This window comes from Natronincola peptidivorans, assembly GCF_900111615.1.
Classification (GTDB): Bacteria; Bacillota; Clostridia; order Peptostreptococcales; family Natronincolaceae; genus Natronincola_A; species Natronincola_A peptidivorans.
Genome location: NZ_FOHU01000006.1, coordinates 1 through 57,671, shown reverse-complemented (window position 1 = coordinate 57,671; position 57,671 = coordinate 1). Strand labels below are relative to the sequence as shown.

General features: G+C 36.0%; 37 protein-coding genes (1 of these 37 running past the window's edge). 35 read left to right on the top strand and 2 right to left on the bottom strand.

Annotation, left to right across the window (positions count from 1 at the left end; genetic code table 11):
* Positions 1-116: the end of a stage II sporulation protein E gene (spoIIE, locus tag BMX10_RS08440; protein ID WP_090442346.1), read on the top strand. Its footprint begins 2,254 nt before the window's first position; the window shows 116 of its 2,370 coding nt (coding positions 2,255-2,370); its start codon lies off the left edge, out of view; the stop codon is at positions 114-116.
* Between the two features lie 66 nt (positions 117-182).
* Here the strand turns inward: spoIIE and BMX10_RS08435 are convergent, their stop codons facing one another.
* Positions 183-1,766 (bottom strand): glycoside hydrolase family 26 protein, encoded by a 1,584-nt coding sequence (locus BMX10_RS08435; RefSeq protein WP_244272677.1) that lies wholly within the window; start codon positions 1,764-1,766, stop codon positions 183-185.
* Between the two features lie 143 nt (positions 1,767-1,909).
* Entirely contained in the window at positions 1,910-4,336 is a 2,427-nt protein-coding gene (locus tag BMX10_RS08430; protein WP_090442343.1) for a hypothetical protein, read from the bottom strand.
* A gap of 296 nt (positions 4,337-4,632) precedes the next feature.
* Here BMX10_RS08430 and BMX10_RS08425 point away from each other — a divergent pair, with 296 nt between their 5' ends.
* The 34 genes from BMX10_RS08425 to BMX10_RS08260 all read left to right on the top strand — a co-directional run bounded on the left by BMX10_RS08425 (position 4,633) and on the right by BMX10_RS08260 (position 57,091).
* A complete protein-coding gene (locus BMX10_RS08425) occupies positions 4,633-10,611 on the top strand; it encodes an IPT/TIG domain-containing protein (protein WP_090442340.1) in 5,979 nt (1,992 codons plus the stop codon).
* Between the two features lie 317 nt (positions 10,612-10,928).
* Positions 10,929-13,730, top strand: a complete 2,802-nt coding sequence (locus BMX10_RS08420) for an S-layer homology domain-containing protein (protein ID WP_090442338.1) — start codon at positions 10,929-10,931, stop codon at positions 13,728-13,730.
* 413 nt (positions 13,731-14,143) lie between these two features.
* Complete coding sequence (locus BMX10_RS08415; protein ID WP_090442335.1) at positions 14,144-15,697, top strand: S-layer homology domain-containing protein; 1,554 nt, start codon at positions 14,144-14,146, stop codon at positions 15,695-15,697.
* Positions 15,698-15,902: 205 nt separating this feature from the next.
* Positions 15,903-17,510, top strand: coding sequence for a CTP synthase (locus tag BMX10_RS08410; RefSeq protein ID WP_090442332.1), 1,608 nt, complete (start codon positions 15,903-15,905; stop codon positions 17,508-17,510).
* 623 nt (positions 17,511-18,133) lie between these two features.
* Positions 18,134-20,437: a copper amine oxidase N-terminal domain-containing protein gene (locus BMX10_RS08405; RefSeq protein ID WP_090442329.1), complete on the top strand. Its 2,304-nt coding sequence runs from the start codon at positions 18,134-18,136 to the stop codon at positions 20,435-20,437.
* Between the two features lie 131 nt (positions 20,438-20,568).
* Positions 20,569-21,303 carry a copper amine oxidase N-terminal domain-containing protein gene (locus BMX10_RS08400; protein WP_090442325.1) on the top strand — a complete coding sequence of 245 codons (735 nt, stop codon included), beginning with the start codon at positions 20,569-20,571 and terminating at the stop codon, positions 21,301-21,303.
* 12 nt (positions 21,304-21,315) lie between these two features.
* The gene (locus tag BMX10_RS08395) at positions 21,316-22,452 is read left to right on the top strand and encodes a TolC family protein (RefSeq protein WP_170834747.1); all 1,137 of its coding nucleotides are present in this window, start codon (positions 21,316-21,318) and stop codon (positions 22,450-22,452) included.
* Positions 22,453-22,617: 165 nt separating this feature from the next.
* Positions 22,618-25,125, top strand: a complete 2,508-nt coding sequence (locus BMX10_RS08390; RefSeq protein WP_090442319.1) for a CotH kinase family protein — start codon at positions 22,618-22,620, stop codon at positions 25,123-25,125.
* 254 nt (positions 25,126-25,379) lie between these two features.
* Positions 25,380-27,209, top strand: coding sequence for an O-antigen ligase family protein (locus BMX10_RS08385; protein ID WP_090442316.1), 1,830 nt, complete (start codon positions 25,380-25,382; stop codon positions 27,207-27,209).
* Between the two features lie 149 nt (positions 27,210-27,358).
* On the top strand, positions 27,359-27,553 hold the full coding sequence (locus tag BMX10_RS08380; protein ID WP_244272676.1) for a transcriptional regulator: 195 nt from the start codon (positions 27,359-27,361) through the stop codon (positions 27,551-27,553).
* Between the two features lie 277 nt (positions 27,554-27,830).
* Entirely contained in the window at positions 27,831-29,702 is a 1,872-nt protein-coding gene (locus tag BMX10_RS08375; protein WP_090442310.1) for an S-layer homology domain-containing protein, read from the top strand.
* A 231-nt stretch (positions 29,703-29,933) separates the two neighbouring features.
* Complete coding sequence (locus tag BMX10_RS08370; protein ID WP_090442307.1) at positions 29,934-32,093, top strand: O-antigen ligase family protein; 2,160 nt, start codon at positions 29,934-29,936, stop codon at positions 32,091-32,093.
* Positions 32,094-32,233: 140 nt separating this feature from the next.
* Positions 32,234-33,142 carry a glucose-1-phosphate thymidylyltransferase RfbA gene (rfbA, locus tag BMX10_RS08365; RefSeq protein WP_090442304.1) on the top strand — a complete coding sequence of 303 codons (909 nt, stop codon included), beginning with the start codon at positions 32,234-32,236 and terminating at the stop codon, positions 33,140-33,142.
* Positions 33,143-33,150: 8 nt separating this feature from the next.
* A complete protein-coding gene (gene rfbC, locus BMX10_RS08360; RefSeq protein WP_090442301.1) occupies positions 33,151-33,702 on the top strand; it encodes a dTDP-4-dehydrorhamnose 3,5-epimerase in 552 nt (183 codons plus the stop codon).
* A gap of 15 nt (positions 33,703-33,717) precedes the next feature.
* Complete coding sequence (gene rfbB / locus BMX10_RS08355) at positions 33,718-34,779, top strand: dTDP-glucose 4,6-dehydratase (RefSeq protein ID WP_090442298.1); 1,062 nt, start codon at positions 33,718-33,720, stop codon at positions 34,777-34,779.
* 12 nt (positions 34,780-34,791) lie between these two features.
* Positions 34,792-35,604 carry an ABC transporter permease gene (locus BMX10_RS08350; protein ID WP_090442295.1) on the top strand — a complete coding sequence of 271 codons (813 nt, stop codon included), beginning with the start codon at positions 34,792-34,794 and terminating at the stop codon, positions 35,602-35,604.
* A gap of 11 nt (positions 35,605-35,615) precedes the next feature.
* Positions 35,616-36,890: an ABC transporter ATP-binding protein gene (locus BMX10_RS08345; protein WP_090442293.1), complete on the top strand. Its 1,275-nt coding sequence runs from the start codon at positions 35,616-35,618 to the stop codon at positions 36,888-36,890.
* Positions 36,883-37,383, top strand: a complete 501-nt coding sequence (locus BMX10_RS08340) for a hypothetical protein (RefSeq protein ID WP_090442290.1) — start codon at positions 36,883-36,885, stop codon at positions 37,381-37,383. Before BMX10_RS08345 ends, BMX10_RS08340 begins: the two co-directional genes overlap by 8 nt.
* 298 nt (positions 37,384-37,681) lie before the next feature.
* Entirely contained in the window at positions 37,682-38,623 is a 942-nt protein-coding gene (locus BMX10_RS08335; protein WP_090442287.1) for a class I SAM-dependent methyltransferase, read from the top strand.
* Positions 38,604-40,196: a hypothetical protein gene (locus tag BMX10_RS08330; protein WP_090442284.1), complete on the top strand. Its 1,593-nt coding sequence runs from the start codon at positions 38,604-38,606 to the stop codon at positions 40,194-40,196. Before BMX10_RS08335 ends, BMX10_RS08330 begins: the two co-directional genes overlap by 20 nt.
* A 28-nt stretch (positions 40,197-40,224) precedes the next feature.
* A complete protein-coding gene (locus BMX10_RS08325; RefSeq protein WP_090442281.1) occupies positions 40,225-42,528 on the top strand; it encodes a glycosyltransferase in 2,304 nt (767 codons plus the stop codon).
* A gap of 170 nt (positions 42,529-42,698) precedes the next feature.
* A complete protein-coding gene (locus BMX10_RS08320; protein WP_090442278.1) occupies positions 42,699-44,150 on the top strand; it encodes a sulfatase-like hydrolase/transferase in 1,452 nt (483 codons plus the stop codon).
* 25 nt (positions 44,151-44,175) lie between these two features.
* Positions 44,176-45,090 (top strand): hypothetical protein, encoded by a 915-nt coding sequence (locus tag BMX10_RS08315; RefSeq protein ID WP_090442275.1) that lies wholly within the window; start codon positions 44,176-44,178, stop codon positions 45,088-45,090.
* Positions 45,091-45,366: 276 nt separating this feature from the next.
* Positions 45,367-46,377 carry a glycosyltransferase family 2 protein gene (locus BMX10_RS08310; protein ID WP_170834746.1) on the top strand — a complete coding sequence of 337 codons (1,011 nt, stop codon included), beginning with the start codon at positions 45,367-45,369 and terminating at the stop codon, positions 46,375-46,377.
* Between the two features lie 309 nt (positions 46,378-46,686).
* Positions 46,687-47,817, top strand: coding sequence for a phosphonopyruvate decarboxylase (gene aepY, locus BMX10_RS08305; protein WP_090442267.1), 1,131 nt, complete (start codon positions 46,687-46,689; stop codon positions 47,815-47,817).
* Positions 47,817-48,524, top strand: a complete 708-nt coding sequence (locus BMX10_RS08300; RefSeq protein ID WP_090442264.1) for a phosphocholine cytidylyltransferase family protein — start codon at positions 47,817-47,819, stop codon at positions 48,522-48,524. Before aepY ends, BMX10_RS08300 begins: the two co-directional genes overlap by 1 nt.
* A gap of 174 nt (positions 48,525-48,698) precedes the next feature.
* Positions 48,699-50,009 carry a phosphoenolpyruvate mutase gene (gene aepX / locus BMX10_RS08295; RefSeq protein WP_090442261.1) on the top strand — a complete coding sequence of 437 codons (1,311 nt, stop codon included), beginning with the start codon at positions 48,699-48,701 and terminating at the stop codon, positions 50,007-50,009.
* Between the two features lie 60 nt (positions 50,010-50,069).
* Entirely contained in the window at positions 50,070-51,212 is a 1,143-nt protein-coding gene (locus tag BMX10_RS08290; protein WP_090442258.1) for a phosphonoacetaldehyde reductase, read from the top strand.
* A gap of 40 nt (positions 51,213-51,252) precedes the next feature.
* Positions 51,253-51,462, top strand: coding sequence for a hypothetical protein (locus tag BMX10_RS08285; RefSeq protein WP_090442255.1), 210 nt, complete (start codon positions 51,253-51,255; stop codon positions 51,460-51,462).
* Between the two features lie 143 nt (positions 51,463-51,605).
* Positions 51,606-52,772, top strand: coding sequence for a CDP-glycerol glycerophosphotransferase family protein (locus BMX10_RS08280; protein ID WP_090442251.1), 1,167 nt, complete (start codon positions 51,606-51,608; stop codon positions 52,770-52,772).
* A 148-nt stretch (positions 52,773-52,920) separates the two neighbouring features.
* On the top strand, positions 52,921-53,823 hold the full coding sequence (locus tag BMX10_RS08275; RefSeq protein WP_090442248.1) for a glycosyltransferase family 2 protein: 903 nt from the start codon (positions 52,921-52,923) through the stop codon (positions 53,821-53,823).
* Complete coding sequence (locus BMX10_RS08270) at positions 53,792-55,195, top strand: undecaprenyl-phosphate glucose phosphotransferase (RefSeq protein WP_090442245.1); 1,404 nt, start codon at positions 53,792-53,794, stop codon at positions 55,193-55,195. Before BMX10_RS08275 ends, BMX10_RS08270 begins: the two co-directional genes overlap by 32 nt.
* A gap of 24 nt (positions 55,196-55,219) precedes the next feature.
* Positions 55,220-56,059: a dTDP-4-dehydrorhamnose reductase gene (gene rfbD, locus BMX10_RS08265; RefSeq protein WP_090442242.1), complete on the top strand. Its 840-nt coding sequence runs from the start codon at positions 55,220-55,222 to the stop codon at positions 56,057-56,059.
* Between the two features lie 87 nt (positions 56,060-56,146).
* Positions 56,147-57,091 (top strand): LCP family protein, encoded by a 945-nt coding sequence (locus BMX10_RS08260; protein ID WP_090442238.1) that lies wholly within the window; start codon positions 56,147-56,149, stop codon positions 57,089-57,091.
* The last annotated feature ends 580 nt before the right edge of the window (positions 57,092-57,671 follow it).

Sequence of the window (57,671 nt, the reverse complement as noted above, 5' to 3'; positions counted from 1 at the left end):
TCACCACTAGAAACCCACAAGCCCTAGCAGATAAAATCCTAGAAAAAGCCCTAAGCTACACCAATAACCGAGCAGTAGACGACATGACAGTACTGGTAACCAAAATCATCACCTAACAAAAAACAGGGACAGGGGACGGAGATGCGTCCCCTGTCCCTGTGGCGTAGCGGGGCATAGGCTCATTACTTATAATCCTGAAAACCTTCCCTAAAGGCATCCAGCATAGCATCACTTTCGTCCAGTCGATAGATACGGGCAGGGTTTCTATCACTATCCCAATCAGTACCGCTCCACCAAATGGCTATCTTGATTCTCTCATAGTTCCTCATGTACTGGAACATTTCCTCTATCCATGCGATTTTATCTCCTCCGATAGAGCTGGCACCAAACTCTGTGATCATCAATGGCTGTTGGAATAGGGCAGCATACTCCTGGTAAAGATCATCATAGATCTCTCTAAAGCCTCTCCAAACCTCCCCAGGATAATAGGTTCCTGTATTGTATCCTGTCAAACCAATGATATCTACATATCTATCACCGGGATAATAGGTGAGGTAGTGATTTACCATAAACCCAGGATAAGAAAGGTCGTGGGGGTTCCAAACCCATAGGACATTGTCCACTTTATTTTCTTCAAAAATACCATAAACATATTTCCAAACCTCATTATAGAGGGTGGAATCCTTGGAGGAAAAATAACCAGAATAAGGACACCAATCTCCATTCATTTCATTGTTCAGTCGGAAGAGGATAGGATGCCCATAGGCCTTTATGTCCTGAGCTAAGCGTTGGAAATAGTCCTCATAATCTCCCCTTAATATTTTATAGGTAATACCGGTATTATCTCCTCTAGTATACATGGTTTGCAGAGTAAACAACACAAGCCTGTTGTTTTCATAAGCATTGCTCATGGCCTCCATCGGAAAATCTCCATCAGAGAAATGATGGTAACGAACGATAACATCAAAGTCATAATCCATTCTTTTTTCTAGTGCATGTAAACCAGAAAAGGAAGAAGGAGCTACAGGCTCAAAAATTCCCCATGTTAAAGAAGCATCCGGCGCAAAATAATGCTGATATATTCTTTGGGTTTCTTCATTGATGTTTCTTGGGGTACTATTAAAAACCACATTGTTATGTAAAGATCCCTTTTGTTCAATCAACTGAAAGCTTCTAAAGATCTCCATATACTCCTGTTGATTTTCAAAGGGGGTTGCTGACTTTATGATGATGGTATAAACCTCATGGTTGTTTTTGATAATTTCCGCTGAAGCATAATAAGGCTTGTCATCCTTCACCTTTTCCAAAGGAGGTCTACTCCACTGCAGGATATGCGCATCCATTCCTCTTGCCTTGATATAGGATTGATGCTGCTTAGTATGGTCAAGGGTATTTAATAGAAACCTGTTGCTGTAGTTGATATAAGCCCTAGCAGAATGAACGGTACCAGCAAAATTGTCATAATAAATCTCTATTTCCTTATCATCACTAAAAAACCTAGTTCTTACCTCTGCCAACTTTATATCAAGGTTCATATTGTTCCAAACCTTTAAGGCATAGCCGCCAGAATGGTTATAATACCAATTATGTATTGCATCATGGGCTCTAATTTCCTGAATATTATCCTCTGATGTGAAGGATGCATCCTCCACGATCCTTCCATTTCGAATAAAGGTATTGTAGGTACCAGCACTGACGACACTCATGGTGGATACAAATAATAATAAAAGCATAAGACTGAATATCCATATTCTCTTGAACTGCATTATGATTCCCCCTCCGCTACTGTTGTGATAGTTGATCAATTTATTATAGCATATCTTACCAAAAAATAGACAAAAACAGACAAAATAAGCCATGGAGGAAATATTTACCTCCATGGCTTTATATGAGGAAGAAACGAAATTATCTAATAATCAACGGTTTTCACCAAAATAGAAGAATAAGCTTTATCCACCGCTTCCCCAACAACATCCACCTGCCAGAAGTCAGCAACAACCTTTAAAGCATCCTCAACAAAGACTTCAAACTCTGGTGGATAGCCATCAGCATCACTGATATTTCTCCACTCACTTTCCTGTTGGAAGAAATCTCCCTCCAGCTTTACATCAAAGGTATTGGCATCCTTCTCCCAAATCCTATAGGTGAAACTAAAGGTATTGCCCCCAGCGGTGAATTCTTTATGGTGTCTATTGAGATGTTTTTCCATATCAACCAGTAGATCATAGGAGCGGATACTGCCTTTTTCTATACTGAAACGGAAAACCTGATCATTAAGGTAGGTATCAACCACCCTGCCATTGACGGTGATGCCATCATATAAATCATATATTTCTTCCTTGATCTCCTTGATAAACTCTAGCTTATCATATAGGTCCCATCTATAAAAGCTATCATTGGTACAAGTGATATTTAGATCCACATCCCTACGATTGACTACCACCTCATAGCGGAAGTTTACACCTCTATATCTTCTCAAATAGCGCTCCAGCTCCCTCTCCAGCCTTCTAGCATCTACCCGTTGCGTGGTGGTGGTTTGATTGCCATGCTCTTCAAAATCAAAGGTTAAACGGTCTCTCTCCATCTCAAAGGTGATTAAAGTAAAATCATGATTGCCAAGAGGCTCTGGTCGAATACTGCCGCTAATCCGTGCATTAGGATCATATAATTCTCGAATAGCATCCAGCATACCATCAACCCATCGTTCAATTGTAGAGCTTCTAATACCGTCAAATACAGCATAATCCTCGATTGGATAGGTAATCCTTAAACGATAATTATCACCACTGGAGCGAGTAAGGCGAATATAGGTTTCAATCCCTTCAAAAATCTCGAAATAATCTCGCAAATAAGATTCCATTCTAGAAACAGAAAGGATGCTTCTATAGGGTAGAGAAGAATCAAGCTCTCTTTCCAGCTGTTTTTGCATAATCTCTATTTGTGTCAGCAGCTGCTCTCTCTCCTGCTCCCTTCCCTGCAGCAGTCTATTGCCTACGAGCCTAGAATTTCTGCTGTGGAAATTGTTGTCCATGATCTTCAATACATTTTCCTTAGGAAGATACTCATACACCCAATAAAGTGCATCTCCTAGATCCGTCATAGGCATATAAATCTCATCCTCCAGCATAAAAGGCTCCTTTAGCATCCTAAAGGGTATGCCATCGATCTCCAGCTGTATATTGTTAAACCATGCATTTAGATTTCTACGAACCACAGGGTTTTGCTCCACCAGCTTTATTTCTCTGGTGCTGCTGGCTGTGGAGGTTTCTCTAACCTCATAATCATAAAAATCTACCCTTCTATTCATAAAGTGAAAGCGAAGAACCTCTTCATCCTTGTCGCTGTCAATAATCTTGCCATAGGCATCCAAACGGCCATCAAAGCCCCAGACTTCTCTTTCCAAACGATTCAAGAAATTTCGCCGGGTAGAGCTGCTCCAATCATAAAAATCCTTATCATCAAAATAAACAAGTAAATCAATATCATAACGATTGGTATTTACTTTATATTCAAAGTCTACACCATTATAGGAGGATAGATTTTTTTCCAAACGCTCCACCAGCTTACTGGCATTGATACTGATACGTCGTCGGTCATCATCAGCATAATAATAACTGGAGCTAAAGCGCAGGCGGTCTCCATCCGTTTCAAAGGAGATATAGGTTCGATAGGAGGAAGAACTATCCCTCATATGACCATCGATCCTAGCTCTATCGTCAAAAAGCTCCCTCACCACAAAGAGAATATCCTCCATCCATTCCTCAATGATTCTTCTGGAGAGGCCCTCAAAATCTTCTCTGTCTCTGCTGGGGAAGGTGATATATAAACGATAACGACTATCTCGATAGTTGCGAAAACTAATGTTCATAGAGATGCCATGAAGCTCTCCAAAATAATCCTTTAAGTAAGCCTCCATCTCCTCATCAGAATTGATCACGCGATAAGGTAAGCCTATTCTATCCTCAACAGCTTTATCTTTTTGCTGAAGCTGCCTAGACAAAACATTGATTTCATAATCCCGCTGAAGAAGATTTGCTGCAAAGGATCTAGTGGAAGCATCCTCTAAAATACCTCCAGTGTTGATTTTTACGGTATTCTTAGCTTCATCATATTGGGTATCCAAGTAAAGCAATTGAGACAGGTTTTTGATAGGCACATAAACCTCATCATCATAGACCAAAGGTTCCCGAAACAATCCTAAAGGAGTATTATTGACAGAAACCTGTATATCACTAAACTCTCCTGTGATATTTCTCCTATAGCCCTGACCAAAAGCAGTAGTCGTCATAGACAAGAACAATAGAAAACATAACAAAAGACATATCCTTTTCCTCATTTCGACAGCACTCCCTTTTCTTTTGTCTTAATACTATTATATCGGAGAATTTATGGAAAAACTATAGACTTTTACCACAACATGGCATCTACATATTTTTCATTTATGTTGCAATTATATGGCGTAGCGCTGTATACGGCAAATTTTTCATTTATATTACATTTTTATGGAAAGGCAGGAAACTATAGCTAATACATAGAATAATGGTAAAATATACTATGAAGTATTATGTAAATATAATGGAGAATTTTGCCGATATAAGAATATAAAGGTAGAGAGACGGGGGGGACGACAAAATGCGAAGAAGAATAGCAATTGTTTTAGTGTTTCTTATGATGTTTAATGTGTTAGCGGCAGGACTAGGAGAGTTATACGCTTATGGCCAAGAGCCTATACCTGTGATCCCGCAAGTCATCAGGGTAGACTTTAAAGAAATTGTAGAGGTAAATGCCCAAGGAAATAAAGTAACACAGTCTGTTGTTGTGTTTAATGGCATGGACCTTTCTCGAGTACAGGAGATTGTTGTATATGAAAAAATTGGAGATCAGCTGCATGCTCGTAAGGCATTGGCACCTTTTAATGTTATTAGAAGCAATGAGATCCATTATAGGCCAGAAAGTGTTGGACAAACGCCTAAGGATATCTTTGGACTTCAAGGAACAAGTGATACTTTAGAAGTGCAATTTAGAATCAGAACACAGGAGGGACTTTATCCCGAAGGAGATACCATATTCCATATTCCTTTAGAAAGCCAAATAATGCGTGTAGATACCATCAATGGACTTAGTCACCACAACTGGCCTATTACTGTCATTCAAGAGGAAGAGGGAACCTTCACTCTAGAAGGGTCTAACTTTAGACCTAACGATTATGAACTGTCTGTTTCTCAAGGAGATTTTGCTAACGTCACCCCATATTCTTTGATAGATTCAAATAACAGAAATAGAGTAAGTGTAGAGATAGGAAATGCGCCCCATGGGGCAAATCAGAATCTTATCTTTAAAAGAGATACGGGTCCTAATGTGGCTTTATACTATACTGTAAGAGAAGCCATCAACATTGTGAGACCGCTTGACTTAGGAGATAATGTAACCATTACGCCACTACAAGGAACTAGAGGGGCCATTATGCGGATAATGGCAGACAATCACCATTTCTTTAACGATGCAGCGTTAAAGGTATTTATTGGTGGTATGGAGGCTCCAAGAAATGTCAGCCCATTTAATAAAAACGGGATTTTTGAATATGCTGACGGAGAAAAAATTGGAATAGAGGTAATCGTACCAAATTTAGGAACTGTACCTTTAGACAATCTTCCAATCGAGATTACCCTTGAAGGAGGAGATACCTACTCACATGATAAAAGGTTTAAGTATTTTCCTGTATCCGAGACTAGACTGCAGGTAGTGGATGTAAATCCAGAGGAAGGCTTTACTAACACAAACAATATTATTGAGCTGCTTAGATTAAGAAATGCTGTTGAAGTTAAAAACATCCCAGATGAGTATCAACTGCAGTTTAAAAAGTCAGAAGAAGAAGGTAAAGAACATGAATACAAAATAGAGATAGGAAAATACAATGATTTTCAACCATCATTAGAGGCTTTTGGTGAGGATGCAAGAGCCATCTTTATCCGATATGAGTTAGCCAATAATCAATTCATAGAGAGAAAAATAAATATAGATATAGGTTTACCAGTTAATATAACTAGGATAACCAACAGTCAGGATATCAAGGCGGAGTTCTTTAATAGTGGAAATCCATATTTTGAAAACTTTAGGGCAACAACCCAACAGGTTCATGATATAGGACCACAACCCATCTATGTTCGAACAGAAACCGTACTTTTTGATGGAGGACAAAGTGCTAACCCTTTGTACAATATCGTGGAAGAAGCTCCATATCCAGGAGATTCCCCTGTACCATACACTTATAAACCAGATCAAAATGCTCCACAAATTCAAAACATCACCCCTGATAAAGGACCTCATGATCAAGAAATCTCTGCCACCATTACTGGAACAAATTTCCGAGTAGAGAGTATAGGTCAAAACAAATTCTATCCTACCATAATCATTGGAAGTGATGTTTTAGGATATAAAGTAATAAAGAAGGAAGGGGCATACCTTAGTGAGTATGGTGATGGTACAAACCTAGGAGAGTCTGTAGGAGCCTTTGACTTTGTAGTACTAGACAATAATGGAAATATTGTAGATGGTGAGGCTAGAAAGATTGGTACCCAGATCAAGTTTACTATCCCAGCCAAAATGCTTGAGAATTTTGAAGGAATATGGAATGCAACAGTAACCGTATACAATCCTAACCCTACAGGAGGTTTAGGGGGTAGAAATACATGGACAAATCACTTCCAATACATCTTCCCTGATAGCAGTGTATTGATACCACAAATTAATTCTGTTGAACCGGATCGAGTAGCAGTTGGCAGCAATGCAGCTGTTACAGTAAGAGGAAGATATTTTCAAAATGAAACCATGGTTACCATCGACGGAGAAGTAATACCCAACCCGCAAATTGACGTAGCAAGAGGGATCATTACCTTCAATGCTCCCGATGGAAGACCAGGAAAAACAAAACTGCAGGTAATCAATCCTGATGGTGGATTTGCTTCCCATGATTTCGAGTATATTAGAACCTTTAGTCAGCCGTATATCGAAAGCATTATTCCAAATTTTGGAGGGAAGGGAAGTCTAGTAATTATTAAAGGAAACAACTTTTATCCCCCAGACTCTGAGGGACAAAACGATGATTATAAGATAGGAACAAGAGTATACATCGATGGTAGAGACATAAATTATGAGAGCTTGACAGACTATCAAACCCTAACATTAAGAGATTTTAAAAATCCATACGATGAAGCTGCAGACGCACCTTTAATACTGGGACCCGATGGAGAGCCCTTGGAAACCTACGGCAGCCATGTGGCAGTAGTAGACCATGAAACCATCTATCTTATTGTACCAGATCCTGAAGGTCAGAAAAATTATCCAACCAATCGAATGCTGCAGTTGAGAGTGGTGAACCCTGATCTAGGAAGCTATACTGTACAAAATGGTTTTAGAATCATCAATGTAGCAAGGAACCCTGAGATAGAAGAGATTTCTCCTAACCTTGGAGATTATCGAGGGGGTAATATCGTTGAGATCAGTGGGGACTATTTCCTAGAGAATGTAAGAGTTTACTTTGGTACCCAAGAGGCACAGGTTTATCGCAGAAGAAATAATGGTACCGCCTTATGGGTATATGTACCTCCCTATGGAGGCCAGCTGAAGGAGAAAAACAGAGCAACAGTGCCGGTAACAGTACAGAACTCTAACGGTAGCTCTGTTACCAAATATGATGGATACAACTATGTTAACCCTGGCTATGATGCCAAAATCACCAATATAAGTCCTAATACAGGAAATACTGCTGGAGGAGATCGAATTCTTATTTCAGGAGAAAACTTTAGATCTGTAACAGGAGCAGTATACGAAGGCGGGATGCAAAAGCCAGCGGTCTACTTTGGCGGTATCAAGGTAGATCCTCAGGATGTAACCTTTAACCTGCCGCCAAAGGAAACCTATGCACCCATAGAAACAACAGATTTAATCATTGTAGAAAACACACCACCGAATCCCCCTGGTAGAGTAGATGTAACGGTTATTAACTATGATGGTGCCATCGCTACCTTAAGGAACGGGTTTGAATATCGTACAAAAGTACCGGCCATTACCCAAGTTCTTCCTAACCAAGGAACTGTCTATGGCGGAGATGAGATTACTATTATAGGTAGAGATTTTGTAGAGAGAGGACTCTATGTAACCTTTGGTGAAGAAGAGGGCAGGAGAGATGTTCTCTCAGGACAAACCACTGTAACGGTAGGAGATATCATTGTCCACTACAATGCATATGCACAAGAAGATAATATCAAAATGTACTATAAACAGATGACAGCAGATAATGAACTAAAGGGCTATGTAGAAGGAGTAAATGAGAGGGTTTCTGGCTTTAATCTTCTTGAGGAAGAAGGCTTTGAAATCGTACGGATTTCTTGGAAAGATATTGCAAAAGACTTTGATGATGATAGCATTAGTCATTTGGCGGATGAAAATATCAAAATAGAAGTAAAAGACAGTAATCTAATTGTCACCAGGAGACTGGGAGTTATTCAAAGAGTGGAGGAAGACAAAAGGATTACCATAAAGACTCCTCCTGGTCAATCTATAGGCGGTAAGGTATTAACAGTATACAACTCTGATGGAGCAAAGGCTACATCGAATTTCACCTATACAAGTCCCTATAGACCTCCAGTAATCAATAGGATCATTCCTACTGTAGACGTAGAAGCGGTTAATATAGAAGGAATACTAAGGGATATAAGCTTAGCAACAGGACCACCAGCTGGCGGTTCAATCCTAATCATCGAGGGAAGAAATTTTAGAGCAGGAGTAAGGGTTTATATAGGAGATACCCAAGCCATTATAAGAAGCAGAGGATTAAATGATGATGAATTAATCGTAGAAGTACCAGCAGCAGCTACAGGTGCTGTAGGGCCTTACCTACAATTTCTTGTAATTAATGAAGATGGTGGTCAGGGTTATGGCCATGTTGTGCCAGAGGGCAGCAACAGACGACCCTACTATTTCCAATATATAGTCGAGGGCAGCAGCCCTATCATCAGCCTTTTGAACCCAGAAAAAGGACCTACCTCCGGTGGAACAAGAGTTACCATCAAAGGGAATGAGTTTAAAGACGAAGATTCCCTAGGAGCGCCAAGGGATGTAGCTGTGTTCATCGGTGGCATGCCAATACCGCAAATAGATGTCACCTATGTTGACTACAACACCATAGAGGTAATAGTTCCCTCAGGCAGAGTGGGTACCCAGACAGTAGAAGTTGTCAACTACGATTATGGTCGAGCTATAGGAAGAGATGCATTTACTTACATCAGTCAACCGAGGATTATCTCAGTAAATCCAGCCAAGCTCTTTAGTAATGATACCCAAACAGAGGTTACTGTTAGCGGACAAATGTTCCAGTCAGGGGCAAAGGTAATCCTAGGGGGAGAAGTTATTAGAGAGGAAGATATTGCAGCAGGGATGGAAGTGAGAGGTACAGGTATCAGAGGAGTAGACGATGAGGGCAATAACAGAAATGTTGCTGTTGTAGGAGGCATAGAAGCCGCCTCCGTTACTGTAGAAAATGAAGAAACCCTAAAGGTGAGATTTCCAGAGGCCTTTGATCTGAAAAACAGTCATATTATTATCTTAAATCCGGATGGTGGTGTATCTGAGCCCTATAGAGACTTTAACCATCAGATCCCAATACCAACAAAACCATTGGTACTAGAAGCCATCCCAGGATTTGAATCTACTGTGCAGCTGATATGGTCAGACTCAGCGCCAGAGGTGCTGAATGCCGCAGACAAATACGAGATTTATGGAAAGAAATCTACTGACAGAAACTATAGCTTTATAGGAGATACCGAAGGAGCAGAGTTTTTAGTCAGAGGTCTAGAGCCAAACACTAGATATGACTTCATGGTAAGGGCATTGAACCGATATGGAAGTGCATTAGAGTTTGCAGAGGTCACCGTCAGAACTCTGAGCCCAAGTGAAGATGACAAACTGAAGGACAAACAAGAAGAGCTGGACAAAGCAGAAGAAAAGCTAAGAAAAGAAGGCAAAGAAGAAATCATAGATGGCACCCTAATCAAAACCATCGGCACCGAACAAATAACCAGCGGTGGAGCACCGTATATCATAGATTTCTCTCTAAGCCAATACAACAATCATGATAAATTTGTAGTGGCCATCCCAGTAGCTATGCTGGCGGATCTAAATAGAAACATTATGATTACTGATGGTAATGCAAACTTCTCCTTTAATGCCAGAAACCTATATACAAGAGAAGTCATCCAAGGAGGAAGCCAAAACAGAGAGGATGCTCATGTAGAAATCACCTTTGAAAAGGTAACAGGACAAACAGCAGAAGGACTTTACAGTGCTATACCAAGAAATCAAAGGAGAGCCTCTGCCATTTACAGCATAGATTTCAATCTACAGGTTGGTAGAAACAGAACAGCCATCCGACAAATGCTGCAGAGTGGCAACGTCCTCATCAACTACGACAGCAGGGCATACCCAAATACCAACAGCAACAGCCTGTTTATAGGAAAGTATGATCCATCAAGACATGAGTTCACAAAACAAAGAGATGGCAACAACACCAGCTTCCAAGAACCAGCAAAGTTCATCCTACTAACAAATAGATAAAAAAATATTGTGGGGACAACGAAGCCATGGGGACTGTCCAGCTGACACATGTTTCCCAATGTGTCGGAGGGACTGTCCCCATGGCGTAGCGAAACCTGCCGCAAGGGACAACAAGGGACATCGGGGACTGGCATCCTGTCCTGACGTTTTTTGGAGGGACTGTGTGCCTGTCCCCAGTGTCCTGCAAACACAGACGGACAAATGTCATCCTGAGCCTCAGCGAAGGATCTAAAAGCTTTTGATTTTGCTTTTAATTTTTTAATATTTAATTTTCCATTTTACATTCTTCATTTTTAATTTAAAAAAGGAGCGATCCCATGAAACCCTCAAAAAAAACCTACATCCTCATACTAACCCTACTCCTGCTGCTACAGCTCTTTCCCCATCAAGTATTTGCCATAGATACCCTGAGTCCTTACCCAGCCTACGAGGGTTTACAGGATGGGGGAGCCCTATACCAAACCATAAGATTTACAGACATCGATGGTCATTGGGCCAGAGCAGCTATTCAGGAAACAGCTGCACTATCCCTCATGAGCGGTACGGGCAACCAAAGATTTCAGCCCAATCAACCCCTTACCCATCTACAGGCATTGACAATCCTGGTAAAGGCCTTGGGACAGGAGGAGGAAGCCCGACGATTAGGAGAAATGCAAACCCCGCCAACGGTAAGAGATATCGTGGTACTAAGTGCAGCCGACAACTGGGGACAGGGCTATCTACAGGTGGCACTACAAAACAACATCGTCACGCCCCAGGAAATGAACCAAATCCTGAACCTGACACCAGTCCAAATGGACAACCTGCAGCAGCAGGTGTCAGAACGGATGGAAGCCTTTGAAGATGGAGAGCTTACTCCAGCAGAAATAACAAATCTTCAAAACCAGATTAGAAACCAACTGGAAACCAACGCCACATGGAACCGACCCATCAGCCGGCAACAGATGGCAGCATGGATAGCAAGAGCGCTAGACCTAGAAGGAATATATGGCGCCAACATGGTAAATGTCCAACGATTTACCGATATGAACCAAATGGATACAGAAAAAATCCCACTGATCGAGGCTATTATACAGAATGGTATTATGTCCGGCACCTCCAACACAACCTTTGCACCACGACAAACCTTAACCAGAGGACAGATGGCACAGATGATGACCAAAGTGCAGGAGGAGCTGCTGGAGGAGAGAGGACTTACCAAAAAAGAAGGAGAAATTGTAACAACAGAAAACATTCAACACCAGGGTGTGACAAAAAGGGTTCTTACCATAAAGAATGATGATAATAGCAATAATCTGATTGTAGTAGAAGCATCAAATAAAGATTTTCCTGTACGAAAAAATGGAAACCTAAGCTTGTCCAACGCCCTCAGTAGAGGAGACTGGATACGCTACTATATAAATGAAGGTAATGAAGTCATCTACGCTGCCGTAGACGATGTCCCCATCAGAGAGATAGAGGGATTTGTTGAAACCACGGATATAGAAAACCGCCAGCTGGTGATGACAGACTTTCAAAATAGAAGACATATCCTAGAGGTGCCTTCCTCTGCAAAGATTCAAGTGAATGGTAGGAGTGTACCCCTAGATGGACTACTATATGGCATGGAGATCAAAGCATCTGTCCATAACAATAGAGCCTCCAGCCTGCAGGGCTACCTAGAGGAGGACCCCGATAGACATGGTTACATTCCTCCCGGCACCCGAGTAAAGGTGGGAGATGTCCTATTTATCGATAGCGACACAGTAGAAATAAGAAGCGCTGGCAACAGAGAAAGATATAGAATCAACACCGGAACTCGAATATTGAGGAATGAAAGACCCTCTCAGCTGTTTGAAGTAAAGGTCGGCGACAGAGTCATGCTTTTCTTCAATGATATCTATAGCCCAGACATCGCCACCATCCGGGTAGAGGACCACGAACGTCATATCGATGGAGTTTATCGAGGACAGATAGAACAGGTGGACCAAAGAAACCGAGAGATTATTTTGAGAAATGTCTCTACCTATCAGCAGGGAAGATGGGTGAGACATCCACAGGATCAGGTGAAGCTGAGGGCAGAGGGAGATCTTCTCTATGAAGGAGGAGAAAAAATCACCCTTAGAGATTTAACCAGCAGAAGAGATCAAGAGGTCTATATAGCACTGGAAAACAGCTATGGAGTGCCTAGAGTGGCAAAGCTGCTGATGAAGCAGGGCTCTACCGTAGCCTACGACAGCACCATCACAGATATACAGTTTGGTACAAGCAGGATGATTGTAGACAATGTCGGTTTTAACTTCCATCCAGGAACCATCGTTATAAAGGACAACCGATTAGTAGACATGCTAAACCTAGATCTGAGACAAACAGTAAACATAGCAGCAGATTTATTAAGAGGCACGAGAAATGCTTCAGTGATTTCCATAGAAGGCACCAGCATGCTGGATGATCGCATCGATGGCACCAGACTAGCCATCTACAGAGGAACCATCCAGGATATCCATCAATATGGTATCACCCTCGGAAGACTTGCTTATCGACTGGACTACCTAAGACTTGAAGATAACAGATGGGTAGAGATGTCTGGAAGCAGAAGAGTGACCCTAACAGAGGATACCTATATCTATGACAGCCAGCTGGAGCTGGAGATAGAAGCAAGCTACTTTATCGATACTCGATTCATAGATCCAGAGGATATCGAAGACGATGAACTGCGTCGACGTATCACGGATAGATTCTATCTAAACAAAGGCGCTTATTTTGTAGTAAAAGAAACCCACGTGGATGGAGAAGTCTACGAAGAAGTGCTAGCACTGAATCTGACACCAGTATCTATCCATGAGGGAGGAAGACTCCACATAGAACACAGCGCTATTGGCAGTATTTCAGAGGTGGATATGGACAATGAAACCATCACCCTAAACAATGTAAGACACTGGAACAGTTTAAATAATCGTTGGGAGACAGTACCAAGAGGAGAAACCATAAATACAGATAAAGCAGTCATCCTCCTAAACGATACCCCAGTAGGCAAAGAAGAACTTCACCGACTGAGAAGAAACGCACAAGCCTACGTAGTAAAGAGCAAAAACGTCTCCACCGGCGACGACGCCTACGTAATCATTGTAGAGCAATAAAAGAATAAAAAACAAATTCATAGAGGGACGTGAGACTAGCGAAGCCAAGGGGACTGTCCAGCTGTCTTGCCGGTAAAACCGGCAACCGAAGGGGTGACAGAGGGACTGTCCCCATGGCGAAGCTACAACGTGGGAACTGGCATCCTGCGGGAAACCGAGGGATAAGTGAGGGACGAGGGGACGTATACATGTCCTGCCGTTCTTTGAAGGGACAGGTGTACGTCCCCGTGTCCTGAACGAAGAAGAGAAACTAAACAAGAGAGGGAATTGGGGACGGGTAATTGTCCTGACGCCTTTTGGAGGGACTAGTACCTGTCCCCGAGTCCTAAACGATGCAGGATACACAATATATGCTGTGAAACGAACAATAAGAAGTTACCAGTAAAGAACACCCAAAAAAGGGGGAAAACAAAATGAAAAAAACCACCCAAACGAAGTCATGGGGACTGTCCATTTGGCACGTGCTTCCCAATGTGCCTAAGGGACTGTCCCCGTGGCGTAGTGTACTAACACTCCTACTAATCCTAACCTTCAGCCTACAAGCCTACGCCCTAGAGATCCCCGGCTACGAAGGCGGAATACAAAACGAAACCACCTATCGAGAGGTAATCTTCCTAACAGGAGAACCCATTATCGTAGAGGGAACTGTATCTGTAAGCGATAGAGGAGATCGTGTCACCTATAACTATAGAAACCTTGTAAACACAGAGAAAAACGTAAGTATCACAAGAAATGTCACACTAGACAAGGAAACCATATCCAACGGCAGCGACCAAAAACAGCAGGCGTTGGTATTAAACCGCTACCGAGAAACCATCACTGTGAATGGTGTACGATACGAAACCAGCGATGCCCAGTACCCATGGAGTAAAGCCCAGATTTTCCATGAAAAACCCGGGGTCACCTATTTTGCCGGTAACTGGGATGGGAGAAAAACCTATACCATCAATAGAAATCAAGGAACAGTAAGGGTAGATACCCAGGGAACAGTAGTGGGCTACGATCACCACTGGGGCGCTACCAATACGCAAACCGTCACACATTTCATTCGTTATGAAAGAGCCTTTAACAACAATGACAACGAAGAAGAAACCCTTTCCTGGGAAGGAACAGCAGAGGTAAGTGTGGTCCACAATAGAACCAAAGACTACCATTACGAAGCCAACACACCCACCCAAATCAGCTTTAGAGGAGGCTACCTCCTAACAGAAAAGGAAGAAAATATCGTAAAATACAGCTACAACCTACCAAGACTAGGAGAGGATGGAGATCTACTCAGGGGCAGAAACTCTGGCAGCAGAAGCTTTAGCCTAGACACCAACCCCATAAACAAAAGACTTACCATCCCAGCCATGAGAGATATTTCAGGACATTGGGCAGAAAAAGACATCCTATTTCTTGCAAGTCTAGAAGCCCTAGCACCACACAATAGTAACTTTGGACCCTCATTACCAATGAGCAGGGGAGAGTTTGCTAGAGCTTTAGCAGTTATCATGGGACTAGAAAAAGAAGAAGAGCAGCCTGCAAGGAGAAGAACAGTACAACTACAAGAGCCAACAACTCTCTTTGTAGATGTCCCTACAGAAAACCCAAACCAAAAATACATCGAAGCAGTATTTGAAAAGGGGATTATGAAGGGAGTAGGAGAGGACCATTTCATGCCAAACCAAAGCATCACTAAAGCGGAAGCAACAGTAGCCATCATCAAAGCACTAGGCTTTGAAGACCTAGCGCCTATCCAGCAATACGCTATGGGCTACAGAGACGACTACGCCATCCCCCTATGGGCAAGAGATGCTATCTATGTAGCAAGAGAGATGGGTCTAGTAGACAGCAACCCCAATGGCTATTTTCAACCCAGCAGAGACCTAACAAAAGCAGAAACAGTAGACATGCTGACAAGACTGGTCCACTACCTACAGTGGGATATAAGATATGATTATAGAGAGAGAATCCTCAACTACTAAAAAATTTATGTATGAAGAAAAATAGATATTGACATAATAACTAAATGTAGGATAAACTATCATATGTTATTATGTAAAAAGATAAATCCGCACCCACAAAGGGTGCCCTCAAGAGGTCACCCCCCTTTAAGGGTGACCCTTCACTTTTTTTGACAATACTTATAAATAGAAACCAACCAAACTGTACACAGAAAGGATGAGATAAATGTCAACAAAATACATCTTTATCACAGGAGGAGTAGTATCCTCCCTAGGCAAAGGCATCACCGCCGCCTCCCTAGGTCAGCTGCTTAAAAGCAGAGGCCTCAAGGTAACCCTGCAAAAATTTGACCCCTACCTAAACATCGACCCCGGCACCATGAGCCCCTATCAGCATGGGGAGGTTTTCGTCACAGAGGATGGAGCAGAGACAGACCTAGACCTAGGTCATTATGAAAGATTTATCGATATCAACCTCAGCAAATACAGCAGTGTAACCTCTGGTAAGATATACTCCACCGTCATCAACAAAGAAAGAAAAGGAGACTACCTAGGAGGAACAGTACAGGTCATTCCCCACATCACCAATGAAATCAAAGACAGAGTCTATCGTGTAGGCAGAGACGGTAACTTTGACGTAGTGATTACAGAGGTAGGAGGCACAGTAGGTGATATCGAAAGCTTACCCTTTCTAGAAGCTATCCGTCAAATCAAATACGAAGTAGGCAGAGAAAATGTCATGTACATCCATGTGACTCTAGTACCCTTCCTAGGAAAGGCAGGAGAACTAAAAACCAAGCCCACACAGCACAGTGTCAAAGAGCTGAGAAGCATTGGTATCCAACCGGATGTGGTGGTTTGCAGGACAGAAAAGCCATTATCTCAGGAAATGAGAGATAAGATTGGTCTCTTCTGCAACCTGGAGCCTGGCCATGTGGTACAAAACATGGATGCAGAGAGCCTATATGAAGTACCCTTACTATTAAAAGAAGAAAAGCTGGATGAGCTAGTAATAAAAAAACTAACCCTTCAAGCCCAAGAAGCTGATCTTGTTCAATGGAAGGAAGTCGTAGCTGGAGATAAAAATCCAAAGGGGAAAGTAAAAATCGCCCTAGTAGGAAAGTACGTAGAGCTAAAAGATGCATACCTTTCAGTATCAGAGTCTCTAACTCACGCTGGCATTCATAATAATGTAAAGGTAGAGATCGACTGGATTCATTCAGAGGATGCGAAGGAAGACAATGTAAAGGAGCTGCTAAGCTGTGCTGATGGTATCCTAGTACCAGGAGGCTTTGGAGACAGAGGTGTGGAAGGTAAAATCAATGCCATCAAATACGCTAGAGAAAACAATGTCCCATTGCTAGGTATCTGTCTAGGGATGCAGCTGGCGGTAATAGAATATGCTAGAAATGTACTAGGACTGATGGATGCTCACAGCTCAGAATTAAATCCTGACACCACTCATCCTGTCATCGATCTAATGCCAGAGCAAAAAGATGTAGAGGACAAAGGCGGAACCATGCGTCTAGGACTGTATCCATGCAAGGTATATGCTGATACAAAAGCAAGAGAGGCCTATGAAGAAGACCTCATCTACGAAAGACATCGTCATCGCTATGAGTACAACAATGAGTATAGAGAGAAACTGACAGAAGCAGGCCTCATCATCAGCGGAATATCCCCTGATGAAAGACTAGTAGAAATGGTAGAGCTAAAAGACCACCCATGGTTCGTAGCAGTCCAGTTCCATCCAGAGTTCAAATCCAGACCAACAAGACCTCACCCACTATTCAGAGACTTCGTAAAAGCAGCTGTTGATCAACAAGCAAAATAAAGAGAAAAAACTTTCAAAAATTGCAGGAATTTTTACAGATACCTAGAATATTATGATAGTGGACAAGAAATAAAAAGCATTAATGTGTTTAAGATAGAGAGTAGCAAAAAGCTGAGAGCAAAGAAAGCAAGCAGAGAGCAAAGAGAGGGACATCAGGGACGGGTAATTGTCCCGACGCTCTTTGGAGGGACTAGTACCTGTCCCTCGTGTCCTGAACGACGAGAGAACAATAACTTAAAGGATTGAAGGGACTAATACCTGTCCCCCTGTCCTGTGACTCAGCGGATAAAGAACCACCAAATCTGACTCTGTAACACAAAACAAAAAAACTGTAACATTTCTGTAATGGTAATTCACCACTTTTATGTGTATAATGGTTTTAGTGGTAGATGACAGACATATTTTACAATTATGTTACAAAATCCCATCAAAAGTTGACCTATTCAGCTCAGGGTGGTATAATCTTACCTACAGGTGGATAAGTGACTTGCATTCACCTACATATTATGTTTAGTTTTTAAAGGTTTCAACCTTTAAAATAAATGCTTTGGGGGTTGAAGAAAAAACAACCAAAAGCAAGAAATCAAAAAACATTATAAAAAATAAAAGGAGGAAGAAAAAGCATGAAGAGAAAATTAGCTTTATTGCTAGCATTAGTAATGGTATTATCTATGATACCAATGATGTCTTTTGCTACTAGCACAAACACAGTAACACGTGTTTTAACAGTAGAAGATGACACATCAATGAAAGATTTTGGGGCTAGTATCCCTGCTCTTGTACTTGAGCCTAAAGATAACACTTGGGATACTACTACAGAAAGCTTTGTTTTAGAATTATCTGAAGACGCGGAGTGGAGATTAGCTCCAGAAACCGGTGGATTGGCTACTAGTGGAACTCTTGCTGCTGGAGCTACACACAATAGTCTTTACGAAGTTGGAACAAGTGTAGGTGCAGGTTTTACAATTGAAAGCATAACAAAGAGAAGAATTAATGTAACGATTAATGGCGCTCAAAATGGAAACAGAATTTTTATCCCATTGAACGCAGACTTAGATGGAGCATCTGGAAACGTAACTGTAACAGTGATTCCTGATGGAAGTGCTGTAAGTCCTGGAACTTACACATTCGCAACTGTAGCAGGTGGAGACACAGTAACAACAATAGATAGCGTAGCAAGAATTGTTGAAGGTGCAACAATTAACACTATCTTAATGGAAGAAACAGTAAGAACAGGTTTTGCAGGAGCTCAAGAGGTGATTTTCGTACTTCCAAACCACTTTAAATTTGATGGAAGCGACTTTACTGTAACTTATGGTGGAGGATATGCTTCAGGTACTGAAACATTCAATATAACATCAAATGCTGCTAATAGAACAGCAGATCCTGTAAGTGGAGAATTTAATGCAAGATTATCTAACGGAGACAGACAATTAACATTCTGGGTAGAGCCATCTATGGTTGCAGGAGTATCACGTGGATGGATCAGAATAAATGGAATTGATGTAAGAGCAAGCAAAGATGCTCCTACTGGTGATGTTATGTTAAGAGTAAGAGGCGATGCGACTAATGAAGAAGTAAAAGCTCTTGACAAAGTTGGTTATGGCATGGAAGTAAGAATTAAAGACGACAAAGATCCAAAAGAAATTTTCGCAGGTAGATATGCGGGAGAGCCTACTGATACAAATATTAATAACGAAGAAGATCATCAACTTGCAAGATTAAGAATTAGAGAAGATTCAGGCGGAGCTTGGTTATCTAACAGATATACTACTATCGAATTCCCATCTTGGGTTAAAGTTATTGGTGTTGACGTAAGAACAGCAGACAAGTTTGATGGTACTAATGGACATAACACTGAAAGCATAGTACAAGCAATAATAATGAACAGTGACAAAGGTGATAGCTCTGTTGAATTTAGACTTGACCCAGATCATAATGAAAGAGCATTATTAGAAGTAGACTTCTACGTATCTGTTAAAGCAGATATGGAAGGTGATATCACAGCAACTATTTCAGGTGCTGGTATTGATACAGAAGAAGTTGTATTAGGTAAAGCAATTGCTCCAGTTAAAGTAGAAGCTAATACAGCTAATGCAAGAATTGGTGTTAAGAACCAAGAGATTGGAACAATTACTATTACAGAATCTAAACCAGGTGCTATTCAGTCAGCTTCAGGTAAAAATATAGTAGAAGTTGAATTAGACACATGGATGCAATGGTCTACTGAACCTACAGTAGAAGTAGATGAAGATAGTGAATTAACAATTGATAAAGATTCTATTGATGTAGATGGTAGAGTATTATCATTCCAAGTAACTGGTTCAAGTATAGATGAGCCTGCTGTTATCACAATTACAGGTGGAAAAGTTGATGTAGACAGATCTACACCAGAAGGTAAGTTTGCTGCTAAAGTAGGTGGGTCAGCATTAGTAAACAATGTAGTTGATAATGATAGCGCTAATGCTAAATTAGAAAATGGTTTCTTCAGACAATCATATGTAGCTTCAGCTGATGTAGTAAATGTTACAACACCAGCTCCTGGAGAAACAATGAACCCAGAAGTATTACTAACAATTGGTTCTACAACGTTCTTTGTAGATGGCGTAGCTGAAACATTACCAGTAGCTCCATACATTGACGCTCAAAACAGAACTATGCTACCAGTAAGTGCTATTGGTAGAATCTTAGGAGCAGAGGTTGATTGGAATGCGGCATCAAGAACTGTTTTAGTAACAAAAGGAAGCGATAGAGTGTTATTAACTATCGGAAGTGATACAATGGTAGTAAATGGTATGAACATTCCTATGAGATCTGAAGCTGTTATCACAGGCGACAGAACTTTCGTACCAGTTAGAGATTTAGGTGTAGCTTTAGGCGTTGCTACTGAGTGGGATGCTGCTACACAAACAGTAACAGTTAAATAATTATCTTAAACAATAGATAAAGTAAAAAGAAGACTCCTTCGGGAGTCTCTTTTTACATAAATAAGAAGAACAGTAAAATAGAAACAAAATATTTATAATTCATATTGAAATGATAAAAGGGAGGGAAAGGAATGGAGTTGCGGAAAGTGAAGTACTTAGCAGCAGGCTTGGTTTTGGGCAGTATACTTACTATGTCTTTAGGTAATATCTATGCAAGTCCCCAAGGGATTGCTGCTTGGATCAATAATGCCTTTCAGTTTCAATTTAATGGTGAAGCAAAAGCGTTGCCAGAAGGGTATAATGTGATTGTCTATGAAGGGAGAAGTTATGTACCGGCTAGGTTTATAGCGGAGAATTTGGGGGCGGCAGTAATATGGGATGACGCAACTAAGACAATTGATATCAAATCGGAAGATAAACAAGATGTAACAATAATTGAAAGTAAAAAAGAAAAGGAAGATACAGAGCAACAAGAAGAGGACAGAAAAATAGAATACCAAAGACTACCAGTAAGTAAAGCTTACAAAGGTATGAATATAACTGCTACTGTTATTGATAGAAATAATACTCAAACAGTTGTATACCTAACGATTGACAATAAAAATTCAGCTCCTCTTCAGTTAATACAACGAGATACTAGAGTTGTAGTAGAAAATAAAGAATACTTTACAAAAGATGTGGGGCCACATAGGTATGATATGGTTTGGTATAATGATATTATTAAGGATAAAGCACAAGAAGGCTATGTAGTTCTACCATCAACTCCAGAAAATGCGAAGAATATGAGTTTATATTTAAATATTTTGAAAAATGATTACTCTCAAGAAAGAATTGAAGTAGTTCTAGACATATTATTAAATAATTAGGAGATGAATATAATGAAAAAATTCACCTTCAAAGCTAAGAATTTGATAGTTGTTATAATCTTACTTGCACTATCTATTAATTTTAGTTATGCACAAGAAATGCATAATAATATTAATGAGATTGAACAACGCATATTAACCTATGAAGAAGCTCTGGAAATGGCTTTGAGAAGAAGTTACACAGCAAGAAATGCTGCTGCGGATGTTGAAAGAAGCCAAGAATTAAGAGATCAATCAGCACAGGATTTAAGATATTCGAGACCAGAAGGACCTGGAAATGATATACAGGATTTAATTGCTAGACAGGAACTACAAATGTATTTAGCAAGAGAAACCAGTCTAGGTATGAGTAAAAGGCAATTGGAGATTATAAATGAAAATATTGGTTTCGAAATAAATAGTATATTTAATGAAATCATTAAAACTGAGAATGAGTTAGAATTATTGGATACTCAGATAAATACAATGGGGAAAAAAATACAAACAATGAACTTAATGGTAAACAATGGACTGAGAAGTAAGTTAGATTATACTACATTAAATAATCAATACCAAGAGGTATTAAAACAACAAGACATTTTAAAAAAGGCTTTGGATAATCAGTACATTAAACTAAACAAGGCAATTGGATTAGATGAGAAAGAAAGACGCTTAATAAGCAAAGAGATAAATTATGAACCTTTAGAAGAATTAGATATTGATTTGCACATAAACAGAATGATTGCACGTGATCCATATATATGGAATTTAGAACAACAGATTAGTCTTTCGCAGAATAGATTAAGCTTATATACCTACAATGCTAACCAAGAGCCTTACAGAGCACTTCAAATAGACAAAACAAAAGCTGAGAACAACGTAAATAGTGCTAAACAAAATTTAAGAGAATCCCTAAGACTACGATATAATCAAATTCAGCAATTAGAAACACAGTATAGAATTCAAGAACTTAAGCTTAAAGAAGCTAATGAAAATTTTACTATTTTAGAGCTAAGATTTGAATTAGGTATGATTACGAAAAATGATTTACTTGAAACAGAAACACAATTAAAATCACTTGAGGTTGCGCTAAAGAACATTATAATACAACATGAAGAATTAAAACAATTAATAGCAAAGCCATATCTTGCTCCAGATTATTTAAACTAGAAATGAATACTTTAGTTTTGTTAGAGTCAATCTCAATTGGCTCTTTTGTTTTGTACTAATTATTTTATTATTTATAATCCAAGCATATTAAATTCCTTCTTGCAACAATAAACAAAATAACTTATCATATTGCTTAAAGAACTCTTTTCAATAGAGGAGGCAGCCATGGAAAAGAAAAAAGCTTATATCATAGTAGGGATACTAATAGTAGCTATATCACTAACTCTTGTTCTTTTACCAACAACAAATCCACAGGATGTACTATATATAAACGAAATCATGTCTTCCAACGGAGAAGCCATTGCAGATACAGACGGAGACTTTTCTGATTGGATTGAGTTATATAATATGGGAGATAAGAGAATTAACCTAAATGGATATTACCTCTCAGATGATCCAAACAACCTGACAAAATGGAGTTTTCCTAGAGTGTTCATAGAGCCAGGAGAGCATTTTCTAATATGGGCCTCAGGCAAGGATAAAGCAGGAAAAAATGGAGACATCCACACAAATTTCAGCATTAGCTCAGGAGGAGAACCAATTGTTTTAACAGCATCTAATGGAAGAACAGTGATAGATAGTGTGGAGGCAGTGTTAATCCCTAGAAACATGTCCTATGGTAGAGCAGCAGATGGAGGAGGGGCATGGAGTTTTTTTGATATGCCTACTCCAGGCACTAGTAACAATGCAGTAGAAGGATACCAATCGGTATTAAAACCACCTACTTTTTCTGAAATTGGGGGATTTTATCAAGAAAATATAAAATTAAATTTAACCAGTGAGGAAGGTGCTATCATCTATTATACTTTAGATGGTTCTGAACCAACCTTTGATTCTAATAGATACGAAGGACCCATAGAGATACAAAAAGATATGGTGGTTGCCAACCAACCTATCCAAACCATAGCAGCTGATACCGGACCTCAATATCCCATATCATTTATACAAACAGCCTCCGATGAACTATACGAAGGCTGGGGCTATCAAAGATATAAATGGTACCCTCCAACGGGAGATTTTATTAAGGCGACTGTAGTGCGAGCAAAAGCTTTTAAAGACGGATCAGTTGCAAGCCCTATCGCCACCCACACTTACTTTATTGATGAGGCCATTCATCATCGATTTGATTTGCCTGTAATCTCTATAACCACTGATATAAATAACCTTTTTGATTACGAAGAAGGGATCTATATCCTAGGCCAGACCTTTGACCAATGGAGAAGTCAAAACCCAGAAGCAAGAGTGCTGGGAAATGCCCCCGCCAACTATCAACTGAGGGGCATAGAATGGGAAAAGCCTATTCATATAGAGTTTTATGAAGCAGATGGCACCCTAGGATTTTCTCAACCAGCTGGTCTAAGGATTCATGGAGGCTTTACTAGAGCATGGGCACAAAAGACCCTTAGGATTTATGCTAGAAACGAATACGATACAGAGGGAACTTTTACCCATGAAATCTTTCCAGGACTACAAAAAGCTGGAGAAGATGGAACTTTGCAGCAGTTTAAACGTCTAATACTTAGAAACTCTGGAAATGATTGGAGCTATACAATGTTTCGTGATGCTTTAATCCAAGAGCTAGTGAAGGATTTTAGGATAGATACACAGGCCTATCGCCCAGCAGTTGTCTATATCAATGGAGAGTATTGGGGAATTCATAACATCCGAGAGCGTTTTGACAACCACTATCTTGAGACAAACTACAACCTAGATGGTAATGAGGTAGCCATCATCGATATAGAGGAGTTGGAGAGCGAAGAAAAAGCTTTAGATGCAGAGCATTATATAGACATACTGAATTTCATCAAGGAAGAGGACATTACTCTAGAGAGAAACTATAATCATGTAAAAACCTTAATTGATATAGAAAGTTTCATCGACTATCAAATCACAGGCATCTATATCGCCAATACCGACTGGCTAGGGAATAACGTACAGTTTTGGCGACTAAAAACAGAGGGATATCAACCGGATGCACCCTATGGTCACGATGGCAGATGGAGATGGATGTTGTTTGACACAGACTATGGCTTTGATTTTCAAAAACAAGGAATGCATACCCATAATACACTAGAGTGGGCTACCACAGATAAAGGCTCTGACAGAAATGCACCTGAATATACATTCTTATTACGCTCCCTACTAGAGAACGAAGAGTTTCAGCATCAGTTTATCAATCGCTTTGCTGATACGATGAACACCAACTTCAGACCAGAAAATGTCATCCATCAGATAGGAAGTATGCAAAATGATCTGCAGCAGGAAATGCAGTACAACATAAAACGCTGGGAAAATTTTGGCAGCCTACAGGAGTGGCAAGGGAATATAGATGTTATGAGAAGCTTTGCAGAAAAGCGACCTAGATTTATGAGACAGTATATTATGGAACAGTTTGGCATCATGAAAACTGTAAACTTTACAATAGGTATAGAGGATATGAATGAGGGTACTGTCAGAATCAATACCATAACGATAGATGAAGAAACCCAAGGATTAGAAAATAACAATCATTGGCAAGGGGAGTATTTTACAGGTATTCCTATAGAGGTTAAAGCCATACCAAAGGAAGGCTATGTATTTGCAGGCTGGGAAGGAAGGGTAGATCAAACACAGACTTTATATATTATCCCATGGGAGGATTTTATTTTACGACCCATCTTTGAAAGAATGTAAACTGTGTTTTTAAAACTAACGTAACCTAGACAGAGGGCGGTAACGTCCTCCTATTAATGAAATGAAAAGCAAGTGTGAGAAAGGTAGATGGCACGTATGATATATAGAATTTCAAACATAAATATGCTATAATTTGTTGGAGAGGTTATTAGAAAAACTGCATACTAATAAGAATAAAAGAATTAATAGATAGTAGCATTTAGATGTTTACTAAGAATTATTAATAATAATTTTGCTCAGGAGGTGAGGGACCATTGGCTAAAGCTAAAAAACGCAGTCAAAAAAGGTCATTAAGAGATAAGATAGAAAGCAAAGACAACATAGCATCTATACTGCCATTAGCCTTTATTCTAATGATAGTACCTTTAATAGTATATTTAAAAGTCGTTCCGCTAGATACAGAGATATATATTTTTTGGACTTCTTTAGAATATAGATTAGAGTTCAATTCATATTATAAAATGATGTGGTTTATCATTGCTACGGTGATTTCTACTATCACATTAATCTTTAAGTTTTTGACAAAAGAAAAAAAATTAAAGAGATCAAATATATACATACCTATTGCTATTTATTCATTATTTGTTATATTATCTACTATATTTTCAGACTATAAAGCAATTGCGGTCTATGGATTTGCTGATCGATTTGAAGGAATGCTAACCATAATTGGATATATGATTATTTTATTTATTACAATAAATCTTGTTGATGGAGAAAAACAGATTAAGGTACTTTTAGCTAGTTTAACGATATCAGCAATAATAATAAGTATTATAGGTGTTTTTCAATTTATAGAAAAAGATATTTTTAATACACTTTGGGGGCAAAAACTGATTTTGCCAAGAGGGTTTCACGATTTAGTTGGGCAAGCATCTTCATCACTAGAACAGGCCACAATATACTCAACCTTGAGTCATTCAAATTACGTTGGTAGTTATATGGCTATGCTGATACCTATAGCAGTATCATTATTTCTCATTTTAGAAAAGAAAACGTGGAAAATTGGAAGTTTAGCCTTTAGTGGTCTACTAGTCCTAAATCTCATAGGCTCACGTTCTAGAGCAGGAATTATAGGTTTAGTATGTGCCTTGATTGTGATTATAATTTTTTTACGACGAGAAATACTAAAGAATTGGAGATATATAGGAGCATTTATTCTTGTTGGAGTTCTCATGTTTACCTCCATGGATTATTTAACAGGTGGTATACTAAAAGGGAAGGTAATGAATCTAACAATAGACGCTCGAATAGAAGCTAATCGAATGGACTTTCAGAATATAGTTATTAATAATAATGAAGTGGATATAATTGCTGAAGATGAAAGTATAAAAATAGTTATTACTGATACAGAAGAATTAGAATTCAGGGACGATAAAGGTAATTATTTAGATGTTATAGACCAAGGACAAAGTATGATAGTTAACAACCCAATATTTGAAAATTACAGATTTAATATACTAAAAGAGAACGGTACTAAAATACTGAGAGTAAGTAACAAAAACATAAACTTGGAATTCTTAATAAATAATAACAAATTTACAATGCTAGATCATAGAAGACAAACAGTTGACCTGGAGGAAGTGCCTAGCTGGGGGTTTGAAGGTAGAGAAAGTCTTGGTTCAGCACGGGGGTATATTTGGTCTAGATCTATTCCTCTACTTAAAGATACTATGATTATAGGCAAAGGACCAGACACATTTGCCTTGTATTTCCCCAATCATGATTATATAGGCAGGTTAAGGGCATACGGGTTTTTGAATGTTGTAGTGGATAAAGCACATAATATGTATCTTCAAACCGCAATAAATACAGGGATCATTTCTTTATTAGCTTTACTAGCAATTTTCAGTTATTATATTTATTCCAGTATCAAAATATACTGGAGAAGGGAATTAAGTGATACCAACACCATAATTGGCATAAGCATATTTTTTGCCATATGTGGATATTTAGCTGCAGGATTATTTAATGATAGCGTCGTTTCGGTAGCTCCTGTCTTTTGGATTTTGTTGGGTATGGGTCAAAGCATTAATATTAGTTTATCCAAGACTACAAATTCTAGCAACTCAATAACAGAATAGTTAAAACTATAAATAATAATGAAATGCTAACCATATATTGCAACTCTAAGCTGCTTAGTAAATCTCTATGATTGGATACTTGGCAGCCATTTTATTACAGCTTTAATTGATTAAAGCTTAAAAGATCTTAATTCGAGGTGAGAAGGATGTTGTTTTATTGGATAAACCAAAATAAAACAGTGAAAGAACTAAGAAAATCTGCTAGTTTAACAGTAAAAGAATTAGCTGAAAAAGTAAACTGGGACACAGTACAAATACAAAAACTAGACAACACCAAGCTGAAAGACCTGCCAGAGGAGATAAAACAGCAACTTATCCCTATATTTAGACAAGATCACTTATAGCAGGAGCAAGGAAAAGCTAGCAGAGAAATGGGGACTGTCCAACTGGCTAGCGTTTCCCAGAGCGGAGTTAAGGGGACTGTCCAACTGACACATGTTTCTCAATGTGTCTGAGGGACTGTCCCCGTGGCGTAACGGAATATAGACACAGCTGCAGATATATTACAATCCACAACAAAAGACCCAAAATGAAAAAAATGCAGATAAATGCAGGATTTTAAGGAAATATATAGAATAGTATATCTATAATTTTTAATAAAAACAAGGGGGATAACAGACAATGAAAAGCCTAAGAAAAATGCTTGTCATAACAATTTCATTACTTATGTTTCTAACCACTGTAACTGCTAGCTTTGCTAACACATCCTTTGCTGATTTGCCGTCAAGTCATTGGGCAACACGACATATCACAAAAATGGCTGAAGAAAGAATCGTTAGCGGGATGACGGAGAACGGACAACTGGTATTCAAACCAGAAAGCCCTGTCAGCAGGGTGCAGGCAGTACACATGATATTTAGAACCCTAAGAGCAACCAATAAACTAAAATCCACTGAAAACTATGTAGATAAATATAGAAACGTATTGGCCTCCTACAACATTCCTGAGTGGGCCTACGAAGCCACAGCCTATGCTTGGGAGTATAATATCCTAGAAGGCAATGACCTAGCTAACCTTATGAGTGGAGAACAACAGGTAAGTGCATCTAGACAGCAGGTGGCAGTATACTTAGGCAAGGCCATAGATCCTAACCCGCAACGCAGCTCTGTATCTCCATTAACCTTTATAGATAGAGAAATGATTCATGCGTCTGCGATGCCTTATGTGGAGTTATTGGTAAAAAACAATATCTTCTCTGGGGACAACACCAATAGATTTAACCCGCAAAACACCATAACCAGAGCTGAGATGGCAACCATATGCTCAAAAGCTTATGATGTGCTGAAAACAGCAGATATCGTAGTAGAGGTGCCGGCGCCAGTACCTGCACCAGTAGAAGAAGAACCTAATATCACAAAAAAGGGTGGCACTCTAGAGCATGTAGTGATAGCCAATCGCACAATCCTTGTAAGGGATGAAGAGGATGTTATGGATTTATATGAAGTACCAAGCAGTGCAGAAATCATCATTGATGGCACAAGTAGATCCATAAATGCTCTAGCCAAAGGACAAAGAGTAAATCTTACCTTTGAAAATAGCAATCGTTTAACAAAAATAGAAGTTAATCCTAAAGAAAACAAAATAGAAGGCTTTATAGATCGAATAATGCTAGGAGACCTATACCATAGAATTGTAGTGGGGGGAAGAACCTATAGAGTCTATGATGATACAGAAATCAAAATCGAGGATAAAACAGCTGCCTTTCGCGATTTAAAGGAAGATGATTCAGTAACCATCAGATATGAAGGGGATAGAGCTATAGAAGTCCTTGTAGATTATGAATATCAAAGCTTTACAGGCATATTAAATAGTGGTGTAAACTTTGGAAGATATCCCTTTAGAATCAGTGTTCGAACTGTGGGCAGTGAAATAAGAGATTTAGAGATTCATGACGATGTTGTTGTTAGAAGAGACAATAGAAGTGCAGATTTAGAAGATTTAGTAAGGGGAGACATTGTTAACATCGAGGTAAGAAGTAGCAAAGTTAGGCGCATAGAAGCTACGGGCATTGATACAAAACAAGAGGATAAAGGAACTATCAAATCAATAACCATCGAGAACCCAATAAGGCTCACCATTACAAATAATAATGATGAAGAGGTAACCTATATCATAGACAATGCGGTATCAGTCTATCTCGACAATGAAAGAGCAGACATCTATGATTTAAGAACAAATTATGAAGTAGAGCTAGAGCTGCAAAATGATAGAGTTATTGAAATAGAAGCCAAGAGGAGAGGCCATAGAAATATCATCAGCGGAGAAATCACCAGGATTCACGAAGGGCTCAATAGAATGATCGTAAGGCCATATGATATTTCCTCAAGGGAAGAAACAGTTACTGTTTACTACAATAGACATACAAAATTTGTTGAGGATACAGGTAGAGAAATAGATATCAGATATCTTGATAGAGATGATGAAGTTATTATCCATGGAAATTATGAAAACAATGAGTTTGTAGCTACAAGGATTATTGTTTTAATGGATTAAAAACATATTTAATTACTTATATCAACTTAATTAAAGTTATTATGGCGGAGAAATAAATTTTCTTCGCCTAAATATTTTATATAGAGATCAGTATAGTTACAATTTATTTATGATATAGAGATTCTACAGATTTTATAGAGATTTTATTGTCTTTGAGGAAAATTTTGTATACAATAGAAGGGGCAAGATAGTAGCTTTATATAATGAATTTAATAAATCTGAGGTGCTACAATGGCAACAAAAAGGATAAAAAAGTTGTATAATAAAGAAGAAAAAAGGTCGGGAATGAAGGTCCAAGTATTGTTTTTATGTATTATAGTTTCATTTCTGCCTTTATTTAGAGGATTATTTTTTGAAAAGGAATTTTATACAGCCAGTATTATGATTGCTTTATTAGCACTAGGAGCCGCTATAAGAAATGTTTTAGAAAAGGAAAAGATGGTATTCTCTACATGGATAGAGTATTTAATCACAGCCATGATGATCCTATATGTTGTGTCATTCCCACTTGCTATTAATAAACACAAAGCAGTTTTTGAAGCCATAAAAAATACCACTTACTTTTTAATCTTTTTTATAACAGTTAGTGAAATAAAAGGAAACAAAGAAATTAGTACTATAAGCTGGTCTATACTGCTTAGTGGTACAATTGTCAGTATTATAGGAATAGGGGCAAGCTTTGGAAGCTTTACATACCAGGATGCCTTTAAGGAGGGAATGATAAGCTCTACCTTTCAATACCACAATACCTTTGGTGCTTTTATGCTAGCCACTTTATTTTTAGCTATGGGAGAAATAACAGCCAATGAAGGGTGGAAAAAATACACTGCTGTAGCTATGGGTTATCTTCTATTTTTTGGACTAATATTTTCTTACTCAAGAGGAGCTTGGCTTTTGTTGCCTGTAGTAGGCTTTATTGCACTAGTTCTTATGAAAAAGCAGACTCTAAAAGACATCATCTTTTCCTTCGTGGGTATTATATTAGCTTTTGGGATAACGACCCCACAGATATATAAAGCGATACAGACATCCAATCAAGCTTTAGGATGGAGCTGGTTACTTATAGGAAGTATAACAACAGTAGGAGTCACTTATCTTTTACATAGATATGTGACCACATTACATGAACAATATATTAACAAAAAATCCTTGATAGTAATTATTAGCATTACTACCATTTTACTTACAATACTATTAACAAACGGACATATGATAAGACTTTTTCCAGAAACCGTATCTTCAAGGTTGGCAACCATAAACTTGAGAACCTTTACTGTTGTTGAAAGAGGCGTTTTTTATCAAGATGCTTTAAAAGTCGTGAAAGACTATCCTATTTTAGGTACAGGCGGTGGAGGTTGGGCTGCTCTATACGGCCAATATAAAACCTATGATTATACTACAACAGAAGTGCATAACAATATCATGCAGAGTTGGATAGAGTCAGGTACCATTGGTTTATTTCTGCTACTAGGTATTTATGCATGTTTCTTATGGATTAGCTATAAAACAATAAAAAATATAGAGGATCAAAGGCTTTCAAACAAACTAACCGGAATCATATGTGCAGTACTGGCAATGATGCTTCATAATACCATTGACTTCAATATGTCGTTGGGAGCCTATGCTGTTATTTTTTGGCTATTAATAGCCATAGTAACAGCTGCCTATAAAAATTACATCCCACAACCATCAAAAACAAACATTACACGAAGCCTTCCTAAAACAGCCATAATTGCTTTGTCTATAGTAGTATTGCTACTATCAGGTGCCTTTAGATTAGGAATAAAAAATGCAACAACAGCCATAGCACTAGCAGAAGAAGGAGACTATTACAAGTCAATGGAACACCTGGAAAAGGCCTCAAGACAATACCTGTACAATGCTACATACCATCTTGATTTAGCTCAACTACAATTACTTATTGGATTAAATGCACCAGATGAAGCGCTAATAGAAAAATCCAAGAAAAATGTAGAGAAAGCTTTAAGTAGAGATAGTAATAGCATGGCGGTATTGCAAAACGCAATAAATTATTATACAACAATAGGAGAATATGCTAGAGCAGTAGAATTAGTAGAAAAATATCTTGAAAGCCATAGCTTAAGTGATCATACTTACAACTTTTCTATTGACTTCTATTATGCTGTAGGTAGCATTATGATGGACACAGGAGAGACTACTGAGGCTGAAATGTATTTTGAAAGAGTACTAGAGCTAGAGCAGAGGATAGAGGAGATAAACAAAGAGCTTCTTCACACCAAAGAAACAGTACTAAGGGACGTAAGTGACGCACCTGAGTGGTATGTCAAACAGCGTTTTCATATCAATTTAGATCAAAATACAATAGAAAAAATCAATATTGCTAAGGAAAGATTACAGCAGGAGGATTAATATAAAGTTTTTCCTTTAAATCCATAAAGTAACACAATAAATAACATTTTACAACAGGATTCTTTATGATAAAGTAGAATAAGTAATAATGATGAAGTTTATTACCAAATAGATAGTTGATGTAAAAAGGGGGAAGCAAGATGAAAGGGATCATATTAGCGGGAGGATCCGGTACTAGACTGTATCCTGTAACCCGTTCCATATCAAAACAGCTACTGCCTATATATGATAAACCAATGATTTATTATCCACTATCAGTATTGATGCTGGCAGGGATAAAGGATATATTGATAATATCCTCACCTAGAGATATAGGCTCCTATGAAGAACTATTGGGTAATGGGCAACATATGGGAATCAACATCTCCTATGCCATCCAAGACAAGCCTAGAGGATTAGCAGATGCCTTTATCGTAGGGGAAGAATTCATAGGTGACGATAATGTTGCCCTAATCCTAGGAGACAACATTTTTTATGGCCAAGGCTTTACACAGATATTAGAAAGGGCTGTGAATCGCAAAGATGGGGCCACTATATTTGGCTACTACGTGAATAATCCTATTGAGTTTGGTGTAGTAGAATTTGATGCAGATAATAATGTCATCTCTATAGAAGAAAAACCTAAAAAGCCTAAATCAAACTATGCAGTACCAGGGCTATACTTTTATGATAATGAAGTAGTAGATATTGCAAAAAATGTAAAACCATCAGCTAGAGGTGAGATCGAAATCACCTCCATAAACAATGAATACCTAAGAAGAGGCAAGCTAAAAGTGGAACTGTTTGGAAGAGGGATGGCATGGCTAGATACAGGAACCCATAGTGGACTACTAGAGGCTAGTAACTTTGTAGAAGCCATCCAAAAGAGACAAGGGCTTTACATAGCATGTATTGAGGAGATCGCCTACAGAAAAGGTTACACTACAAAAAAAGAGCTTCTAAAAACAGCAAAAGAACTAGAAAAAACAGACTATGGACAATATTTATATAGTTTGATACAGGATGCAGAAGTAGACCCTGTAGAAGAAAAATTAGTAGGAAGTGTATAGGAGGACCTATGGGAAAATTTAACTTTATCGAAACAGATATAAAAGGCTTATATATTATCGAGCCTACTGTGTTTGGAGACAATAGAGGCTATTTTATGGAGACCTATAACTATCAGGATTTTAAAAATGCTGGATTAGACATGGTATTTGTACAGGATAATGAGTCAAAATCAAAACAAGGTGTCCTTAGAGGACTGCACTTTCAATATAAACATCCGCAAGGTAAACTCGTACGTGTAACAAAAGGAGAAGTCTTTGATGTTGTAGTAGATATTAGAAAGAATTCACCAACCTATGGTAAATGGTATGGGGCAATTCTATCGGAGGAGAACAAAAGACAATTCTATGTCTCTGAAGGCTTTGCCCATGGATTTGTGGTTCTGTCAGAAGAAGCAGAGTTTGTCTATAAATGTACTGATTATTACCATCCAGAAGACGAAGGTGGAATCCTATGGAATGACCCAGATATAGCGATAGAATGGCCGATAGAAAATCTAAAAGAGATTATGTTATCTGAAAAAGACAAGCAATGGAAATCCTTAAAGGAAACTTTGAAGTAAACGGGGGATAAGAAGATGAAAAAGCTATTAGTAACCGGTGGAGCAGGCTTCATTGGCAGCAATTTTATTATACATATGCTAAAAAAATATAATGATTATAAGATAGTCAACTTAGATGCATTGACATACGCAGGAAATCTAGAAAACCTAAAGGCTATAGAAGACAACGATAGATATACATTTGTAAAAGGAGATATCGCTGACAGAGAATTGGTAAATAAGCTTTTTGCAGACTATCAATTTGACTATGTCATCAACTTTGCCGCTGAAAGCCATGTAGATAGAAGTATAGAAGATCCAGAGATTTTCTTGAGAACAAACATTATGGGTACACAAGTACTGCTTGATGCTGCAAAAAACACATGGACACTAGGAAAGGATGATACTGGATACCCCATCTATAGAGAGGGCGTAAAATATCTACAGGTATCAACGGATGAAGTATATGGAGCATTAGGAGCAACTGGTTTGTTTACAGAGGAAACTCCATTAGCCCCAAATAGTCCATACTCAGCCAGCAAGGCCAGTGCTGATATGATCGTCAGAGCCTATAATGAAACCTATAAAATGCCGACAAATACTACAAGATGCTCAAATAACTATGGGCCATATCAATTCCCAGAAAAGCTAATTCCACTGATGATAGCAAACACATTGGCAGAAAAGAGTCTACCAGTTTATGGAGACGGTATGCAGGTAAGAGATTGGTTGCATGTAAAAGATCATTGTATCGCCATAGAAACAGTCCTTCATAAAGGAAAGCTTGGTGAAGTATATAACATCGGTGGCAACAATGAAAAAGCCAATATTCAAATCGTAAAACTAATTATCAATAGATTAGAGAAAACAGAGGACCTAATCACCTATGTAAAGGACAGGCTAGGCCACGATAGGAGATATGCTATTGACAATACAAAAATTACTACAGAATTAAGTTGGGAGCCAGAATATACCTTTGAAGAAGGCATAGAAGAAACGATACAATGGTATTTAGATAATAAAAGCTGGTGGGAGAAGATTATTAGTGGTGAGTATATGGAGTATTATGATAGGATGTATGGAGATAGAGCAAATTAGGGGAGAAGTGCAGTGTTAAATAAACTTAAAGAATTTATATACTTTATTAGAGACCTTTTTCATAATAGGGAATTAATTTTAGATTTAGCAAAAAATGACTTTAAAGTAAGGTATGCTGGTTCGTATTTTGGAATAGTATGGGGATTTGTACAACCAATAATAACTATCTTTATCTTTTGGTTTGTTTTTCAAGTAGGCTTTAAATCACAACCAGTATCGGATGTGCCATTTATTTTGTGGCTTATATGTGGAATGATACCTTGGTTTTTCTTTAGTGAAGCATGGAATAGTGCTACCGGTTGTTTATATGAGTATAGTTATCTTGTAAAGAAAGTTGTTTTCAGAGTAAGCGTGTTACCGATTGTCAAAATAGTATCCGCTCTCTTTATTCACCTGTTTTTTATTGGGTTTCTATTTTTAATGTTTGGACTGTATGGATTTCCTTTACATATAGTCAACTTACAAGTGATTTACTATTTATTTTCCACCATAATGGTTGTGATAGCCCTATCTTGGTTTACTTCTGCCTTAGCGGTTTTTTTAAAAGATATGACACAAATTATGGCGATAATAATTCAACTGGGTTTTTGGCTAACTCCGATATTTTGGAATTATGAAATACTTCCTCCAAAATACATGTTTCTATTTAAGGTGAATCCAATGTTCTATATAGTACAAGGATATAGAGATACATTTATAAATCATGTTTGGTTTTGGGAAAGATATAATCAAACAATGTATTTTTGGGTAGTAACAGCAATAATTTTTATATTAGGAGCGCTATTTTTTAGAAGAGTACGTCCTCACTTTTCAGATGTATTGTAAAGGAGATAACTATGGACATTGCAATTGAAGTGAAAAACTTGTCGAAAATATATAGATTATATGAAAAACCTATTGATCGATTAAAAGAAGGTATTAATCCTCTTAGAAAAAAATATCATAAAGACTTTTACGCCCTTAAAGATGTTAGTTTTAATATAAAAAAAGGTGAGACACTAGGCATTCTTGGAAAGAATGGTTCTGGCAAATCAACTATTTTAAAAATAATTACTGGAGTACTTTCACCAACCTTAGGTGAAGTAAAAGCAAATGGAAAGATAGCTGCATTATTAGAATTAGGAGCAGGTTTTAATCCTGATTATACAGGAATAGAGAATATTTACTTAAATGGAAGAATGATGGGTTACACAAAAGAAGAAATGGACGGAAAAATCAATAACATTTTAGAATTTGCAGATATAGGAGATTTTGCATATCAGCCAGTAAAAATATATTCCAGTGGTATGTTTGCACGATTAGCTTTTGCTGTTTCCATTAATGTAGATCCAGATATTCTAATAGTAGATGAAGCGTTAAGTGTTGGAGATGTAGCCTTTCAAACAAAATGCTACAAAAAATTCAAGGAATTTCAAGAACTAGGAAAAACTATATTGTTTGTAAGTCATTCAATGGACAGCATCTTAAAATATTGTACTAGCGCTATAGTTTTAAATGAAGGAGTAAAAGTAGAGGAAGGAACTCCTAAAACTATGGTGGATGTTTATAAAAAGCTATTATCAAATTGCTATGAAAATAAAGAAATAAAAGGAAAAGATTTACTAATTCATCAAGAAACTTACTGGAAAGAGCAATTTACTATTAATAAGGAAATGTTAGAATATGGAGATAAGAAAGCAGAAATAATTGACTTTGGAATTTTTAGCGAAGAAGGAATACCATATACTACTTTTTTGCATAATGAAGAAGTAACTGTAAAAATGAAAGTGAAATTTTATGAAAGTATTGAAGAACCCATATTTGCCTTTTCAATTAAAGATATTAAAGGCAATGAAATCTGTGGAACAAATACGTATATAGAAAATATTGATACTGAGGTATGTAATAAAGGACGGGAAATAGTTATTTCCTTTCAACAAAAATTAAGATTACAAGTAGGAAATTATTCTCTATCTTTTGGGTGTACTAAATATAAAGAGGATTACTTGCATATTTTCCATAGACTATACGATGCTTTTTTCATAGAAGTAGTAGCTACAAAAAAAATATTTGGCATTTATGACATAGAATCAAAAGTATCATTAAAAAAAATGGAGGATAGTCATGATTAGAAAGCTAACAAAGAAAAACTTAGCAATTAGTTGCTTTGTTATATATATGATTGTTATTCTTTCTTTACATTTATATAATAGTAATAATATAGCTTTACTTAATAGCAATACAGGTGAAAGTAGAAATATAGAAATTGATGACTTTCAAAATAAAGAATTACTGTTAAATATTGAACGATATTATGAAAGCGATGAAATTGTAGTTATTAAAGGGTGGGCATTGCTTGAAGGAATCTCATCAAGCAATACTAAAACTTATTTAACGCTTACTAATGATGACAATAATTATGTATTTCCTGTATTTATAGAAGAGAGAAAAGATGTAACGAAACATTTAGGTCATGAAGCAAATTACGATGATTCAGGGTTCCAAATTATAATTGATAAGCAAGAATTGTCTGAGGGTATGTATGATCTAAAACTCAAGATAGAAACAAAAGAAATATCTTTAAATAAAGTAGTATTCGTTAAAAGTAGAAATCAAGATATTTAGTCAAATTTACCAATGAGGAAATTAAGAATAAAAGTTGATAAAATAATCTTTGTGCAATTTTATAGATGTAAGATGCTTTTTATTAATTATAATATTTTGACAACAATTAATATGGCACCGAAATAACGCAGCATTCCAGTAAACAAGTTTCGAAAGAGTTGATAATGATTTTTAGATACAAGAAAAGTTCACCATATAGGAGTTTACACTCCTAGCTCAGCAGCAAGAAAAGAAATGGGATTTACAAAAAGTAAAAACTAAGGAGGTTAGGATATATCTATTAAGATATATCAATGCTATGATTCAGAAAATAGGAAATGTTATATTAAACTTAAAACATTATTCAGGAAAAGACCATTATTCAGATGGAGACATAGAAAATGAGCTATTAGATATTGTGAAGAATCATAGTGATTTCACTGAGATTTTAAAGAATGACATTAGATGGCCTGTTTATTATCACTTAACACCAATTCGGAGAAACTTATTAGAATGGTATAATTTTGATAATAGTAAAAGTTTGCTAGAAATAGGTGCAGGATGTGGAGCGTTAACGGGATTATTCTGTGAAAAGTGTGCTGATGTAACTGCTGTAGAGCTTTCAAAAAGACGAGCAGAAATCATAGCCTATAGAAATAAAGAGAAATCAAACTTAGACATAGTTGTAGGAAATTTAAATGAAATAGAACTACAAAAAAAATATGATTATATTACCTTAATAGGAGTTCTGGAATATGCTGCACTATATACCAAAACACCATCTCCCTATGAAGATTTTTTAAAAAATATTAAGAGTATGTTAAAGAAGGATGGAGAGCTTATTATAGGCATTGAAAATAAATTTGGCTTAAAATATTGGTCAGGGTCACCAGAAGACCACACAGGCCGCTTATTTGATGGGTTAGAAGGATATTTGACTGAAGATAGTGGTGTTAGAACCTTTAGCAAACAAGAATTAGAAGAGCTACTAAAAAGTATAGGGTTTAATATTTTGCAGTTTTACTATCCAATGCCAGATTATAAAATCCCTGTACAAATATTTTCAGAAAGTTTTTTGCCTACAATTGGACAAATAGATTCATTTATTCCTAGCTATTCTCAAGAAAGACTACAACTATTTAATGAAAAACTTGTATATGATAACATAATAAAAAATGGACTATTCGATTTTTTTGCTAACTCATTCCTGATATTATGTAAATATAATGGAGATGAAAAAAATGCAAATTCTATACGCTAAGTACAATAGGGAGCGATTACCAAAATTTCAATTAGAAACAATCATTTATAAAGATGGTAAAACAAAGAAGGTAAAAAAGAAAGCGCTAACAAACGAAGCTGGGGAACATATCAAAGCAATCTTTAACAATTATTTGCTACTAAGCAAGAACTATAAGCATATTAAAGTAGCTGAAGCTAGATTGCAAAATGACGAAGTGATATTTGAATATATATCAGGAAATACGCTAGAACAGCTGATGATTACAGCTATTAGCAATAGGAATAAGGATGGTTTTTTTTCTTTGATAAATAGATACTTGCAATATGTAAAGACTTTTTCAGCAGATAATTCACATAAATATAGTTTAGATGATAAATTTCAGTTCTCAGATACTAATCAAGAATGGACAGATTTATTTTTTCTTGATAGTACGAATTTCACAAATTTAGACATTACATTTGATAATTTAATCCAAGATTTAGAGAAAGAATTTATAATTATTGATTATGAGTGGATTTTCCCATTTAATTTACCAATGGAGTATGTGGTGTTTAGAGCTATTAATAATTTCTACATGAAACATCACCAATATTTGGAATCTTTTATAGAGATAAATGAAATATATAAATATTGTGAAATAGACTTAGAAGATATAAAACGATATAATCTTATAGAAATAAAATTCCAAAATTATGTATCAGGTGAAAAAAAGAAACATATTACAAATGATAAATTTCAACATGAAGTTATTAACATTAGAAATGTTTTACATGAAACAAGTCTTAAAAAAACTACTAAGCTTTATATTGATTTAGGAAATGGTTATTGCGAAAGCAACAGCATAATTTGTAAAACACAACATGAACACAGATTGTTTGAAGTGTGTTTCAATCTTTTAACTTATTCTAAGAAATTGATTCAATCAATAAGATGGGATCCAATCGAAGATAGATTATGCAAAGTAAAGATTAATAGTATCTGGTATGTAGATTGTTTAGGAGAAAAAAACTATATTGATATAGATAACATTTATACTAATGAAAGTATAATAGAAAATGAATTCTTTGTATTTAAAACTTTTGATCCGATGGTTTTTTTCGAAAATATAAATGATAATTTATTATCCTTCCATATATCTGGCGAATGGGAAATTTTGAGTAATTACGAATTTGAAAAAAGATACTTGATAAAGATCTTGCAGGAAAGAGAAAACTTAGAGGAAAGAGTTTTAAACAAAAAAAATAAAATAAGACAATTACAAGATGATTATGTAGATCAAAGCTATGAGATGAAGCAGTTGCAAGATGATTATGCAGATCAAAGCTATGAGATGAAGCAGTTGCAAGATGATTATGCAAATCAAAGCTATGAGATGAAACAATTAAAAGCTCAGATTAGTATTATGCAAAGAAACCTAGATGAATTGAAAAGTGAATTTCACCAGCAAGACAAAGATTTAATAGAGCAAAAAAAATATTCTAATTTGCTAGGAGAGGAAATCAATATGTTGAAGAATTCCAATTCATGGAAGATCACAGCACCTCTCCGAAAAGCAAAAAAGGTCTATGAAAAAATTATGTATAAAAAGTAACTAAAGGGAAATAAGGGGGATAATCGTTTTGAGTAATACAACAAGTGATATTATCATACCAGTTTATAATGCCTATGATGATTTAGTAGAATGTGTAGAATCTGTATTTAAAAACACATCTGATGATGAGTATCGATTGATACTAATTAATGACAAGAGTACAGACGCAAAGATAAATATTTATTTAGACAAACTTAAAAAGATGAAAAGAAAGAATTTAATTATACTTAGCAATGAAGAAAATCTTGGATTTGTTAAAACTGTTAATAAAGGCATGAAATATTCAAACCATGATGTTGTGCTTTTAAATAGTGATACTATAGTAACAGAGAACTGGTTAAGAAAACTAAAAAAAGCAGCATATATAGATAAAACAATTGCTACAGTTACACCGCTTACAAATAATGGTACTATATGTTCAGTGCCTAACTTTTGTCAAGACAATGAGATACCGAAGGATTTTACATTAGATCAATATGCAAAAATGATTGAAGAAATTAGCTTTAAAAAATATCCTATAATTCCTACAGCAGTAGGATTTTGTATGTATATAAAACGAATTGTTATAAATGAAATAGGATTTTTTGATGAGGATAACTTTGGAAAAGGTTATGGAGAAGAAAATGATTTTTGCTGTAGAGCTATAGAACATGGGTATATTAACGTTTTAAGTGATGATACTTTTATATATCATAAAGGAAGTATGTCATTTAAAGATGACAAAAATAAATATATTCGAAACAATCTAAAAGTCTTGGAAAATAAGTATAGCTATTATTTTCCAAATGTTAATAATTTTATTAATAGAAATCCATTAAAAGAAATTCAAGAGAACATAAAACTGCATATAAAATTAAATAATGGTAAAAGAAATATATTATATATCCTACACAATGATTTTTTAAAAGGAATAAATCATCCTGTAGGAGGAACGGAATTTCATGTTAAGGATTTAGTAGAAAGCATAAATGATTTAAATAAGTATGTTATGGTAGTTACTGATAATGAAATAATACTTTCAGCCTTTATAAATGATGACACCTTAAGATTTAATTATACTTTAGAAGAGCAAATTACTGATACAACCTTCTATTCATATAGATATTCTAAAATATTAGAACAAATATTAAAAGCATTCAATATAGATGTTATTCATATTCAGCACTTTAAAAAGAATACGTTAGATATTCCAAAAATTGCAAAAAAATTCAATCTGCCAGTAACTGTCACATTACATGATTTTTATGCAATATGTCCCACTATAAACCTATTAGACGCTAATGGAGTATATTGTAAAGATACTAGAAACGAAGAAATGTGCAAAGTTTGCATAAAGAAGAAATTAGGATTTGATACAGATTTTTTAAAAACATGGAATGAAAATGTAAAGAAGTTCCTGTCAGAATGTGATGTGATTTTTACACCATCAGAATCTGCTAAAAAGATAATTGAAGATTATTATGGAAACTTAAATATTAAGGTAATTGAGCATGGAGTAAGAGAATGTCATATCGAGAAAAAGTCACCTGACAAAGAAAATAAGTTTAAAATTGCCTTTATTGGAGGATTAGCTCCATATAAGGGAAGTGGTATTATCCATAGTTTGATTACTAACAACAAACAAAAAGATATAGAATGGTATTTATTGGGAAACTTAGGGGATCAAAGACTTAATTTGTTACAAAGAAGTGACTTGGTCAAATATGGAAGGTATAATCGTGAAGACATTTGTAATATTTTAATAAACCTAGAAATAGACCTTGTATGTAATCTTGCTATTTGGCCAGAAACTTATTCTTACACTTTGACTGAAGCATGGCAAGCACAAATTCCAGTCTTAGCTACAGATGTAGGTGCAATAGGTGATAGAATAAGAACAACAAATGGAGGTTGGCTAGTCGCTTTAAATACTAAAGAGCAAGATATTTTAGAAAAAATATATTCTATTAAAAGTGATTCGAAGGAATATAACGAAAAGCTAAAATGTGTAACAAACATAAAATTTCCATCTAAGGACAGTATGTCTAAAATCTACACTAAAGAATATGAAAGTCTTATAATAAAACTACCTCGTCTAGACAATGGGCCATTAGTTGATAGTAATTCTATTTATAAAGCATATAAGCTAGGAAGTATACTCGATGGAGAAAACGATGAGATAAGCATAGAAGTGGCCAATAAAATAAGAGATTTAGAGAGTGAAATTAAAATTATGCGGAATACGCTAGGATGGAAATTAATGAATAAAATGCGTTCTAAGTATCCTAATTTAATAAGGATATTCAAAAAAGGTGTGTATTTAATATTACCTAAATACTATAAAAAAGGTTAAAAAACAATACAAAAGAAACTACAGCAAATGCTATGCAACTGAAGGAAATAGATATCACAACAAGTTTAGCTCTAAAGTAGAAATAAACAAAAAAGTAATAATCTAGTTAGTATTAGGGTTTAAGCTTTTAAGAAGTTCAGAACAAACAAGGAAAATATGAGGTGAAAATATTGAAAAAAGAAATAATACTACATCCTGTGTTATTTGCAATATATCCTATTGTATTTCTATATTCATATAATATAAATCAAGTAACCATAAGTCAATTAGTACTACCGCTTGGTCTATCGGCTATGATGTCTTTTATCATTTGGATGTGCATGGGACGCTTAACTAAAGATTTGTACAAGGCAGGATTAATCACAACTATGTTCTGCGGGTTATTTTATGGATATGGTTATTTATATAATGTACTAGAGAACACGAAGTTTTATTATGCTAAACATATTTATCTGATACCTTTTGTGATTTTGCTATGGGGATATGGTTCGTTTTTTATCAGTTTAATAAAACGGGTAGAGGTACTAAGATCCCTAAATAAAATTTTAAATATTATAGCTTTAGTATTGGTAAGTATTAATGTATTAAGCATTGTAGCTTTCGAGGTGCAGGGTGTTATAACTTCTAATACAAATAATTATCAAGAACAAGAAACTTTAATAGATAGTACTTCAAGTAATAATAATTTGCCGGATATTTATTTTATTTTACCAGATGAATATGCTAGTATAGACACAATAAATGAGATATATGGATATGACAACCATGAATTTGTGAGTTTTTTGGAGGAAACTGGGTTTTATATTGCTAACAATAGTCAAAGTAAGTATCCGTCAACAATATTATCATTATCTTCGATATTAAACATGGATTATATTGATGATGTGGCAGACCCTACTAGCTTAATAACAAATAGTCCTGTGCAAACATTCTTAGAGGAAAAAGGGTATAAGACATATTGGTTTGGCAATAGGTATTATATTAATAGGTTTAATATAGAGGCTGATAAATACTTTAATTTCTTTGAAGAGGAAAGTACTTATTATGTTGATGAATTTCATATGTTTGTACTAAACTCTACTATACTAAACCCCTTTCACGAATTATTAAGCCATGAAAAATATGATAGGGATAGTCATAGAGCCTCTGTTCAATATAAAAAAGATAATTTTTTAGCAGTGCTTGATATAGAAGAACCTAAATTTGTGCTTCTGCATTTTTTAATTCCACATGACCCCTTTATTTTTGGTGAAAATGGAGAAGTAATAGATTATGAAAACCAATATAACTGGGCAGATAAAGAGTACTATTTGGGGCAATTTAAGTATACTTCTAAAGTAATGCAAGAATTGATAACACATATTTTAGAAAAACAGAATAAACGAGATTCAATTATTATAGTACTGTCAGATCATGGACCACGTGGTGGCATTAAGAGAGACATAACAATACCAACAGTTCACCATCACAAAGTATTTTCAGCATTTTACTTCCCGAATGAAGGTGATAGCATGCTCTATGATGATATCACTCCTACTAATGTTTTTAGAGTACTCTTCAATCAATACTTTGGATCAGAATTTGAATTGCTAGAGGACTTTGATTACGAAAAGAACAAGTAAATTCTAATAAAGGAATGATTTACTAATGAAGATTGATATAAAAAATAAAAAGCTGATAATACATGCCTGTATATTGTCTACTTTCATTTTATACTTTATTTTTGCAGAGACAATATTTAACTCTATTATTAAGGTGGAAGAAGAAGCTACATTACAAAGAAACATTGACTTAATTGAAGAAACAAATAATGTGCGATATTCTATTGATGCAGTTAGGCAAACTAATAGAAGGGGAAAAGACTTAATTGAATTATCTGGGTGGGCTTTTTCAGCAGGTCAAGATACACATAATAGCAGAATATACATTTTATTAGAATCAAAAACAAATCAATATATTTTTAATGCCTTCCCACGAAAAAAGCCAGATGTAACTGCTTATTTTAGAGGAGAGTATAATTTTAACTTAGATGATTCAGGATTTTACACATTAATACCACAATTTAAAATAAAGGACGGAGTATATAACATTGGCTTATATATAGAAAAGGATAATGAAAAATATTTGATGTACACAGATACGTATTTGACAAAGGCTAAAAGAGGAGTTATACCAAATGCAATTTCGGAGAAAAAAGATTTCACTCTTATTGAGAAAAAAGAACTTTTTAAATACAACATAGAATCTATTGAAAAAGAACATATTCAGGATATAGATCTGCTATATATAAAAGGTTGGGCATTTATTGAAGAAGAATATGAAGTGGGAGATAATATATACATTGTACTTAAATCAAATGATAATATACTTATTTTCGATGCTTACAGAATGGCCAGGAGAGATGTGGGAACTCACTTTGACGATTCAAGTTTAGATAATGCAGGGTTTTATGCATACATTCCTAAAGAGTTTGTACAAGAAGAGAAATATGAAATCGGCATATCTATTGAAAAAAATGGAAACAGGATTTTGCAGTTTACGGGTGAGTACTTTGGAAAATAAACCAATGAAAAGCCACTGATAACATATAGGAGTAAGGCTACTAGATAAAACAGAGGACATCATAATGTCAGCAAAGCAAAAAAAACGGAATTAAATTAAAATGAATAGTTTTTGTTGTTGGCTACATAAAAGAAGATTTAATAAAGCAATAAAACTTCATATATAGATTGCATAGCTAACTAAAACAATTTATAGTTATGAAAAATGTGTAACCCAATAAAGTTATAAAATACTACTATGAGATGTAAATACATGATAAGGAGCAATAATAATAACATGATAACAGTAATAGTTGTAAATTATCATAAAGATAAGTTACTATACAAGTGCATAGAATCACTTCAAAAACAAAGCATCTCAAGAGACCAGTATGAAATTATTATTATAGATAATGATTCTAGAGGGGGGATAATAAATCACATTAAAAATGAGATGAAGTCAAGTGCTAAAATAGAAACATTAAAGCACAATGCTGGTTTCACAGGAGGCAATATAGAAGGGCTTAGGCACGCTAAGGGTGATTATATTATACTTTTAAACAATGACACAGAAGTAGAGGATAATTGGCTAGAGAATCTCATAAAGCCCTTTGCAAAAGATCCACAAATAGGAATCTGTGCATCAAAGATGATTATCTATGGTACAGAGAAAATCGATAGTGCTGGTGACGGTTGTACTAATACAGCTAGAGGATACAAGATAGGGGAAGGAAGACACTTTTCCCAGCATAATGAAAGTAAATATGTATTTGGCGCCTGTGGAGGAGCAGTGGCTTATCGCAGAGAAATGCTGGATGAGACTGGGTTCTTAGATGATGATTTTTTCTTGATACATGAGGATACCGACATGAATTTCAGGGCTCAGTTAATGGGTTGGAAGTGTATGTTTGTCCACGATGCTGTGGTATATCACAAGGTTAGATCAACAATAGGAGAAATGAGTAATTTGGCAGTATACTATTCTGTCAGGAATGCTGAATATGTATGGTTAAAGAATATGCCTTTAGGTTTAATCATAAAATACCTTCCACACAAGATTATACAAGAGTTTGGTGGCATAGCCTATTTTTGTATTAAGAATAAAAAGTACAAGCCCTATTTTGAAGCTAAGCTTGATATAATTAAGAACATACCTAAATGCTTAAAGAAGAGGAAAGAGATTCAGGGAAAGAAGAGGGTTTCAAATCAATATATTGATGGTTTATTGACAAATATCTTAAGTAAAGAAATTATAACGTCAAAGTTGAAAAAGTTTAAAGACACTTCAAAATCTAAAGGCGCTCTGTAAGTTAACAATACTTTATTTTTATCTCCATTCTGTCTATTCAAGGATTTTTATGTTTTGCAGTTTTTGATTTCTTGAAAAATGGTTAATATTGAATTAAATATTGATCTAAGGCTCAATTATAGTTGAAATAAAAGAAGAAACTTAGAGAAAATTACAATTTGTTGTTGAAAAAAAGTAGAAAGACGACAAGCAGAATGATAAAATGGACATATAGTACATTGTTTTTTTACAAAAACCATATGGGTTTAGGAATACAATTATTTAATGGGATATTGATGCAATAAAATGAAGAAGAGGAGATTTCATAAAATGGACGTAGTAGAATTAGTAAAACAGCTAAAAGGTTTAAATGTTGATTTTTTTTCTGGGGTACCAGATTCTCAGCTTAAACCACTATGTAATTACTTAATGAATAGTTATGGAATATCAAACAACCATATAATTGCAGCTAACGAAGGAAACGCTGTTGCTTTAGCAGCAGGCTATCATTTGTCTACTGGTAAAATCCCATGTGTATATCTTCAAAATAGCGGCCTTGGGAACATTATCAATCCAGTAGCTTCTTTACTAAACAAAAAAGTCTATGGCATACCCTGCGTCTTTGTTGTAGGATGGCGAGGGGAGCCGGATGTACATGATGAACCACAGCATGTCTTTCAAGGAGAAATTACATTAAAAACATTAGAAGTGATGGACATTGACTATATGATTATCGATAAAAACACTACTGAAGAAGAACTCCACATTAAAATGAAAAAATTCAAGCTGATGCTTGATTCAGGTAAAAGTGTTGCCTTTGTTGTAAAAAAAGGTGGACTTTCTTATGATGAAAAAGTCAAACATAAAAATGAAAATACAACCCTTAGAGAAGAAATCATTCGTCAAATTACCAATGCAGCAGAAGAAGACATTATTGTTTCAACTACCGGCAAAACATCTCGAGAACTATTTGAAATAAGAGAGCAGAATAATCAGTCCCACAAATATGATTTTCTAACAGTTGGCTCCATGGGACACAGCTCCTCCATTGCTTTAGGCATAGCACTGAACAAACCCAATACAAGAGTATGGTGTATAGATGGAGATGGAGCAGCCTTGATGCATATGGGATCTATGGCAGTTATAGGAGCAAAATCACCTGATAACTATATCCATGTCATTATAAATAATGGAGCCCATGAATCTGTAGGTGGACAGCCTACTGTTGCTGATGACATCAATTTTGGACAGATCGCATTAGGCTGTGGGTATAAGGCCGCATATCATGCTAAAGATCTTAATCAGTTGCAGGATGTTTTATGTGAAATCCAAGGAAAAAAAGGGCCTATCTTCATAGAAATAAAATCTGCCATAGGCTCAAGGGATGATCTTGGACGACCAACCACAACCCCAACTGAAAACAAAACAGCCTTTATGACATACCTTAGGGAGTGTAACTAATGAAGGCTTTAATACTTAATTCAGGTATGGGGAAAAGAATGGGAACCCTGACAAGGGAGCATCCCAAGTGTATGACAGAGATTGAGGGACAAGAAACCATTCTTAGTCGCCAACTGAAACTTTTACAGCAATGCGGGGTAACTGAAGTAATAATAACGACAGGGATCTTTGATGAAATACTAATAGATTACTGTAATTCACTTAACCTATCATTGCAGTATACCTTTGTTAAAAATCCAGTTTATGATAAAACAAATTACATTTATTCAATCTATCTAGCAAGGAATCATCTTGATGACGATATTGTACTGATGCATGGTGATTTGGTATTTGAACTTGGAATCTTAAAGAATATACTTTATCACAACTACAGTTGTATGACAGTAAGTTCAACCATTTCATTACCCCAAAAAGATTTTAAAGCTGTTGTTAAAAATAGCTTAATAGAAAAGATTGGCATTGAGTTTTTCACCAATGCGGTAGCTGCACAACCACTATATAAATTGAATAAAGAAGATTGGACAATATGGTTAAATCGTATTATAGATTATTGTGAAAATGGACAAGTATCCTGTTATGCTGAAAATGCTTTTAATGAAGTATCCAATAGATGTCATATTTATCCCGTGGATTTTAGTGATCGTCTTTGTGCAGAAATAGATACACCAGAAGATTTAGCGTTAATCAAGAAAAAAATATCAGAATAACCCTCATAAGTTTAAGAAGAAGTATGGAATAAAACACCGAGACTTATGAAAAATGAAATTACAATACATCGACTATTATGTAATTCTAAATATATAATCGTTTCAGCCTTAATTTTTATGCTGTTACATATAATGAGGTTCTAAACTATTACAGAAAAAAGGGAGGACGTATTAATGACCAAAAACAATAAATCTGTTTATATGAGTTTTAGTACAGATGTAATCCATGGAGGTCACACATCTATTATCCAAAAGGCGGCTGAGCTTGGTGAATTGACTATTGGCATGTTGACGGATGAAGTGGTGGCCAGCTATCGTCGGTTTCCAGTTTTGAAATATGATGAAAGAGTAAAAATAATGGAAAGCATCAAAGGAGTAAGCAAAGTTGTTCCCCAAAAGACATTAAGCTATGCAGAAAACTTACGCTTACTGAAGCCTGATTATGTTGTTCACGGTGACAACTGGGTAACAGGATTTCAAAAGTCTATTAGAGAAGAAGTAATAGAAGTATTAAAAGAATACGGTGGAGAGCTTATAGAATATCCGTATACCATAAATGAAGAATATCAGAAGTTGGAACTCAGCCAGAGAGAGCAGCTTGCCATGCCAGATGTACGTAGGGGAAGATTGAAGCAGCTACTTGAAATGAAACAAACAGTGAGTGTTATAGAAGCTCATAGCGGCATTACAGGGTTGATTGCTGAAAAGACAACTGTTTTACAAGACGGAAAAACCTATCAGTTTGATGCTATGTGGTGTTCAAGCCTGTGTGACTCAACAGCCAAGGGCAAACCAGATATTGAACTGCTAGATATGTCCACTCGGTTCCGCACAATAGATGAAATCATGGATGTTACCACAAAGCCTATTATTATTGATGCTGATACGGGAGGATTGATTGAGCATTTTGTTTACAATATACGTACCCTAGAACGCATGGGAGTTTCAGCTGCAATCATCGAAGATAAAACTGGGCTTAAGAAAAATTCCCTTTTTGGTACAGATGTTGAACAAACTCAAGACAGTATTGAAAACTTTAGTGCAAAACTCTCAGCTGGAAAAGCAGCGCTAAAAACAAACGATTTTTTCTTAATCGCAAGAATTGAAAGCTTAATTTTAGAAAAAGGCATGGAGGATGCTTTAACCAGAGCCTTTGCCTATGTCAATGCCGGAGCTAATGGCATCATGATTCACTCAAGAAAGAAAGATCCTGCAGAAATATTCGAATTCTGTGAAAAGTTTAGAGCAAAAGATTCTTCTACACCATTAGTGGTTGTTCCTACTTCATTTAATACTGTGACTGAAGATGAATTTGCCAAACGGGGTGTTAATATTGTCATCTATGCAAATCAATTGACCCGTAGTGGTTTTCCTGCTATGCAAAAAATAGCAGAAACTATATTGACACATCATAGGGCGAAAGAAGCTGATGATATGTGTATGCCTATTAAAGAAATTCTTACGTTGATTCCTGAGGACTATTAAGCATAAAGAAGAACTTGACAAGACATATAAAATAAAAAAGCCTAATAAAGGGAGATAGTAATGAATTATAAATCATTCTGTAATACTGAAATTGTATTTTCAAATAAAGAAGAACTGCAGGAAAAACTTCTTTTTGCCAGTGCAGTTAATGTAGTACTGGTGATGAGTGAATCATCGGCATTACGATGGAATATGATGCCCTTTATTGAGAAGTTGCAGGACAAATGTCAAGCACTAAATGGCACAGTTACTTGGATAAAGACTGTGGCGGCAAATCCAATCCAAAGAGACGTCATTAAATCCTTGCAACAGATTGGCAATAAAAAGATAGATTTGATCATTGCCTTCGGTGGTGGAAGCAGTATTGACCTAGGAAAAGCAATAAGTGCATTTCACAATACAGAAAAAAATAACCAATATACAATAAACGAGATTACCGATAGCATAAAAAACAAGAATTATATGGAGGGTGAGTTCATTGATATCATTGCTGTGCCCTCCACAGCTGGCACCGGATCTGAAGTGACACAGTGGGCTACAATTTGGGATGAGGATAAAACTGGCAAATTCTCTATTGACCATCCTAGGCTTAAGCCTAAGATGGCAATGATCGTACCTGAACTAACAGTATCCGTTCCTAAGGAGATGACCCTCTCCACAGGACTGGATGCTATGTGCCAAGCGATTGAAGCCTATTGGTCTAAGCATACCACTCCAGTTGTTCAAGAAATCGCATATCGAGCGATTGAACTAGTAATAATGAATCTTAGAAAAGCAGTAGATAAACCCGATGATATTCATGTGAGAGAAAAACTCTGCAGAGCTTCAGTGCTGGCAGGGCTAGCCTTCTCACAAACCAGAACAACTGCTTGTCACTCCATATCTTATCCTTTAACCCTGCTTTATGGAGTGCCTCATGGGTTGGCGGCATCCATTACTTTAGATGCAGTCGGCCAGATAAACAAAGATAATTTCCCAAATGACCAACAGCTCTTTAAGTTATTTAATGAATATGGGGGGATTATGAATTGGATTGATATGGCATGTGAAGGGGTAATCAATATGAGGTTGTCTGCATTTGGAATAAAAGAAAAAGATATTCCATTAATTGTTGAGGATGCCTTTACAGGCGGCAGGATGGATAATAACCCTGTTGATCTGAGTAGAGATGATGTGGTAAACATACTTGAATCTGTTAGGTAAAATTGAAAAAATATATCTCTTAGCACGAGGGGGGGTGGCTATGAATATGAAGAGCATGATTAGTAATAAGGATAGGTTTATATTAGTTGTATTGTTTTGTTTATTTCTAACTCAACCTGCATATGCATATCTGGATGCTGGAACTGTTACTATTGTTTTGCAAGCCGTTGTAGGTGCAATTGTAGGGCTATTAGTGGCTATAAAGCTGTATTGGCATAAATTGAAAAATCTATTTACTAAAAAGGGATAAGTACAATATAACTATAAGAAATATGGGGATTGGCTGTAAACAAATCAGAAGTTAGCCATTTCCCATATTATTATATTTTATAATCAATTAGATGTTGAGTTAAATAGGTACAAGATTTAATCCTACTAAAGGAGGGGTAATTCTTGAGTGTAATTACTGGAATTAAACTTTTAATTGAAGAATTAAAATCAAAGAAAAAATTTTTTTCAAAAGATAATAAAAGGAACAGAGAAGTAGTTTTTTATTCGGAAAGCAAAATCTATTATTTATACTATGAAGGTTTAATAAAAACAATTCTTGAAAAATCAGACCTAAGTATATCTTATATTACTTCTGATCCTAATGATCCTGTTTTTGAACAACAAACTGAAAGGTTTAAGGTGTTTTTCATAAACAAATTATTAGCATTTACAACGCCCTTTATAGATTCAAAGGTTTTTATTTTGACAATGCCAGACATTGAACAGTTTCACATAAAAAGATCTATCAATGATGTTAATCATATATATGTGTTTCATGCTGTTGTAAGCGCTCATATGATGTATAGAAAGGGAGCGTTTGATCACTATGACACTATTTTTTGTGTTGGGCCTCACCATATAGAAGAAATCAGACAGACAGAAAAAGTTTATAACCTTGAAAGAAAAAAAGAGTTGGTAGAAGTGGGTTATCCTTGGATAGAAAAAGTTCATGAGCGGTATGAAAATTATAAACTTAGTCATTCTTTAAATAACAATGAAAAGATAATATTGATAGCACCTTCTTGGCATGAACAAAATATAATTGAGACCTGTGGGGAAGATGTGATAAAGCTACTATTGGAAAAAAAGTATCAAGTAGTGCTTAGACCCCATCCAGAGATTATTAAGAGGAATTATAATAGAGTTCAGCAATTAATCAATCTATTTGGGAATGATAAAAATTTTCAAATGGAATTAAACCTTACTTCAGATGAAAACTTTTATAAAGCAGATCTATTGATAACTGATTGGTCAGGAATTGCATATGAGTACGCGTGGGGAACTGAAAGGCCCGTTGTATTTATCAATACTCCAAAAAAAGTAAACAATCAGGATTATCAAGAACTAAAATTAGAGCCACTTGAAATAAAAGCAAGAAAAGAGATTGGGATAGAAGTACAGTTAGATGATATTCATGAAATTGACCAGTATGTTGAGGAGCTTATTTCAAACAAAAGCAAGTATGTAGAAAATATAGTTAGAGATAGGGAAAAGTATATCTTCAACTGGGGAAATGCATCGGAGGTAGGTGCTGATTACATTATTGATTACTGTAAGAATAAATTGTAAAACATACAGATAAAGAAAGCCCTTTTCTCTTTTAAATATATTTTTTATAAAAACAGATATTTAATAATGAGAAAATAGGTTTAAAATTTACAAGAAATTGTTATGATCTACAATAAAAAACCAAGAATAATAATTAGGAGACTTTCCAATGGATTTATCCATCATAATCATAAATTATAATACCAAAGAACTGACAAAACAGACGCTACAATCTATATTTGATAAGAAGTATGACTTTACCTATGAAGTATTCGTGGTAGATAATGCTTCTATTGATGATAGTGTCGATATGATTAAAACAGAGTTTCCACAAGTGAAATTGGTTGAAAACAGTGAAAATCTTGGTTTTTCTAAGGCAAACAATTTAGCTATCAAGGCTTCAACAGGAAGGCTTATTCTATTATTGAACTCAGACACCTTAGTGTTAGAGGATTGTCTAGAAAAATGTGTTGTTTATATGGAAAACCATGAAACCATTGGAGCTTTGGGCTGTAAAGTAATGCTATCGAATGGTATGTTAGACCATGCCTGTAAAAGAGGTTTTCCCACTCCTGATGCTGCACTTTATTATATGCTAAAGCTAGACAAGCTATTTCCTGATTCTAGAAGATTTGGTCAATATGATTTAACTTACTTATGTGAAAATGAGATGAACGAAGTAGATGTTTTGACAGGAGCATTTATGATGGTGAGAAGAGAGGTTATTGATGAAGTAGACCTATTGGATGAGAATTTTTTCATGTATGGGGAGGATATTGACTGGTGTTATCGAATAAAACGAGCGGGATGGAGGATTGTCTATTATCCTGAAGCTAAGATTATTCATTACAAAGGTGGTAGCAATAAAAAGAAAAAAACAAAGATTGTTTATGAATTTCATAGAGCCATGTACTTATTTTATAAAAAGCACTATAATGAAAAATATAATACCTTAGTTAAAGGATTAGTATATATGGGTATTGGAGTAAAGCTGATGGTTTCAGTTTTTATCAATCTACTTAAAAAAAGGGGCGGAGATTATGATCAAGGAAAATCAAAAGATACTAAATAGACTTTTAATCATATTTGACGCTGTATCTATAATGCTTTCTTTAATAATCGCTTGGTGGATTCGATTTAGAAGTGGATGGATCTATGTTGAGTCAGCCCACTTATCTTTAAGAGAGTATGTGATTCCAGTTGTGGTCATTATCCCAGTCTATATTATCATTTATAGTTTTTTTCGATTATACTCACCGTTTCGTTTTAAAAACATCTTTGAGGAACTCTTTAATATAGTGAAATCAAATGCACTAGGATTATTGATACTGGTATCAATGCTTTATTTATTAAAAGAGATTGATTACTCTAGATATCTTCTTTTTATTTTTTCAATATGCAGTGTATTGCTAACAACTATTGAAAGGATAACCATAAGATTAATACTACGTAGACTCAGAAAGAAAGGCTATAACCTGAAGCATGTTTTGATTGTTGGTTTTAGTGATCTGACTATAGAATTTATAAGGAGCATAGAAAGAAATAAGCATTGGGGTTATAATATTGTAGGGATACTAGACGATAATAAAAAGCTTGGCTATAAGGTGAAGGAAAAAGAAGTGATTGGAAAAAATTATGATTTGGAATATTATCTAGACAATAAGAATATCGATGAGGTATTTATTACACTTGATATAAAGGAATATGAAAAGCTTCAATGGGTGATTGGTATCTGTGAAAAAAGCGGGGTTAGGACGCAGATTATTCCTGACTACTACAAGTATATCCCCTCTAAGCCCTATGTGGAAGAAGTAGATGGCTTGCCTATCATCAATATTAGACATGTTCCTCTAGATCATATTATCTATAAAGCCTTTAAGAGAGCTGTAGATATCATTGGTGCTTTTGTTGCCTTAGTACTTTTTTCACCCATCATGCTTTTTACCTTCATGATGATAAAAACAACTTCTCCTGGACCTGTTTTCTTTAAACAAGAAAGAGTGGGATTAAATAGGAAAAGCTTCAATATGTATAAGTTTCGTTCTATGCATGTTCAGATAGATGAAGAAGAAAAAGTACAATGGACAACAAAGGATGATCCCAGACGGACTAAATTTGGAACCTTTATTCGTAAAACCAGTATAGATGAGCTGCCTCAGTTGTTTAATGTTCTAAAGGGAGATATGAGTTTAATAGGGCCGAGGCCAGAAAGGCCATATTTTGTAGAAAAGTTCAAGGAAGAAATCCCTAAGTATATGATCAAGCATCAGGTGAGACCAGGGATTACAGGCTGGGCTCAGGTCAATGGCTGGAGGGGTGATACCTCCATAAAGAAAAGGATTGAGTGTGATTTATACTATATAGAAAACTGGAGCTTGTTGTTGGATGTAAAAATACTATGGTTTACCATATTTAGAGGCTTTATTAATAAAAATGCGTATTAGTAATAAAAAAAGGAGGGTCCTAAAATGAAGGTCATGGTTACAGGAGCAAAAGGCCAGTTAGGAGTAGATTTAGTAAACAAATTAAGTCTAAAGCATGACATAATGGCTGCGGATAAGGAAGACTTAGATATTATCGATTTAGATCAAGTAATGAAGGCGGTAAGAAACCTTAAGCCAGATGTTATTATAAATGCTGCTGCTTATACCAATGTAGATGGAGCAGAAACAGAAGTGGATTTAGCCTATAGGATTAACTGTGTAGGGGCTAAGAACCTAGCCATCGCAGCTTTAGAGTATGGAGGAAGGCTTCTGCATATTTCTACAGATTTTATATTTGATGGCAGGAAGAATACACCCTATACTGAGTTTGATGCTACAAATCCCCTCAGTGTTTATGGAAAATCTAAGCTGGCGGGGGAAACCTGTATAAAAGAGATATGTAATCGACATTACATCCTGCGAACTGCTTGGCTATATGGAGAGCATGGAAATAATTTTGTAAAAACCATGCTAAGGCTAGCAGAAAATAATAAAACCTTGAAAGTAGTAGATGACCAAATAGGCAGTCCTACCTATACAAAAGACTTGGTGAAGGTAATAGAAAAAATGATTACAACGGATGCCTATGGAACCTACCATGCTTCTAATGCTGGAGCCTGCAGCTGGAATGAATTTGCAAAAAAGATATTTCAAATGAAGGAGATCAAGGATATAGAAGTATTACCTATCACCTCTGAGGAGTTCAATCGACCCGCAGTAAGACCCAAGTATTCTGTAATGGAAAATTATATGTTGAAGCTACAGCTAGACTATGAGATGAGGCACTGGGAAGAAGGGTTAAAAGAGTATTTTAATAACCAATAGTATTATATTAAAAACACAAAAAATTTAGGTTATTCTTTATAGAAAAATCATAAGATATATAATTGAGGAAGATGAGGAGAAGCAATAATGGATAAAAACAAAATCCTTAAAATAAGTATGATATCTATACTTACTATTATGTTGATGGTAGGTGTGTTTGGGTTTAACAAATATAATACCATGAAAAATCCTCATCAAGCCTTTGAAGAAGATTTGAAACGACAGGAAGATACTACAGGAGAAGATGATGGGGATGCTATGGAGGAGTCAGTTCTTGGAAAGAATGTTCTTAATCTACTTTTTTTAGGGGTAGATAGTACAGAGACTCGGGAAACAAGGGAGATGGGCTACCGAAGTGATACCATCATGCTGGTATCCATGAACCTAGATACAAAAAAAGTAAGGCTGTTATCTATACCCAGGGATAGCTATACGGAGGTACCAGGCAGTAGAAGAAAGGATAAGATCAATCATGCCATGGCCTTTGGGGGAGGTCCTAAGCGTAATGGGAATCAGTATGCAGTAGAGGCAGTGGAGGGATTGCTGGGTATTGATGTACATTATTATGTAACTATGGATTTAGATGCTGTCAAGGATGTTGTGGATACAATTGGCGATGTCACAATAGAAGTAGAGCGGAGTATGGAGTATGATGGAAAGAGACTGGCAAAGGGAGTCCAGACCCTTAATGGCCAGCAGGCCTTAGTGTATCTTTCCAATCGTAATGCACCTACAGGAGATTTCGCAAGGATACAGCAGCAACAAAATTTTATGATGGCTTTGTTTCAGCAGACAAAGGAAAAGGGAAAAATCACTGATATACTGCCTTTATACTTAAGGATGCAAAATAAGATATTTACTGATTTGAATATAGAACAGATAGGTGCTTTAGTGTTATTTTTAAAGGATTTAAATCCTAAGGATATAGAGACCTTTACTTTAAGAGGAAATCATATGTTCATAGAGGATATCTATTATCTAGACATTGATGGAGAGTATATGGAAAAAATCCTTAATACCTTCTTTTCATAAGCCGGTGCCTAGCACCTAACCTATTATATCAAAGGACCAGTTAGATAAATCTAAACACAGTTATAGAGACCCATAGCGTAGAAGGATTGTTCCTAATTCGCTAGGGTCTTTTCTTATTGACTAGCATTCATAGGTACGGATGTATAATAAAACTAAGGCAAAAGAAAAATTGTAGATTTGAGAGGAAAAAAATAGAATAATGTAGAATATAAGCAAAGCAGACTTATTACACCACAAAAATCAGATAGTGTAAAGTAGGTTATGAAAACTAAGAAACAAAATTTTACAACATGATTTGTGGGGGGAGTACCTTCTTAAAAGAAGAAAACATCAAAAAAATAGATTGATGATACCACAAATAATGCTCTGGAACCCACAGCATTGATGGTGAAACGATGAAGTTTAGCAAAAGTGCAAAGGCACATTTAAGGGGAAGGTTGGTTTTGTTGTGAGAGGATGGTTTGTTGCCCTAAGTAGATCAGTAGCTGCCATTTGCCCGGCATATTATCGGCATTTGTCAGCATATCGACTTCGTTTAAAGGACGCTTCCACTCATGAAGCTTGTGAGGACGAAGAAAGT

Coding starts and splice junctions, on each gene's coding strand:
- BMX10_RS08290 (WP_090442258.1), top strand. CDS start 50,070: ATGAATTATAAATCATTCTGTAATACTGAAATTGTATTTTCAAATAAA.
- rfbA (WP_090442304.1), top strand. CDS start 32,234: ATGAAAGGGATCATATTAGCGGGAGGATCCGGTACTAGACTGTATCCT.
- BMX10_RS08315 (WP_090442275.1), top strand. CDS start 44,176: ATGAAGATTGATATAAAAAATAAAAAGCTGATAATACATGCCTGTATA.
- BMX10_RS08435 (WP_244272677.1), bottom strand. CDS start 1,766: ATGCAGTTCAAGAGAATATGGATATTCAGTCTTATGCTTTTATTATTA.
- BMX10_RS08430 (WP_090442343.1), bottom strand. CDS start 4,336: ATGAGGAAAAGGATATGTCTTTTGTTATGTTTTCTATTGTTCTTGTCT.
- BMX10_RS08335 (WP_090442287.1), top strand. CDS start 37,682: ATGATTCAGAAAATAGGAAATGTTATATTAAACTTAAAACATTATTCA.
- rfbC (WP_090442301.1), top strand. CDS start 33,151: ATGGGAAAATTTAACTTTATCGAAACAGATATAAAAGGCTTATATATT.
- BMX10_RS08270 (WP_090442245.1), top strand. CDS start 53,792: ATGATCAAGGAAAATCAAAAGATACTAAATAGACTTTTAATCATATTT.
- BMX10_RS08275 (WP_090442248.1), top strand. CDS start 52,921: ATGGATTTATCCATCATAATCATAAATTATAATACCAAAGAACTGACA.
- aepY (WP_090442267.1), top strand. CDS start 46,687: ATGGACGTAGTAGAATTAGTAAAACAGCTAAAAGGTTTAAATGTTGAT.
- BMX10_RS08340 (WP_090442290.1), top strand. CDS start 36,883: ATGATTAGAAAGCTAACAAAGAAAAACTTAGCAATTAGTTGCTTTGTT.
- BMX10_RS08375 (WP_090442310.1), top strand. CDS start 27,831: ATGAAAAGCCTAAGAAAAATGCTTGTCATAACAATTTCATTACTTATG.
- rfbB (WP_090442298.1), top strand. CDS start 33,718: ATGAAAAAGCTATTAGTAACCGGTGGAGCAGGCTTCATTGGCAGCAAT.
- rfbD (WP_090442242.1), top strand. CDS start 55,220: ATGAAGGTCATGGTTACAGGAGCAAAAGGCCAGTTAGGAGTAGATTTA.
- BMX10_RS08395 (WP_170834747.1), top strand. CDS start 21,316: ATGAAAAAATTCACCTTCAAAGCTAAGAATTTGATAGTTGTTATAATC.
- aepX (WP_090442261.1), top strand. CDS start 48,699: ATGACCAAAAACAATAAATCTGTTTATATGAGTTTTAGTACAGATGTA.
- BMX10_RS08420 (WP_090442338.1), top strand. CDS start 10,929: ATGAAACCCTCAAAAAAAACCTACATCCTCATACTAACCCTACTCCTG.
- BMX10_RS08285 (WP_090442255.1), top strand. CDS start 51,253: ATGAATATGAAGAGCATGATTAGTAATAAGGATAGGTTTATATTAGTT.
- BMX10_RS08330 (WP_090442284.1), top strand. CDS start 38,604: ATGCAAATTCTATACGCTAAGTACAATAGGGAGCGATTACCAAAATTT.
- BMX10_RS08370 (WP_090442307.1), top strand. CDS start 29,934: ATGGCAACAAAAAGGATAAAAAAGTTGTATAATAAAGAAGAAAAAAGG.
- BMX10_RS08410 (WP_090442332.1), top strand. CDS start 15,903: ATGTCAACAAAATACATCTTTATCACAGGAGGAGTAGTATCCTCCCTA.
- BMX10_RS08390 (WP_090442319.1), top strand. CDS start 22,618: ATGGAAAAGAAAAAAGCTTATATCATAGTAGGGATACTAATAGTAGCT.
- BMX10_RS08260 (WP_090442238.1), top strand. CDS start 56,147: ATGGATAAAAACAAAATCCTTAAAATAAGTATGATATCTATACTTACT.
- BMX10_RS08400 (WP_090442325.1), top strand. CDS start 20,569: ATGGAGTTGCGGAAAGTGAAGTACTTAGCAGCAGGCTTGGTTTTGGGC.
- BMX10_RS08300 (WP_090442264.1), top strand. CDS start 47,817: ATGAAGGCTTTAATACTTAATTCAGGTATGGGGAAAAGAATGGGAACC.
- BMX10_RS08425 (WP_090442340.1), top strand. CDS start 4,633: ATGCGAAGAAGAATAGCAATTGTTTTAGTGTTTCTTATGATGTTTAAT.
- BMX10_RS08405 (WP_090442329.1), top strand. CDS start 18,134: ATGAAGAGAAAATTAGCTTTATTGCTAGCATTAGTAATGGTATTATCT.
- BMX10_RS08415 (WP_090442335.1), top strand. CDS start 14,144: ATGAAAAAAACCACCCAAACGAAGTCATGGGGACTGTCCATTTGGCAC.
- BMX10_RS08345 (WP_090442293.1), top strand. CDS start 35,616: ATGGACATTGCAATTGAAGTGAAAAACTTGTCGAAAATATATAGATTA.
- BMX10_RS08310 (WP_170834746.1), top strand. CDS start 45,367: ATGATAACAGTAATAGTTGTAAATTATCATAAAGATAAGTTACTATAC.